The following is a 57671-nucleotide window of genomic DNA, read 5'->3' on the forward strand; positions in this document are numbered from 1 at the left end:
ATTAATGAAGAGTATTTAAATCCAGTAAGGATTAAGGTAGTATAAATGTAAACTGTGAGCACTTGCTTTCAGCATAGGGCGTACTTGGACACGCCAAAAAGAATAAGGCTTCCTAAGTAATTAGGTTGAAAAGTAATAGCAAACTTCTTTACGAAAAAGAATCCCCCATCTTCTATAAGTGGGGGAGGGTTCAAATACTTTATATAGTCTTAAATATATGATCTATCATTTCAATACAAACTTTAGTAGTTCTATCATCTACATCTAATTTAGGATTTAGTTCCACAAAGTCCATAGATGTAATAAAACCTTCGCCTAAAAACTTATCAAATAAAAATTTACCTTCTTCTACATTAAAACCGTTATCTACAGCAGTACCAGTACCAGGAACAATGGATTTATCTAATACATCAATATCAAAGCTTAAATGAACTCCATTTACATTGGAATCTTTAATCTTATTTATAATCTCTATGATAACGTTTTCAAGCCCTCGGTTTTTAACGATATCTATAGTATATAAATTCAAATTTAATTTCTTTGCTAGCTCTATTTCTCCTTGATCTAAGTCTCTTGCACCAACAATATAAACATTTTCTGGTTTTACCTTTGTTCCTTCAAAATATACATTAGTAAGTATAGGATGTCCTATTCCCATAGAAGCTGCTAAAGGCATACCGTGAATATTTCCAGATGGTGAAGTTTCATAGCTATTAATATCGCCATGAGCATCTACCCAAATAACAGCTATTTCTTTGAAATATTTACTACAACCAGCAATACTTCCTAAACCTAAAGCATGATCTCCCCCAATAACGAAGGGAAAACTTTTCCCACTTAAAGAACAATAAACTTCATGGGCTAAATTAGTATTTATTTCAGCTATAGGGCTTAGATATTTCATTTTTTCATGACATGCATACTTGTCCTCTTGACAAATAAATGGAACATCTATATCTCCTAAGTCATAGATTTGGTGTCCTCCTCTTTTCATTACTTCAACAATATTGTTTTCTCGAAGCTTAGTTGGACCATATTGAGCCCCTTCTTTATCACATCCATAATTAATTGGTACACCTATTAAATTTACGTTCATTGGTATAACCCCCTAAATTTAAATTTCTGAAAAATTGGATGATATAATATATTTACTCAATATATTATATCATTAAAAAAAGAAATTTGTTGAGAAACCTATTTTTTTTGTACAAGTGTTATTTTTAAGACAAAGATTTATTATTATAACTTTTATACTTAATTCTGTATTAAAAGGAAAATTATTTGATATTTAAATGAGTATTGGGGTAAGAAAATAATAAAGCTAGGAATAAATTCAATATGATTAGGGCTAAAATGTAATATTAGGACAAATGCATTAATAGTGTATATATTAAGTGGAAACTGGAAAACAGAGGAGGCTTTTAGGATATGGGAAGAAAATATGATGAGATCTTAGGTGTTCATAATTTTAGATTTGCTTGTAAAGAATTTGATGAAAATAGAAAAGTTTCAGAAGATGATATAAAGCTAATTTTAGAAGTAGGTAGGCTTTCACCAAGTTCTTTCGGATTTGAACCCTGGAAGTTCCTTGTAGTAGAGAATGAATATTTAAAGGAAAAAATGTTTTCTGTAGCTTGGGGTGTTCAAAGACAAATGCCAAGTTTAAGTCACCTAATTATAGTACTAGCTAGGAAAAAAACGGATATGATATATAATTCAAAGTATATAAAATATATGATGGAAGAAATTCAACATATACCTAAGGATATGATAAATCCACGATTAGATAGGTATAAAAACTTCTTAGAAGAGGACTTTCAACTTCTTGACGATGAGAGATCCATATTTGACTGGGCTTGTAAACAAACATATATTGCCCTTGGAAATATGATGACGGCAGCAGCAGAGTTAGGAATAGATTCTTGTCCTATCGAAGGATTTCATAGAGAGAAGTTAGAAGCTTTATTAGAGAAACAAGAAATGTTAGATAGAGAACATTTTGGAGTTTCTTATATGGTAGCCTTTGGATACAGAAAGGAAGATCCTAGTAGGCAGAAAACTAGAAAACCTTTTAATGAAGTAGTAGAATGGATAAAATAAAACTAGAATATTTTTAAAACTAAATAAAAAATATAAAGATGTATTTTGGTTGGAGAAAAAAGCCATAATAGGTTTGTAAGATCTATTATGGCTTTTTTTATTTATAAAAATTAGAAAGGAGGGCTAAAATGAGTGAAGATATTCTAAGTGTAGGAATTGATGTAGGTACATCTACAACTCAGTTAGTATTTAGCCAGCTTACCATAGACAATACTGCTTCTATAGCTTCAATTCCAATAGTTAGAATCGTAGATAAAAAAGTTATATACAAAAGTGATATACATTTTACTCCCCTTATTTCCTATAAAGAAATTGATGGATTAGGAGTTAGAAAGATTATTGAAAAAGAATATGAAAGAGCCAATATTAAACCAGAAGAAGTGGGAACGGGTGCAGTTATTATAACAGGAGAAACTGCTCGAAAAGAAAATGCCAAAGAAATTTTAAATAATTTAAGTGGATTGGCTGGGGACTTTGTAGTAGCTACAGCAGGACCTGATTTAGAAGGAATAATTGCAGGAAAAGGTGCAGGAGCAGCCATTTTTTCTAAAGAGAAGCTTACTACCATAGCTAATTTAGATATAGGAGGAGGAACTACTAATATTGCTGTTTTTAAAGATGGAGAAGTAATAGATACAGCTTGTTTAGATATAGGAGGCCGACTTATTAAGGTAGAAAACAATAAAATCTCTTATATCTCAGATAAGATTAAGAAATTGGCTACTTCTATAGGCTTAGAAATTAACATTGGAGATACAGCAGATAAAAATAAGATTAAAAAAATTACAGATAGAATGGCAGTATTATTAGAAGAAGTAGTAGGCATTAGACCTCCTTCTGATGATTTAGAATACATAGTTACCAATAAGGATCTAAAGAGAGACTATAAAATTGAATATATATCCTTTACAGGAGGCGTTGCTGATTATATAAAAGCTTCTGAAGAAATGGATTTTAAATATGGAGATATCGGAGTAATTTTGGGAGAATCTATATTCAACTCTAAGGTGGTTAAAGAAAAGAAGATATACAAGCCAATAGAAACCATTAGAGCCACAGTAGTAGGGGCAGGTTCTCATACAACAGATATTAGTGGAAGCACTATTTATTATAGCGAAGACGTACTTCCCATTAAAAATATACCCATACTGAAACTAACAGAAGAAGATGAAAAGAGTTCTTATGAAAGAATCAGTGAAATCATATCAGATAAAATTAATTGGTTTAACTTAGAAAATGAAAAACAATTAGTAGGGTTAGCAATGAAAGGCGTTAGAAATTCTAGTTTTGACGAAGTTCAATCTTTAGCTAAAGCTATAACAAAAGGAATGAAAGAAATGGTCCAAAGTAATTTTCCGTTAATTGTAATTCTTGAAAATGATTTAGCTAAAGCTTTAGGTCAAAATATTAATATTCAGCTTAACCACAAGAAAAATTTAGTGTGTATAGACTCAATAAAAGTGGAAAATGGAGACTATATAGACATTGGAAAACCTATTGCTAGTGGAACAGTAGTACCTGTAGTAGTTAAAACATTATTATTTGGTTATTAAATTAGAGAGGTGAATAGGATGAGATTGAAAACCAAGCTTTTCGGAACTGTATATCAATTTAAAGACATTAAAGAAGTATTAGCTAAAGCCAATGAAGAAAAATCAGGAGACCATTTAGCTGGTATTGCTGCTGAATCCTTAACGGAAAGAGTAGCAGCCAAAGAAGTATTAAGCAATCTATTGTTGAAGGACTTAAGAAATAACCCAGCAGTTCCTTATGAAGAAGACGAGGTAACCAGAGTTATTCAAGATTCAGTAAATGAAAGAATATATAATGAAATTCAAAATTGGTCTGTAGCAGAATTGAGAGAATGGATACTAGATATTAAGACTACGGATAAGGAAATAAAACGTATAAGCAATGGGCTTACCAGTGAAATGATAGCTTCTGTAGCCAAATTAATGTCTAATTTAGACTTAATTTATGGAGCTAAAAAAATTGAAGTATTGGCTAATTGCAATACTACTATAGGAAGACCAAATACCTTAGCTATTAGACTTCAGCCTAACCATCCAACAGATAACTTAGACGGAGTACTAATATCTTTGTATGAAGGTTTAAGTTATGGAATAGGAGATGCAGTTATAGGTTTGAATCCTGTAAACGATACTGTAGACAATGTTATAGCAATACTTAATATGTTTGAAGAAGTAAAACAAAAATGGGAAATACCTACTCAAAACTGCGTTTTAGCCCATGTAACTACCCAGATGGAAGCTGTAAGGAGAGGGGCACCTGCAGATATGATATTCCAAAGTATAGCAGGAACTCAAAAAGGAAATGAAGCTTTTGGTGTTACTGCTGCCTTACTAGATGAGGCTAAGGATTTAGTATTAAGACAAGGAACTTGTACAGGACCTAATGTAATGTACTTTGAAACTGGGCAAGGCTCTGAATTATCCTCAGATGCTCATCATGGAGTAGACCAAGTAACACTTGAAGCCAGATGTTATGGTCTTGCTAAACGATATAGTCCTTTCTTAGTCAATACAGTTGTAGGTTTTATAGGACCAGAATATTTGTATGACAGTAAACAAGTTATAAGAGCTGGATTAGAGGACCATTTTATGGGCAAGTTAACAGGCATTTCAATGGGAGTAGATGTGTGTTATACAAATCATATGAAAGCTGACCAAAACGATATAGAAAATCTAGCAGTATTATTATCTACAGCAGGAGTAAATTACTTAATAGCAGTTCCAGAAGGAGATGACGTAATGCTTAATTATCAATCAGCAGGATACCATGATGGAGCCGCTTTAAGGGAAACTTTAGGATTAAGACCTATAAGAGAATTTGAAATATGGCTTGAAAAGATGGGAATCTATGAGAATGGAAAATTGACTAAAAAAGCTGGAGACGCTTCAATCTTTTTAAAATAGAAGACTAAAACCATGAAGGAGGGAAGAACATGATAACTGAAAATCAATTAAGGAACATTATAGAGCAAGTAATAGGAGAAATTAATGTTAAGGACAAGGAAGAAGTTAAAAGTAACAATATTTCTAACTATTGTTCAGAAGATAACTGTAATGAAGAAGACATACCAGATATTACAGCAGTAAATTTAAGAAAAGAAATGGATGTAGAAAATCCTGTAAATAGAGAAGCTTATTTAAAGTTAAAAGAATATACAGATGCTAGACTTGGCATATCTAGAGCTGGTGCTAGATATAAAACCTTCAGTCAGTTAAGGTTTAGGGCAGACCATGCTGTAGCTATGGATGCGGTATTTACTTATGTATCTGATGAATTTATAGAAGATATGGAGCTTTTTTCAGTCAACACTATGTGTAAAGATAAAGATGAATATCTGACTAGGCCAGATTTAGGAAGAAGATTTGATGAAGAGGCTATAAAGACTATTAAAGAAAAATGTGTAATGAATCCCCAAGTGCAAATATATATATCCGATGGATTAAGTTCTACAGCCATAGAAACCAATGCTAAAGATACTTATAAGTCTATAGTTCAAGGATTGAACAGCTATGGAATTAAGGCTGGAACACCTTTCTTTGTAAAACATGGTAGAGTTCCAGCTATGGACTTTCTATCAGAAATAATAAATCCAGATGTAATTATAGTTCTGATAGGAGAAAGGCCAGGATTAGCTACAGGGGAAAGTATGAGTTGTTATATGGCATATAAACCAAAAGTGGGAATGCCAGAATCTAGAAGAACTGTAGTATCTAATATCCATAAAAATGGGACTTCAGCAGTTGAAGCAGGAGCTTATATAGCAGAAGTAATCAAAAAAATGTTGGACCAAAAAGCTAGTGGATTAGATTTAAAACTATAATGGGGAGGTTTTAAATATGAGAAACGATAGATTACAAACGACAATACTAAGCGTTAAGCTTATACCGAATGTAAGCCCCGATTTAGCCAAAGAGTTGGAACTAGAGTCTGATGTTAGAAGTATAGGTATTTTAACTACGGATAGTGATGATGTTACCTATACAGCTTTAGATGAAGCCACAAAAAAAGCTGATGTAAAAGTAGTATATGCAAGATCTTTTTATGCGGGAGCTGCCAATGCCAATACAAAATTAGCAGGAGAAGTCATTGGAATATTGGCAGGACCAAATCCAATGGAGGTAAAAAGTGGTCTAAATGCTGCTATTAGCTATATAGAAAATGATGCGGCATTTTATAGTGCAAATGAAGATGATTCCATAGTTTATTTTGCTCATACCATATCAAGAACAGGGTCATATTTATCCAATGTTGCAGGAATATCAGAAGGAGAAGCATTAGCATACCTTATAGCTCCTCCCTTAGAATCAATATATGCATTAGATGCAGCATTAAAGGCATCAGATGTAAGAATGGTAGCTTTTTATGGACCACCATCAGAGACCAACTTTGGCGGAGGGTTATTAACAGGAAGTCAATCAGCTTGCAAAGCTGCTTCTGATGCTTTTGCAGAAGCCGTTCAGTTTGTAGCTGACAACCCTATTAGTTATTAAAAAAGGTGATGTAAAATGAAGAATAAAGCTTTAGGATTAATAGAAACATATGGATATATACCTGCTATAGAAGCAGCCGATGCTAGTGCTAAATCGGCTAATGTGACTATTATCAAAATGGAGTTGGTTAAAGGAGGATTAGTATGTATATTTCTAACAGGAGATGTAAGTGCAGTAAAAACAGCGGTAGATGCAGGGGAGGTTGCAGCTAATATGGTAGGACGTGTAGTCTCTAAAACAGTTATTTCTAGACCGGGAGAAAGTCTTGAAACTATATTAAATGGAAATAAAAGTAAAGAAGAAAAAATAAAAGAAAATACTTCAAAAGGTAATACTAAAAAAGAGAAAGATATACAGGAAGAAAATTCACAGGATAAATCTAAAGACAAATCAACAGAAACGAAAGAAGGAAGTGTAAATAATTTAGATTTAGATAATTTAGGATCAATGAAGGTTGTTGAGCTTAGAAAAATAGCGAGAAACTTAGATGGCTTAGATATGGATAACAATGAAATTAAAGTTGCTAAAAAAGATGAACTTATTACAGCCATAGGAAAATATTCGGGAAAGGAGGAGTAGCATGGAAGTGTTAGATAAAGATTTACTGTCTGTCCAAGAAGCTAGAAATTTAATATCAAAAGCTAAAGAAGCTCAAAAAAAATATTGTGAGTTATCCATGGAAAGAATAAATAAAATAGTAGATGCAGTAGCTAAAGCTGCTTCAAGAGAAGCTGAAAGCTTGGCTATCCTTGCCAGTGAAGAAACTGGATTTGGAAACTATAAGGATAAGACAGCAAAAAATAAGTTAGCTAGTGACAAACTATATGATTATATAAAAGACATGAAGACTCTAGGGATTATAAGAGAGGATAAGGAAAAGAAAATAGTCGAGATAGGTACTCCAGTTGGTATAATTACTGCCTTAATTCCATCCACTAATCCAACATCAACAACTATATATAAGACTTTAATAGCATTAAAGTCTGGAAATGCCATAATATTTAGTCCTCACCCAGGAGCATATAAATGCATTTCTAAAACTGTAGAAATATTGAGTAAAGCAGCTGTAGAAAATGGAGCACCTGAAGGGTTAATAAGCTGTCAATCTATATTAACTATGGAATCCACTAATGAGCTTATGAAAAATAGGAATATAGGAACTATATTAGCTACAGGTGGATCCAATATGGTAAGAGCAGCTTATAGTTCAGGAAATCCTGCTATAGGAGTTGGGCCAGGAAATGTTCCAGCCTATATTGAAAGAAGTGCTGATGTAGAAAAGGCAGTTAGAAGAATATTTAGTAGTAAAACCTTTGATAATGGAACTATTTGTGCTTCAGAACAGTCTATAATTACTGAAAAGATTATAGAAGAAAAGGTTAAAGTAGAAGTAGTTAAACAAGGAGGATATTTCCTTTTTGGTGATAAATTAGCAAGAGTTTTAAAAGTAATGGATAATCCTAATGGTTTGATTAATCCTAAGATAGTAGGAAAAACAGCAGAAGATATAGCAGAAATGGCAGGTATAGAAATTCCTAAAGGAACAAGAGTCCTACTTTATGAAGAAAAAGGAGTAGGTAGAGAGTATCCTTTTTCTAAAGAAAAATTAACAGCTTTATTAGGTTTTTATACTGTAGAAAGTTGGAAAGAAGCTTGTGAATTATGCTTTAGACTTCTAGAATATGGAGGACTAGGGCATACCTTATCCATTCATTCTAATAATGAAGAGATAATAAGGGAATTTGCTTTACACAAACCAGTTTCTAGAATACTAGTAAATACTCCTTCTTCTCAAGGAGCAGTAGGAATAACAACTAATTTAGCGCCATCTTTAACTTTAGGTTCAGGAGCAGTAGGAGGTAGTGCAACTTCTGACAATGTAACACCTATGAATCTAATCAATATAAGAAGAATGGCATATGGGATTGAAGGTTTTGAAGAATTTTATGAAGAACCAGATATATGTAAGAAAGAGTCTATAGACGTTGATACAATAGCAAAAATAGTTATAGAGAAATTAAAAGAACTATCTAAGTAAATAAAGAGGAGGAATAGCTATGTCAAATTTAAATGCATTGGGAATGATAGAAACCAAAGGATTAATAGGAGCAGTAGAAGCAGCAGATGCTATGGTTAAAGCAGCCAATGTTTCATTGATAGGAAAGGTGCTAGTAGGTGGAGGATTGGTAACAGTAATGGTAAGAGGAGATGTAGGAGCTGTTAAAGCTGCTACAGATGCAGGAGCTGCTGCAGCAGAAAGAGTTGGAGAATTAATATCCGTTCATGTAATACCACGACCTCATGGAGAAGTAGAAGTAATCTTACCAAAACCAGGTGAGTAGTAAGACTCCAGACCATGAAAATGGTCTGGAAATCTAACCTTATTAAAGGGAGTTGAGTTCATGAAAGTATTAACAGAGGAATCCCTAAGAGTCCAGTTCAAAAAACAGACACCAGAAAAATATGTAGTAGATAAAAAAGCAATAATAACTCCTTCTGCTAAAGAGTACTTGGCTAAAAAGAACGTAGAACTGATTATACAAGACGATATGGGAGAGAATGGTGAAATTGTAATAGAAGAAGCTAATAATAATCCTTATAATAAAATCCCTGTAGAAGCTTCTGGCAGACATATTCATCTATCCCAGGAAGATATGGATAGTTTGTTTGGTCAAGGTTATGAAATGACTGTAGTAAAAGAACTTTCCCAACCAGGTCAATATCAGTATAAAGAAAGGGTTACTTTAATAGGACCAAAAGGAACAATACAAAGGGTAGCCATATTAGGACCTGTAAGAGGAAGAACTCAGATTGAAATCTCCTTAACGGATGCAGTAGTTTTAGGTATAAAACCGCCAATAAGGGAATCAGGGGATTTAGATGGAGCAGAAGCTTTATTTGTATCTACACCAAGGAATGTGCTAAAAGTTGAAGAAGGCGTAATCGTAGCTAAACGTCATATACACATGACAGAAGAAGATGCAAAAAAGCTAAATGTTAAAGATAAGGATATAGTGAAAGTAAAAATTAATAGTAAAAGACCTGTTATCTTTGAAGAAGTAGTAGTTAGAGCAAATAAAAATTATAAACTTAGTATGCACATCGATTATGATGAGGCCAATGCAGTAGCCTTGGAGAAAGAGACCTATGGTGAGATTCTTTATTGAGAAAGGAGAAAATAATGAACTTTAATGAGGTAAACAAATTGATTAAAGAAGTAGAAGAAAGCATGAAAAAGATTACCTCCTTTAATAAAAATGAAGAATTACTGGTTGGAGTAGATTTAGGAACAGCCTATATAGTATTGGTAGTTTTAGATCAAAAAAAGAAACCTATAGCCTGCGAAATGGAATTTGCTCAAGTTATTAGAGATGGGCTAGTGGTAGATTATATGGGAGCATTGACCATAGTAAAAAGATTGAAAGAAAAATTGGAAAAAAGATTGGGAGTATTTTTAGAAAAAGCAGCTATTGCTATACCACCTCATACAGAAAAAGCTAATACAAAAACTCATAAGTATGTAGTAGAAGGAGCTGGTATGGAAGTAGTGAATATTCTGGATGAGCCAACAGCAGCTAATTCAGTACTCCAAATAGACAATGGAGTTATAGTGGATATTGGCGGCGGTACTACAGGATTAGCTATATTTAAAGATAAAGAAGTAATATATACAGCTGATGAACCTACAGGAGGAACTCACCTAACCCTAGTATTGGCAGGTAATTATAAGATTACTTTTGAAGAAGCTGAGAAAATTAAAACAGATAAAAAGAGACAAAGTGAAATTCTTCCCATTGTAACACCAGTAATTCAAAAGGTTTCTTCTATTATCTATAGACATATAAAAGATTATTCTGTAGACCATATATATTTAGTCGGAGGAACCAGTTCTTTACAAGGGGTTGAAAAGATTATTGAAAAGGAAGTTCATGTTCCCACAGAAAAGCCTTATAATCCCTTCCTTGTAACTCCTTTAGGAATTGCAATGAATTGCTATCTTAGGGAGTGACACTATGGATAGAGAAGATTTAATAAAAATAATAACAGAAGAAGTATTAAAAAGGTTAAATACAGACATAAGAGAAGAAAACAGAAAGACTTTGTTTATTGGGCAAGAGGATGAAAAATATAAATACAGTTCAGCAATTTCTGATTGGAGCAATATAGTCTTTACAAGAGAATATAAAGACATAGATCCATTTCAAACTATTATTTTCCCTTTCTTATCAAATAAGGATTTAGTAGATATATCTTTAGGAGAAGAAGGAAGTTTAGTATCCACCATGGTTATTGAAGGAATTATGAAAGGAAAGAAAATAATTATCTTAGATGAAGGTATTTATTTTAAAAAATTTAAAGAAAGTACCAACATTAATTTTTATAATATGTTGGAAGGTTATATAGAGAAAATTAAATCCTTTGGAGTGATTATCTCTAAAGGTGAAGATTTAACAAACCATATATATAATGAAGAAAAAAATCAAAATAATATCTTAAATTTAAGAGAGAAAAATCTCATTACTCAAATAGATCTAGAAGAATACAACTTAAAGAAAGATTTGACCATACTAGTAAATGAAAAAACTATAATAACTTCTTTAGCTATGGATATGATAAAAGAAAATAGATGGGAGATTAAAAGGGTAAATAGTTGACGGAAGGAAGATATTTATGATTATTGGCAAAGTTGTGGGAAATGTATGGGCAACTAGAAAAGAAGAATCTTTACATGGATTAAAGCTTTTAATAGTAAAGCCTATAGACTATTATTCATACAAAGAAGAAGATACTTTGGTGGCTGCAGATATTGTAGGAGCTGGTATAGGAGAAGTAGTTTTAATAGTTAAGGGCAGTTCTGCTAGGAGAGCTTTATTTAATAAGGATTCACCTGTAGATGCTACTATAGTAGGAATTATAGATGAAGTGGAAGTCAATAAATCTCTTTAAATAATTAATAAAGTAGATAAGGGGTGAGGAAATGGGCAAAAAATTAATATCTCCAACAAATTTAAATCAATATATATCCGAAGGACAGAAAGAAATACTAATAGATAAAACCATGATAATATCCCCTGGAGCTAAAGATTTACTAGAAGAACAAGGAATAACTATTATATATGATGATATTTCTAAAGATCAAAGTAGAGAAAAGGATCTATTAAAGGAAAAAATAAAAGATATTCTCATAAGAGAATTCAAAATTAATGATCAAAAAACAGTTGAAGATTTAATCACTAAGGTATATGAGAAAATTAAATATTAGGAGGAATGACTATGACAAATTCAAATGCACTTGGAATGATAGAAACCAAAGGATTAGTAGGAGCAGTAGAAGCAGCAGATGCTATGGTTAAAGCAGCCAATGTTACGCTAATAGGAAAGGAACAAATAGGTGGAGGATTAGTAACAGTAATGGTAAGAGGAGATGTAGGAGCTGTTAAGGCGGCTACAGACGCAGGAGCTGCTGCTGCAGAAAGAGTTGGAGAATTAATATCTGTTCATGTAATACCACGACCTCATGGAGAAGTAGAAACCATACTTCCCAATAAATAATCAGTAGCAGGAGGAGGTAGGTTATGGGAATTAATGATATCATCGTCTATATAATGGTAGCATTTATGGCAATAGGAGCTATAGATAGGATTATAGGTAATAGGTTTGGATATGGTCAGCAGTTTGAAGAAGGTATTATGGCTATGGGGTCTTTAGCTTTGGCAATGGTAGGAGTCGTGTCCTTAGCTCCCGTATTAGCAAATATTTTAAAACCAGCAATAGTTCCAATTTATACTGCTTTAGGAGCAGATCCTGCAATGTTTGCCACTACTTTATTAGCCAATGACATGGGTGGTTATTCACTAGCTATGGAGCTGGCTCAATCGGAAGAAGCAGGACTTTTTGCAGGATTAATACTAGGTTCAATGATGGGACCTACAATAGTTTTTACTATTCCAGTAGCCCTTGGAATAATAAAGGAAGAAGATCACCAGTTTTTAGCAACAGGGATTTTAGCTGGTTTAATCACTGTTCCTATTGGATGTCTAATAGGAGGAATCGTAGCAGGATTTCCAATATCACTAATACTGAGAAACTTAGTTCCTATAGTAATAGTATCTTTACTTTTGGTTCTTGGGCTTTGGAAAATACCAGAAAAAATAATAAAAGGATTTACAGCATTTGGAAAAGGTGTTGTGATAATTATAACTATAGGATTAGCTGCTATTATAATAGAAACCTTGACAGGTATAGTAGTTATTCCAGGTATGGCACCAGTTTCAGAGGGAATTCAAACTGTAGGAGGAATAGCTCTCATGCTGGCAGGAGCATTTCCATTAGTACATTTCATTACTAAGGTATTTAGGAAACCTTTACTTAGAATGGGTAAATTACTAGGCATGGGAGAAGTTGCAGCAGCAGGAATGGTTTCTTCTTTGGCAAATAATATACCTATGTTTGGTTTAATGAAAGATATGGATAACAGGGGTAAGATAATAAATGTTGCTTTTGCAGTAAGTGGATCCTTTGTTTTTGGAGATCACTTAGGATTTACTGCAGGAGTGGCTAAGAATATGATATTTCCTGTAGTAGTTGGAAAATTAACGGCTGGAATAACAGCAGTTTTAGTAGCTATATTTATTATAAATAGAGGATATGGAAGACCAAAAGAAATTTAAAAAATATATAGTTTAAGATGGGGGTAATACCTTGAATAGATTTATTCAAAAAACTGAAATATACCACGGATTTAACTCCATAGAAAGTTTGAGAAATATAGATAAAAAGAGGATATTTATAGTAACAGATGAGTCTATGGTAAAACTGGGAATGTTAACGAAGATTACATTTATATTGGATAGCTTAAATATTGATTGGAGCTTTTTCCAAGAGGTTAAGCCAGATCCTTCCTTAGATATTGTAAAAAAAGGTCTTCAACTTATGATAGATTTTAAGCCTGATGCAATAATAGGATTAGGGGGAGGATCATCTTTAGATACATCTAAAGGAATACTATATTACTATATGAAAACTTTAAATACGTTGATATATAACGAAAAGATCCATAAGCCTTATCTTATTGCTGTACCTACTACCAGTGGTTCTGGCTCAGAAGTAACAGCATATTCTGTAATAACAGATACAGAAAAAGATATAAAGATTCCTTTAGTAGACGAAAATATGATTCCAGATATGGCTATTTTAGATAGTCAATTTACTATGAGTGTACCACAAAAGATTACAGCAGATACAGGATTAGATGTATTAACTCATGCCATAGAAGCATATGTATCTAGAAATGCTACTAATTTTACGGATTCATATGCTGAAAAGGCTATTAAAATGGTTTTTAAATATTTATTAAGAGCTTATGGAAATGGTGATGATAAAGAAGCAAGGGAAAAAATGCACGATGCTTCTTGTATGGCAGGAATTGCTTTTACTAATGGAGGCTTAGGATTAAATCATAGTATAGCTCATGGCATTGGTGCAAAACTGCACATACCTCATGGTAGAGCCAATGCTATTCTTCTTCCCTATGTTATAGAATTTAATTCAGGTATAGGTGGGGACTTAAAGGAAGAAACAGGGGAAAAGTATAGAGAAATATCAGAGATCTTAGGATTTCCTCATTCTACAATAGAAGAAGGAATAAGAAGTTTAATAGTGGCTATAAATGTTTTAAAAGAAAATTTAAACATTCCTTTAACTTTAAAAGATGCAGGAACCGATAAATCTCTATTTGAAAAAGAAAAGGACAATATAGTTAGAAATGTAATGAAAGATTTTTGTTTGCCTGCAAATCCAATAGAAGTTAGCGAAAAGGATGTATATTCTATATTAGAAAAGATAGGCGGTTACTAAAGGCTGGGTTTTCCTCGGCCATTTTTACTGCTATAATAGTATATATTAATTAACTAGAGGTGAAAAAATGGCTAAATACTATTATGCTGTAAAAAAGGGGAAAAATACGGGTATATATGAAACTTGGAAAGAATGTGAGGCACAAGTAAGAGGTTATTCTGGAGCAGAATATAAGAAATTTTCAACCTATGAAGAAGCCCTTGATTTTATAGAACATAAAGAAGAATCAATAAAAAGAGAAATAATAGATTTAAAGGAAAATGAAATGATTGCATATGTAGACGGAAGCTTTAATTTAGAGACTATGACCTATAGCTATGGAGCAGTAGTTTTTACACAGGAAGGTAAGGAAGTCTATAATGGTAAGGAAAGTAATGAGGACCTAGCGGAAATGAGAAATGTATCTGGAGAAATTAAAGGTGCTATGGTTGCTATGGAAGTGGCTCTTAAGAAAGGGAAAGATATTTTATATCTTCATTATGATTATATGGGAATAGAACAATGGGCTACAGGACAGTGGAAAACAAATAAGGATGGAACTAAAGCTTATAAGGCTTATTATGATTCAATTAAAGATAGACTTAAGGTAGAATTTGTAAAGGTAAAAGCCCATAGCGGAATAGAATACAATGAGGAAGCTGATAGACTAGCTAAGGAAGCTTTGATGTAAAAACTAAAGTCCACCCAAATTGGGTGGATTATTTATATCTTTATAAATTGGATATTATTTTTTCTTAACAATTCTACAGCATAATCATCAATTCTATAATCATTTTTATAATAAATTTGTTTAATTCCAGCTTGTATTAATGCTTTAGTACAATTAAGGCATGGAAAATGGGTTACATATACGGTACAGTTTTTCACTGCGATACCTTCCTTAGCACAATATACTAAAGCGTTAATTTCTGCATGTATTGTTGCAATACAATGTCCATCTCTAATAGTATGTCCTACATCATCACAGTGATCATTTCCAGAAATTGATCCATTATATCCACTAGATACAATTCTATGATCATCATTGACAATTAAGCATCCAACTTCTGCTCTATCACAGGTAGAACGAGTTGCAACTATTTCAGCTATTTGCATAAAGTATTCGTTCCAGTCTTTTCTTTTTTTCATTTCAACTTTCTCCTTTCAAAGGTAGTATTCAGGTTCTACTTTTCAAAATTGAACATAAGAATATTTATTATAGCTCATGCTAATATGATTTTATATTATACCATAGAAAAATAGTAGGTTAAAAGTTTATGAAAATATAAATTACAATATGGTGCTAGTTTGTTAATTATTGTATAATTATAATACTATAATGAATAGATAAAGGGAATAGAGGTGCGTAGACTTGGAAGGTAAGACTAAAAAGTTTATGTTTTATTTAACACCTATGTTTATTTGTTTCTGGTATCTACTAATATTTTTAGTAGATAATAATACATATAAAAGTCAACATATAGGACAGATTATGAGTATAATAGGAAGTTTCATTGCTCTTGTTTCCTTATATTCAACGACTAGAAGGGCTAAAAATTATGAAAAGTATTATTGGTTTTTTCTATGCTTAATTCCTTTTAGTTATATTATAGGGGAAATTTCTTGTATATATTATGGAATAGACAGAATAGCCTCAGTACCAAATATAAAATGGAATTATTATATTTTTGGAGTTAAATATTTATTATTTTTAATAGGACTTTTATCTTTATCTAGGGGGAGTAAGGATAAACGTAAGGGAGTAAGAATTTTACTAGATACATTTATAGTGATGGCGGCTTTTAATACATTTCTATGGTATTATATTGCAGAACCAATATATCTTAATAATGTTGTTAGCTTTAGATCTTTATTGATATTGACTCTTATGCCTGTAGGGGATATAGGAGTATTTTTTGCTGCCATTTATGGATTCAACAGATCTGATGAAATTTTTTCAAAGGATATTTTTCTATTATTAATGTTAGGATTTTTGTTAGAATTAGGGTTAAATTTAACTAATTTAGTTAGAAATGTTTATGGAATAGATATACAGACAAAATTATTGGAACCCTTATATTCTTTAACACTTCTATTTATAGCATTATCAGGAGAAAAAAACAGAAGATTTAAGAAAATTAATATAAGGAATAGTACTATAGAACATAATTTTGTTAGTTCTTTAATTCCTTATATAGGACTTGTTTTTCTTTTGATTACTTTATTATTTAATTTTAAGGATTTAAATAGTATTATGATAGGAATAATACTTGTATCTATATTTGTTACTTTTAGACAGGTTCTTGCATTTATAGAAAATAAAAAATTATTTAGTCTGCTTAAATCTACGAACAAAGAACTGGAAGTAGCTAATGAAACTTTAAGGCATTTCTATAATGTAAAAGAAGAAGAGGCTAAAACCGATTTTTTAACAGGATTATACAATAGAAGATTTATAGAAGAAAGATTTGAAGAAATATTGAGTAATCATAATTCTACAGAAGATCTTTCGGCATTGATGGTAGATATTGATTATTTTAAGAAAGTAAATGACACTTTTGGTCACGATATTGGAGATATAGTATTAAAAGAAGTATCTAATATAATGAAGAAAAATATTAGAATCAATGATGTGTTAATACGTTTTGGTGGAGAAGAGTTTATATGTTTTCTCCCAAACACGAGTTTAGAGATTGCTAAAAAAATAGCAGAAAGGCTGAGAAGTCAGATTGAAAGCTATGAATTTAATGTTAATGATATTAGTGTCAATATTACTGTCAGTATAGGAATTGCAAAGATGGACTTAGTTCAATCAAAGAAGGATATTAATTATATGATAATTAAAGCAGATAAGGCTTTATATGAAGCGAAACAGATGGGGAGAAATAGAATTGTAGTAGAAAAATAACACTTTCAAAAGAAAGTGTTATTTTTCTACTCACAAATGCTGCAAAATGTATTATACTGAAGATAATAGAAAAGGAGTGAAGAAAATGAGTTTGTTTAGGATACAAAGTTCTGTTCAAGAAGTAGCAGAAGCCATAGCAGCAGTGTTGAATGTAGACGTAACAATAATCGATGAAGATATGTATAGAGTTGCTGCTACTGGTAAATATAAAGATTCTATAGGAAAAAGACTTCCTAATAGTTGCTCCTTTGAAGTAGTCGCAAAAACTAAAAAACCAGAAATAATAGATAAACCAAATGTAAGTAAGCAGTGTATTAGCTGTAGTTTAAAAGGAAACTGTGCTGAAATGGCTACATTAGGATATCCAATACTAAATAAGAAAAAGTTACTTGGAGTAATTGGGCTTATAGCCTTTAACAATGAACAAAAAGAAAAGATACAAGAAAAGAGAGAATGTCTTTTAGTATTTTTAAGTAAGCTAGGGGATCTGTTGGCTGGAAATGTAAACTATAATGAAACTATAAGGGATATTACTATTCAGAATGAAGAAACGAGAATGATAATAGATGGCTTAGATAAAGGCATTATATGTACTGATAAAGATGGGAAAATAAAATTTGTCAATTCAAAGATTGAGAAATATTTAGAGATAGATAAAGAAAAATTAATAAACAATAACATAGATAATATACTTCCTCATTTAAGAGAAGACCAAAAAGAAACTTTATCTATAGAAAAAAAGATAAGAATAGGGAATAAAAAAAAGAGCTTTATAATAAGGAATATCCCTGTAGTTTTAGAAGGAAATAAGGTTAGCTCTATATTAGAGGTTCATAAAACCTTTGATATGGTAAGAAGTGCATATAAACTTATAGAAGGAGAACGCAGGATAGCATTTAAAGATATAATAGGAAATAGTCCCAAAATATTAGAAGTTAAATCCATTGCTAGCAATATTGCTTCTAGTGAATCTACTATCCTACTAAGAGGAGAAAGCGGTACTGGCAAGGAACTTTTTGCTAGAGCCATTCATTACGAAAGTGATAGAAAAAAAGCACCATTTATAGCCATTAACTGTGCATCTATTCCTGATAATCTTTTAGAAAGTGAACTTTTTGGTTATGAAGGTGGCTCTTTTACTGGAGCAAAAAAAGAAGGACAGATGGGTAAGTTTGAGTTAGCTAATGGAGGTACGTTATTTTTAGATGAAATAGGTGATCTACCTATTCATCTTCAGCCTAAGTTGTTAAGAGCATTACAAGAGCAAGCTTTTATGCGAGTAGGAGGCAAAGAACTTATAAATATTAATTTTAGATTAATTGCAGCCACTAATAGAAATTTAGAAGAAATGGTATCTAATGGAGAATTTAGAGAGGATCTTTATTATAGACTAAATGTAATACCCATAAATATACCTCCTTTGAGAGAACGCCAAGGAGATATAGACCTATTAAGTCAAAATTTGCTTAGAAAGAATTGCATTAAATTAGAAAAAGAAGAAAAATTTTATTCTAGAGAGCTAGAAGAAGCCTTTCATCGATATCCATGGCCAGGAAATATTAGAGAATTAGAAAATACAGTAGAATATTTAGTCAATATAGTTAAAGAAAAAGAAATACCCTTTAGTGCTTTGCCTTTAAATATTAAAGATTACTTATATAGTTTAAATAGTGGAGATTGGATTGACAAGAAAACATTGAAAGAGTTTATGGATGACTATGAAAAAAGAATATTAGAAAATTATCTTAAAGAATATGGCTCTACAACTAAAGATAAAGAGATTATAGCTGAATTATTAGATATTAATCTATCAACTTTATATAGAAAGCTTACAAAATATAATTTGCAATAATGAGAAATAATTTGCATTATTGCAAATAGATCCTAAAACAATCTATGAGCCAGTCCTATTAATAAATACCCTATTTATTTGCAATAATGAAAAATAAATATAAAGTTAAATTTTTTGAATCTATATGAAAACTCGCTCCTATGGCTAATTATAGGAGTTTTTTATTAAAATTAAATAGTGGCACATTATTTGCATTGTTATAAGTTAACTCCAACAATGGAAAGGTGTGGATCACATGGTATATGAAGATAGGAAAAGTTACTTATTAAATATGGTTAGAGAAGAAACGGTGCCCGCCATAGGCTGTACAGAACCTGTAGCTGTAGCCTATGCTGCTGCAGTTGGAAAGAAATATTTAAATGTACCTATGGAAAAGATGAATATTTTAGTAAGTAAAAACATATTTAAAAATGGTAAATCTGTTATAATACCAAATACAGAAGAATGGGGGCTAGATTTAGCAGCAGTTCTAGGAGTAGTAGAAGGAAATTCAGATGATGGTCTTTTGGTTTTAAAAAATGTAAACCAAAATTCTCTTCATACAGCTCATAGAATAATAGATGAAGGGAGAGTAACTGTAAATTACTTAGAAGAAAGTCCTGATGTTTATGTGGAAGTATGTTTAGCAGGTACTAACAATAAAGTAGAAGTTATATTAAAGGATAGTCACAATCATATAGATAAAGTTATAGTAAATGAAACCATAGTCTATGAAGGAAAATCGAAAGAAAATAAGAGAACTTCTTATAGCGTATTAAGAGAGATGAATTTTAAGGATATAAGGGAGATAGCAGAAGAAATTCCTTTAAAGGATATATCATTTATAGAGGAAGGAATAGCTATGAACAGAAAGGCAGCTGAAAATGGAATAAGTGGAAAAAAAGGACTAAAATTAGGTGCTGCGTTGTATAAACTACAAAAAGATGGTAAAATATATGGAGATGCATCTACTAAGGCTAGAATTTTAACTGCCGCCTCTGCAGACATTAGAATGGGTGGTGGAGATTGCCCGATAATGACTAGTGCTGGCAGTGGTAATCAAGGATTAGGAGTAATTCTTCCCGTAATGGTAGTAGCTGAAGAAAATGATATAGAGAAAGAAAAATTACTTAGAGCTATATTTCTTGCCCATGTAATAAACAAATATGTAAAGATTTATACTGGAAAATTATCTGCTATGTGTGGTTGCTCGATAGCAGCAGGAATAGGTGCTAGTGCAGGTATTACTTGGATGCTTGGAGGTACTGACGAGGAAATTAGTGGTGCCGCTCAGAATATGTTATCTAATTTAACTGGAATGATATGTGACGGAGCCAAAGAAACTTGTGCTTTTAAACTATCTACTTCAGCAGGTGAAGCCGTTTTATCTGCTTATTTAGCTTTAGAAGATATTATAGTAAAGCCTAATATTGGTATAATCGGTAGTTCTATAGAAGAAACTATAAAAAATGTAGGCATTCTTTGCAAAGACGGTCTTTCCTATGCAGATAATATAATTGTGGATATAATTCAATAATTAATTATATCAAAATACAATAAAGAGGGGAGATTCAATGAGTAAAGTTAAAGACAACTTAATCATTAAGCTTCTTTTAGCAGTAGCTATAGGAGTGGGAGTAGGGTTACTAGTAAACGAAAGCATAGTTGGTATTATTGTTACCATAAAACACATTTTAGGTCAATTTATTTTTTTCTGTGTACCTTTAATAATTATTGGTTTTATAACACCTTCAATTACAGAATTAAAGTCTAATGCTAGTAAAATGCTAGGTAGTGCTTTAGCAATAGCATATCTCTCATCTGTGGGAGCAGCTTTATTATCAACAATAGCTGGTTATATAATAATTCCTAGTTTAAATATAGTAAGTGACCCAGCAGGATTAAGAACTTTACCAGAATTAGTTTTTCAACTTAATATTTCCCCTGTTATGCCAGTTATGTCTGCTTTAGTATTAGCTATAGTTATGGGACTTACGATTATATGGACCAATTCAAAAACTTTGGAAAATATATTTCTTGAATTTCATAATGTAATGATGGCAGTAGTAAAAAGGATGGTTATACCTATATTGCCTATATTCATAGCTACTACTTTTGCAGGATTAGCCTATGAAGGAAGTATTACAAAACAATTTCCTGTTTTCATTAGTGTAATTTTAATAGTTATAGCAGGCCATTTTATTTGGCTAGGAGTTCTTTATGGTATAGGAGGATTAATTTCTAAGAAAAATCCTAAAGATGTATTTAAACACTATGGTCCTGCTTATTTAACGGCAGTAGGAACTATGTCTAGTGCAGCAACTTTACCAGTAGCTTTAGAATGTGCCAGAAAATCTTCAATATTAGATAGAGAGATCGTTGACTTTACTATACCTATTTGTTCAACTATTCACCTCTGTGGTTCGGTCTTAACAGAAACATTCTTTGTAATGACAGTATCAAAATTACTGTACGGTACACTACCAACTTTATCGTCTATGATTACATTTATAATTTTATTGGGAATATTTGCTGTAGGAGCACCGGGAGTTCCAGGGGGCACTGTAATGGCTTCTTTAGGTTTAATTACAGGTGTTCTAGGTTTTGACCAGTCAGGAGCTGCTTTGATGCTTACAATATTTGCATTACAAGATAGTTTTGGAACAGCTTGTAATATAACTGGAGATGGAGCTATAGCTCTAATGTTAACGGGTATATATAAGAAAAAACAATAAAAAAATTAGTAGAGAAACTCTGGCGTAAAGGACCAGAGTTTTTTTAGGATAAAAAAGGGTATATTTTATAATAAAAAGGGAATTATAAATTTCCTCATTGTACATCTGTTTTAACTGAAAAAGGAAAATAAAATTAATACTATTATAAACAAACATCATATATAATATTGTTAAATTATTTTAAGGAGATGAAAGAATGAATTATTTAGACTTACATGCGAATAGTATAGTGATAGATGGTCATTCAGATATACCTTTATATATGTTCAAAAATAGACAATATAATAAAAAGCCTTTTATAAAGGATCACCTACCTTTGTTAAAAGAAGGAGGAATCAATATTGTTTTCATTAATCTATTTGAAAACCTTCATCCAGAAGGATCGCTAAAAGAAGCATTAACTCAGGTAGGAGATATCTACAAAGAATTAGAAGAAACAGAAGAAGCTATTCTTATAAAAAATAAAAAGGATTTAAACAAAGTTCTAAAGGAGAATAAGATAGGTTTAGTTCTTTCTATGGAAGGTTTAGAACCTATTAGTAATGAAATCTCTTTACTTAGTGTTTTTCATGAATTAGGTTTAAGATGTGGAACTTTAACTTGGAATCATAGAAATTATTTTGCTTCTGGTCTATATGAAATAGGAGGATTGAGTAATTTAGGAAAAGCTGCAGTAAAAGAAATGGAAAGGCTTAATATAGTTGTTGATGTATCTCATTTAAACGAGGAAGGATTCTGGGATGTAATCAGTATTGTAGAAAAGCCAATAATAGCATCTCATTCCAATGCTAAAGCTGTGTACAACCATCCAAGAAATTTAACTGATGAGCAAGTAAAGGCTATAGTCAACACTAAAGGTGTTATTGGATTAAATGGTTACTTTACTCAAGATATAGACAAAGAGAGCTTGAATACTTATATGGAGCATTTAGAATATTTATTAGACATAGCTGGAGAAGATCATGTAGGATTGGGATTTGATTTTAATAGTTATCTAGGAGATGGTGGATTAAAAGATTTAGAAGATTGTACAAAAACTTCAAATGTAACAAAAGAGCTTATAAAAAGAGGGTATAAAGAAGAAACTATAAAAAAGGTACTAGGATTAAATTTTTTAAGGATTTTGGAAGGAATCTTATTGTAATTAAAACAATATAAAATAGGAGGTAAAGATGAAGAAAGGGTTTCTATTGCTCTTGATTTTAACAATATTGATAAATGGAGTTCCTATACAAGCAGAAGAAGTTAATCAAAGTGAAAATCTTACTATTACATTAGTAGGAGATTTACTGATGGACGGTAGTGTAAGACGCCAGATAGAAAAAAATGGATTAGGATATCCTTGGGAAATGGTAAAGGAATACTTTCAAGAAAGTGAATTAACTATAGGAAACCTAGAAACCAGTATTACTACTAGAGGGACAAAATGGCCTGATAAACAATTTAATTTTAGGTCTCATCCTAATAATTTAAAGGCTATGAAAGAAGCAGGAATAGACGTAGTGACTTTAGCAAATAATCATACTTTAGACTTTGGATATGAAGGATTATTAGATACTTTAAGACATTTGGATAAATATGAGATTCAACATGCTGGAGGAGGAAAGAATAAAAAAGAAGCTATAGAGGGAACTATAATTGAGAGAAATGGATTAAAGATAGGTGTTTTATCTTTTTCTAGAGTCGTTCCTGATGTAAGATGGTACGCTACTAGTAAAAGAGCTGGTATAGTTGGAGCTTATGATCCTCATATTGAAGAAGTATTAAATAGAGTAAAAGAAATGAAAGAAGAAGCAGATATAGTAATTTTATCTGTTCATTGGGGCATAGAGAGAAGTACTGTGCCGAGGAAACAGGAAATTCAGCTGGCTCGAAAGGCCATAGATGCAGGAGCAGATATAATAATGGGTCATCATCCCCATGTGTTACAAGGTATTGAAATCTATAAGGGAAAACCTATAATTTATAGTTTGGGAAATTTTGTATTTGGCTCAAGAGATCAATTAACTTCAACAACTATGATTGCTCAGATAAATATCAATGAAAAGAATATTGATAACATAGAGATTATACCTTGTTCTATAGTAAATGGAAGACCTATTCCTTTAACTGGGAATAAAAGGGTTGAAAAAATAGACTATATAAATACTTTATCTAAGGATTTTAAAACTAAAATTAATAAAGAAGGCATTATAAAAATAAATAAACAATAAAAGAGGTGATTCTTACTAATGCATGGCCTGGTTTTAGAGGGGGGAGGAGCTAAGGGAGCTTATCATATAGGAGCTTATAAAGCTTTAGTAGAAGAAGGCATTGAAGTTCAAGGAGTTTCAGGCACTTCTATTGGAGCTTTAAATGGAGCTATGATAGTCCAAGGTGATTATGAAAGGTGTTATGAGCTTTGGTATGATTTAAGTTATTCTATGGTGATTGATGCCAGTGATGAAGAGATAGAAAAGATTAAACACCTAAAACTAGGAAAAGAAGATTTAGCCAGTGTAGCCGAGAAATTAAAAACTGTTATTGCAGACAAAGGATTTGATATTACCCCTTTTAAGAATTTACTAAATACCTATATAGATGAAGAGAAAATTAGAAACTCTGGAAAGGATTTTGGAATAGTTACTGTTAATATTACAGACTTAAAACCTCTACAAATTTATTTAGAAGATATTCCTAATGGAGAATTAAGAAATTATTTAATGGCGAGTGCTTATTTACCAATATTTAAGACAGAAAAGCTGGGAGGAAAAATCTATTTAGATGGTGGAATTTACGATAATCTTCCTTTCGGTATGTTAAAAAATAAAGGCTATAGGGATTTAATCTTAGTAAGAACCCATGGAATGGGCATTACTCGAAAAGTTGATTTATCAGATTTAAATGCTATATTAATATCTCCAAAAGATGATTTAGGAAAAACTCTAGAATTTGAACCAAGTAGATCTAGAAGAAACATTCAATTAGGATATTATGATGGACTAAAAGCTCTAAGAGGATTAAAAGGAGAACTATACTATATTGAATCAAAAAAAGATAAAGATTATTATCTCCAATATTTACTTGGTTTAAAGGAAAAACAGGTAAGAAAAATACAAGAAATTTTAAAGCTCCCAGAGATTCCTTATAGAAGATCATTGTTTGAATATATAATACCTAAATTGGCTTCTATGCTAGATTTAGATAAAGATTATAATTATGAAGATTTAATTATTAGTTTACTGGAAAAGAAGGCAGAGGAATATCATATTAAAAGGTTCAAGATTTATTCTTGTGAAGAGCTATTGGATATGGTTAAAAACAAAGAAATTAACCAAAAAAGAAGAGAATGTAGTAGATTAAATAAAATTATTGAAAAGGTAGATATTATATCTATCTTCAATAAGGAACAAACGATTTTAGAAATAGGAAATATAATATTTGATAGGGAAGAATAATTCTTCCTTTTTTTATTTATTGGGAACTTTTTATATACTTTGTATATCTAATTAGTAGAAGGGAATGGAGGTGGATGGAAATTATTCAGCTGGATAATAGAAGAATCGTAAAAAAGATAAAAAAAGGAGAATTAGACTGTCTTCTAAGTTGGATGATGGCAAGAAAGGACAAGTTATATAAAATAGGTTGGTCCTATTTGTATAATCACGAAGACATAGAAGATATATTTCAAAATACCCTTCTTAAAGCCTATGAAAATATTAATAGTTTAAAAAAGCCTGATTACTTTGAACAAAGCCGAAAGATGCAATCCCCTTCTATAACAGTATTTTTCTCTTTAGGAGGGTAGGGTTCACATAAAAGATAAGAAAGGTAGAGCAGTAGATTTAAATAATGAAAAATGGGAAATGACTATGTATAATTTTATAAAGGAACAAAGGATAGAATTAAAGAATAGCCAAGTAAGAGAATATCGTCCAGAATCAAAGAATTACACAAAAGAACTAATTCCAGAAAAATTATATATAAAAGGTTTAGAATATAATAAATTTCCAAACGTTAAAAAAACTATAAAATTAAAGTAGTGGTTTGTCCACTACTTTAATTTATGCCTAATTCTCTTAGTCTTCTATAAAGAGTTCTTAAACTGATGCCTAATGTTTCAGCCGCTTGTTCCTTACCTTTTAAATCCCAACCATATTTATCTAAAGTACATATTATTATATCGGCTTCTTTTTCTGCTACTCTATCTTTAATATTGATTCCAAAATTAGAATTATGTCTTATTCTTTTAGGTAAATTAAAAGGTTGAATAGAAGATGTTTCTTCCATATTAATAGCATATTCAATGGAATTTTCTAATTCTCTTATATTCCCTGGCCAGGAGTAATTCTTTAAGATATCTAAAGCTTCATTAGAAATAGAATCTATTTTTTTATCCAGCTTATTAGAGTATTTTTTAATAAAATGATATACAAGTATATCTATGTCATCCAGCCTTTCTCTTAAAGGTGGAAGGTCTATAGGAATCACATTGAGTCTATAATATAAATCATCTCTAAAATTATCTTCTTCCATCATAGACTCTAAATCTTGATTAGTAGCAGCAATAATGCGTATATCTATAGGAATAGGATTTATGCTACCTAATCTTTGAATAGTATTTTCTTGAAGAACTCTAAGAAGTTTTGCCTGTAAATATAGAGGTAATTCTCCTATTTCATCTAAAAATATGGTTCCTCCATTTGCCATTTCAAATAATCCTGGCTTCCCACCTTTTTTAGCACCAGTAAAAGCTCCTTCCTCATATCCAAATAGTTCTGATTCAAATAAGGATTCAGGAATATTAGCACAATTTATGGGAACAAAAGGATTTTTTTTTCGATTGCTTAAAAAATGAATAGCTTTAGCTATTATTTCTTTTCCTGTTCCAGTTTCTCCTGTGATCAAGACAGAGGAAGAGCTATTAGAGACTTTTTTTATTTTATCCTTTATTTTATCCATTTTTCTATTACTGCCAATAATATTTTTTAAATAGTCCTCTTCTAAATCATTTTTATAGCCTTTATTGTCTTTTGTAAGCTTAATTATATAACCTAAAATTTCATTATCTATTTTAATAGGAGTAGAGCAGATGGTTCCTTTAAAATTATCAGTGGCTAAATATTTTTTACTGTTTTTTTTGCTATTGAAGAGCCAGTTAGTTACTTCCTCAGGAAACATTTGATATATAGTTTGAGTATATAAATCGCAGTAGGAAAAAAGATCTTTTATTCCTTGACCCCAATGAGTTAAAACTCCATTTCCATCTATGACGAGTAAATTGTTTTCTGTATCTTGAATAATTTCATCAATAGTTTTATGTAGCATTAACGTATCCTTTTTATAAGTTTCATTATAAGCAAACATTGATATTAGATTAGAGGTATATTCTAATATTTCCATATAATTTCTAATATTATCTTCAATGAGCATATGCCCTTCTTGAGAAAAAGAAGTTAAACTTACAACCCCTATGGGATAGTTATTTAATTTAATACAACTTAATATTTCTATAGTTGAAGGACAATTATTAACAAATCTGCATCCAATACAGGATGCCATATGACCCGGTTTATTGACTACTACATTTCCTTGAAGCAGTACCTCTTCGATAGAAGCACTGTGAACATTTTTACCCTTTCTTTGTAAATAGACTTGAGTACTGGAGACTAATTTAGATTTAGTATCAAATATTGCAAACTCCAAGTTTGTTATGTTGGATAAAGTAGCAACAATATTGTTCAATGTAGGTTTAAGATATTTTAACTCAATCATTAAAACTTCCTCCTATAATTGCCATAAATGACAATGAAGTTGACGTTAATGGCAAAAACTATATTTATTATATCATATTCAATTTAAAAAGTTAGAATATTTAAAAATAAATGTATGTAAAACCCATTGTTTTAGGTATTATTATAAAAATAATCAGATTATCTTTTCTTGGCATGATTAATGCATTAAAGTATTATATAAAAGAAGTAGATATAAAAACCTATAATAAGGGGGGCTAATTATGCTATGTAAAGATAATCCATTATGTTTGGACGGTAAGGTAGCTGTAGTTTCAGGTGGAGCTTCAGGGATTGGATTGGCTACAGGAAAATTATTGGCTGAATATGGGGCAAAAGTGGTATTACTGGATGTCAACGCAGATCAAGGAGAAAAGGCAGTAAAAGAAATAAAGAATGAAGGCGGAACTGCTATATTTTTAAAATGTGATGTTACATCTAATGATGAATGTAAAAATACTATTGAAGCTGTTGAAAAAGAATTCGGTGGAATAAATATTTTATTTAATAATGCAGGAGTAACTGTAAGGAAAACTGTTGTTGATCTTACTGAAAAAGAATGGGATTTCGTAATAGATGTTGGTCTAAAAGGTACTTATCTTCTTTCAAAATATGCTATACCCGTTATGGCAAAAGGAGGAGGGGGAAGTATAATCAATACTGGTTCTGGTTGGGGGCTAAAAGGAGGAGATAAAGCAGCTGCTTATTGTGCCGTAAAAGGCGGAATTGTAAACCTTACTCGTGCCATGGCAATAGATCATGGACCACAAAATATAAGGGTTAATTCTATAAATCCAGGAGATACAGACACAGCTATGTTAAGAGATGAAGGACGTCAATTAGGATGGAAAGAAGTAGATTCTTTCTTAGTAGATTCTGCTAAGGGTAGACCATTGGAAAGACTAGGCACACCTTTAGATATAGCGAAAGCAGTTTTATTCCTAGCCAGTGATTTATCCAATTGGATTACAGGAACTGCTTTAGTAGTAGATGGTGGAGGAATAGCATAGAAAACAACATTTTAAGGAGGTAGAAATATGACTATACGTGGATATAAAAATCATCCTTATATTCCAAATTCTGATGAAGAGATTCAAAAGTTAATGTTAAAGGAAATAGGATTAGAAAATCTAGAAGATTTACATAAAGAAATACCAGAAGAATTAAAATTAAAATCTAATATGAATTTACCAAAACCCTATAAATCTGAGTATGAACTAAAGAGAGGAATTGATTCCATATTAAAGAAAAATAAGACTTGTAAAGAGTATATAAACTTTCTAGGAGCTGGATGCTGGCAGCATTATGTTCCAGCTGTATGTGATGAAATAAATAGTAGGTCAGAGTTTTTAACGGCTTATGCAGGTGAGCCTTATAATGATCATGGAAGATTTCAAACTTTATTTGAATATGAAAGTTTAGTGGCTGAACTTGTTGATATGGATGTAGTAAATGTTCCAACCTTTGATTGGCCTCAAGCAGCAGCTACATCTTTAAGAATGGCTTCTAGGATAACAGGAAGAAGAGAAGTCTTAGTAGTTGGAACCATAGATAAAGATAAGCTTATGATAATGAAAAATTACTGTGATCCAGGAGTTAATATTACCTTAGTTGAATATGACAAAGAAACTGGAAAAATGGATCTAGAAGATTTAAAAAGCAGACTATCCAATGAAATTGCAGCAGTTTATTTTGAAAATCCTTCTTTCCTAGGTTTTATAGAAGATCAAGGAGAAATGATATCTAAACTTGCCCATGATGTAGGAGCTATTAGTGTTGTAGGAGTAGACCCAAGTAGTTTAGGGGTATTGGCCCCACCTAGCCATTATGGTGCAGATATAATCTGTGGAGATTTACAACCTTTAGGAATCCATATGAATTATGGTGGTGGCCAATCTGGATTTATTTCTACTAGGGATGAAGAAAAATTTGTGATGGAATTTCCATCAAGACTATTTGGTGTAGCTCCAACTATAAAAGAGGGAGAATATGGTTTTGGAGACATAGCCTATGAAAGAACCTCTTTTGGCAATCTTAGAGAAAAGGGAAAAGAATATGTTGGAACTCAAACTGCTTTATGGGGTATAACAGCAGGAGTTTATTTATCTCTAATGGGACCTCATGGAATGTATGAGCTAGGACAAAACATAATGCAGAAATCTTTATATGCTATAGGAGAATTAAATAAAATAAATGGAATTAAAGGATCTAGGTTTAGCTCCATAGGTTTCAAAGAATTTGTAGTGGACTTTAATGGAACAGGTAAAACTGTTGCAGAAATAAATAAAGAGTTATTAGAAAAAGGAGTGTTCGGAGGAAAGGACTTATCTAAGGATTTTCCAGAGTTAGGACAATGCAGCCTATATTGTGTAACAGAGATTCATCTAAAAGAAGATATTGATAAATTGGTAATGGATATTAAAGAAATTGTTGAAAGATAGAAAATATATACAGAAAGGGTTGATTTGATGAAGAGAATTGATAGAAACCATAAGGTTAGAAATTTTCATCAAGCTAAATGGGATGAACCCATTATATTTGAACTTAGCCAAAAGGGTGAAAGGGGAATTTTAGTACCAGAGGCTGAAGAGGAAATAGTGAATAAAGTAGGAGATGGCGTGTCCTCTATTCCTAAAGCTATGAGAAGAAAAGAATTACCTAATCTTCCTGAAATAAATCAGAAAAGAGTTTTAATGCATTATTTAAGATTGTCTCAAGAAACTTTAGGTGGAGATTTTAATGTAGAAATTGGTCAAGGGACTTGTACTGTAAAATATAATCCTAAAATAAATGATAAATTAGCTTCTACTGAAAAGATGACAGAACTTCACCCTCTACAAGATGAAAGTACTGTTCAAGGAATATTAGAAATTATGTATAAAACAGACCTTTGTATGAGAGAAATATCTGGAATGGATCAGTTTACTTTTCAGCCTGGAGGAGGATCTCAAGCAATAATGACTATGGCTTCATTAGTTAGAATGTACCATAGGATAAATGGAGAAGAAGATCAAAGAGATGAAATAATCACTACAATCTATTCTCATCCGTCTGATGCGGCAGCACCAGCTCTTAAGGGATATAAAATAATAAATATTATGCCAGATGAAAATGGATATCCTGATTATGAGGCCTTTAAAAAAGCCGTTAGTGAAAGAACTGCCGCTTTCTTTGTTGCCAACCCAGAAGATACAGGAATATTTAATCCGAGAATAAAAGAGTTTACAGATTTAGTTACGAAAGCAGGAGGTCTTAATTGTTATGACCAAGCTAATGCCAATGGACTTCTTGGAGTAACAAGGGCTAAAGAAGCAGGTTTTCATATGTGTTTCTTTAATCTTCATAAGACCTTCTCTACACCTCATGGATGTGGAGGACCTGGATCTGGAGCATTAGGAGTAGTAAAAGAATTAAAACCCTATTTACCAAAGCCAATAGTAGATTTTAATGGAGAAAAATATTTCTTAAATTATGAGTTAGAAAATAGTATTGGAAAAGTTAGAATATTTAATGGAGTTCCCCAAGCTGTCTTAAAAGCCTATGCTTGGATAATGAGCTTAGGTGCAGAAGGCTTATATGAGGTTGGTAAAATAGCAGTATTGAATAATAATTATTTATTTAAAAAGCTACTAGAGCATAAAGCTGTAGATGCACCATATATAAGAGGAAAGCAAAGAGTAGAACAGGTTAGATATACTTTAGAGAAATTAACAGAAGATACAGGAATAACATCAGGAGATGTAGCAAGAAGGGTAATGGACTTTGGTATGCACTACTGGACTAGTCACCATCCATATTATATTCCAGAACCTATAACTCTAGAGCCTACAGAATCAACTTCCAAAGAGGATCTAGATGAATATATAGCTACATTACACCATATATTTGATGAAGCCTATGAAAATCCTGAAATTATTCAAGGAGCACCTCATAGAAGTACAATACATCAAGTAGATGAATCTAGTTTTGATGACCCAGAGAAATGGGCACCTACTTGGAGGGTTTATTTAAGAAAAACTAAGTAGATTAATAATGGAAGTGATAAAATGAAAAAAGTAGGATTAATAATAAATCCAGTAGCGGGCATGGGTGGTAGAGTGGGACTTAAAGGAACGGATGGCGTCAATATACTTAGAAAAGCTATAAAACTAGGGGCTATGAAAGAAGCCCCTAGAAAGGCCCTTAGAGGAATAGAGAGGTTGTTACCTATAAAAGATGACATAATAATACTTACTTGTTCTGGGGATATGGGAGAAGATCAGTGTAAGGGGTTAGGCTTTAATGTAAGAGTTATCTTAGAATCGTCAGGAAATACTACTTCTCGAGAAACCATGATAGGGGCTAGTATAATGGAAGAAAAGAAAGTAGAATTACTTATTTTTGTAGGAGGAGATGGAACGGCTAGAGATATTTATAAGGGAGTTGGAAATAGAATAGTGACTCTGGGTATTCCAGCAGGAGTAAAAATTCATTCTCCTGTCTATGCTAATACACCAGAAAAGGCAGGGGATTTAGCGTTATTATATTTAAAGGGTGAAAATTTTGTAGTCAAAGAAGAAGAAGTAATAGATATTGATGAAGAAGCTTTTAGAAAAAATGAAGTTAGAACTAGACTATTTGGATATTTAAAAGTTCCTTATAAAAAAGAATATCTACAAAATAAAAAAGCTCCTACACCGTTAAAAGAAGAAGAAAATCAGAAAGCTATAGCTTTGGACATTATAGATAATATGATAGATGGGGTATATTATATTATTGGACCGGGAACTACGACTAGAGCAATTATGGAAGGCTTAAATCTACCCTACACATTACTAGGTGTAGATATTATTAAAGATAAAAAGCTTATTAAATCGGATTGTAGTGAAAAAGATATCTTACAAATAGTAAGTAATAGTAAAAGTAAGCTTATAATAACGCCTACTGGAGGGCAAGGCTATCTTCTAGGAAGAGGAAACCAGCAAATAAGCGATAAAGTAATTAAAAAAATAGAAAAAGAAAATATATATATAATTTCTTCCAATAGAAAAATAGTAGAACTAGGAGGAAAACCTCTCTTAATTTACACAGGAGATAAGGATATAGATCTAATGTTAGAAGGATATTACAGAGTTAAGGTCGGATATGGAATAGATATTATGTACAGGGTTTCAAAAGGATAACCTGTGTATTAATACAAAGAATTTACAGAACATTCTAACTTCAAGGGCGGCATAAGAAAATTTAAGAAATAGTATCAAAACTCAAATAATGAGAAGGTTGTAAAATGGCACTAATAAAACTTACACCTATATTTTTATTAGCAGGATTGATGATTTCTGGAATGGATTTAGTTATAGGGGCATCTTTGGCTACAATTTATGCAGCTATGGTGGCTGGAGTTACGGAAAAACAAAAGTATAATGAATTATGGATAAATGGAGCTTATAAAAAATTTTATAGAATTTTAGAATAATAAGGTGGCTAGGCTAATCCTAGCCACTTTAATAATTATATTGAAAAAAGTTATAAATGATAATTAATATCAAATGAAATGTTTAAAAAGAATATAATTGGATATATATAAAATAGTTAACTGATGAATATCAAAAATAAAAAACATTAAAATATAGGAGGTAAATTATGGATAGAATAGTAGGAAGAAAAGCACCTGACTTTACAATGGCAGCATGTAAAGGAGATGGTAGCGACTTTACACAAGTTAGTTTAAAGGACTATGAAGGAAAGTGGTTAGTAATGTTCTTTTATCCACTAGACTTTACTTTTGTATGTCCAACTGAAATTACAGGATATAGTAAGAGAGTTGAAGACTTTAAGAAAGAAGGAGCAGAAGTACTTGCAGTAAGTGTTGATAGTGAACATTCACATAAGGCATGGATTAATTCAAGCCTTGGAAAGATTAACTTCCCAATTGCTTCTGACATGACAAAGCAAGTATCTAATAACTTTGGAGTACTTCTAGAAGATCAAGGAGTTGCTTTAAGGGGACTATTTATTATAGACCCAGAAGGAGTAGTTAGATATTCAGTAATCCATGACCTTAATGTAGGAAGAAGTGTTGATGAAACACTAAGAGTACTTAAGGCATTAAAGACTGGCGGACTTTGCCCAGTAAACTGGGATGAAGGCGAAGATTTACTATAAAAATTAGGGGTCGTTAAGGCCCCTTTTTTTAATTTAGGTTTTAGGAGGATAATATGGATATAGATAAAATAACGGAAAAAATTAAAAATAGAATTCCTAAACCAATAGATATTAAGCATAATTATGCAGTATTAATACCTCTTATTAATAATAAAGGTACATGGGAAATTATATATGAAGTAAGAGCTAATAACTTAAAAAGGCAGCCAGGAGAAATATCTTTCCCTGGAGGACAGTTAGAGTCAGATGAGACTTATAAAGAAGCAGCTATAAGGGAAACTATAGAAGAATTAAACATTACAAAAGAAAATATAAAAATAATTGGAGAATTAGATTATTTAGTATCTTATGCAAATATGACTATTCATTGCTTTTTAGCCACAATTAGTGGAATAGATGTGGATAAGATTGAACCAAGTATGGAAGAAGTAGATCATATATTCACAGTTCCTGTAGATTTCTTTTTAAATAATGAACCTAAAGTTTATTATTTGGATTTGCGAACAACAATAGGTGAAGATTTTCCCTATAATTTAATACCAAATGGAAAGAAATATAACTTTAATAAAGGGAAACATTCAGTACATTTTTATAGATATAATAATTATGTTATATGGGGATATACAGCAAAAATGACTAAGCATTTTATAGATCTAATAAAAGATTTATAATTTAAATACAATATTAGAGGATGATATTGGGAATATAATAGAGTAGATAAATAAGGAGGGATTTATTCAATGGGGGAGGATTATTTTAAGGAACAGTTAACTAATGCTATAGAAGAAGAAACATTATTGGATCGAAAATTTAATTTTATCAGCACAGCAAGGCTAGTGGTTTTTATAGCTTTGCTTATAGCATTTTATATTAGATTTTTTAATAAAAATAAGATAGCTGGTGTCTTTGGATTTGCTTTACTTCTTATTTTCTTTTTTCTTTTGTATTTTCACAACAAAGTGGAGGGAGAAAAAGAATATATACAAAGCAAAAAAGTTGTACTAGAAAAATATATTGATCGTTTCAGTAATCAATGGAAAGAGTTTAAAGAAGATGGGAGCAAATATTTAACTGAGAAGATACCTCAAACCATTGATTTAGATCTATTTGGAAAAGCATCGTTGTATCAATACATTTGCGTTGCACATACTTCCTATGGTAGGGATATGTTGGCTAAATCTCTATGTAATTATGAGCCAGATAGAGAAGGTATCCTTCGCCGTCAAGAAGCTGTAAAAGAATTAGTAAGTAAAAAAGAGTTTTCTATGCATATCCAAACTTTAAGCCATTTACTTGAAAAGGAGCAGAAAATTAATGCAGATAAGGGTATAGAAAAGTTTATTCAATATGGGGAAGATAAAACAAAGCATTTTCCAAAGTGGATTCGTTTTTTTACTTGGGGGTTGCCAATTATTACTATAATTTTTATTGGTTTATTTGCTATGGGATTATTACCATTGTTCAGTATTTATGCTTGTGTAGGATTGCAATTTGGTTTTGCAGTATTAGGAAATAGAAAAAATAAAGAAATTTTAGGTCCTTTATATTCTTTTAGTAGAAATATTGAAGCTTATCGAAGAATTTTTGAAGCTTTAGAAAAAGAGAAATTTACAAGTGAATATCTAAATATGTGGCAAAAGGAATTAACTAAAGGGGAAGGAGCAACAAAAGGGATAAAAGCCTTAAATTCTATTGGTGAAGCTGTTAATTTACGATACAGTCCTATAATTTATGCAATTGCTTGTGGAACATTGATGTGGGATTACCAGTGTGCTGAAGCCTTAGAGTCTTGGAAATCAACTTATGGATCTCATATTAGGAACTGGATGAAAGCAGTAGGAGAAATAGAGTCCCTCCTTAGTCTTGGAGTTATATGTTCTGTAAAAGATAATTATAGCTTTCCATCTATAACTCAAAGCCACATTCCAAGGTTTAAGGCTGAAGAAATATTTCATCCTTTAATTAATGAAAAACAAGTAGTCGCTAATTCACTAGAATTACAAGCTCAAACCTGTATTATAACTGGTTCAAATATGTCAGGTAAAACTACATTTTTACGTAGTATAGGTGTCAATATGGCATTAGCTTATGCAGGAGGACCTGTTTGTGCTAAAAATTTTGAAACTACTTGTATGGCACTATTTACCTCTATGCGTATACAGGATGATGTAAGTCAGGGGATATCCACATTCTATGCAGAGTTACTTAGAATTAAAACTATGGTACAATATAGTGTATACAAACGTCCAATGCTATTATTGATTGATGAGATTTTTAAAGGAACAAATTCAGCAGATCGAATCATTGGAGCGAAAGAAACCATTAAAAAGCTATCACAGTCTTGGATTATTAGTATGATTTCAACCCATGATTTTGAACTATGTGAACTATCAGATAACGAAGATGTGAGAGCAGTAAATTATCATTTTTCAGAGTACTATATAGATGATGAAATTCACTTTGATTACATAATAAAAAAAGGACGTTGTGAGACAACAAATGCAAAACATTTAATGCGTATGGCAGGGATTTTATAAAGCAAATAAAATCCAGTACTGATGACTTGTTATAGTTATTAGTACTGGATTTATTTTTTATTAAAAAATTTTTTTAATTTCGTAAGAATATTATTAGATATATCTATTAAATGGGAATAAAGACCTAGGTGGTTGTGGGTCTTCATTCCTATTTAATGAGACCGCTAAAGAGAAAGAATATAAAAATAAAGGACTTTTTAGAAACATCTAGAATTTTATAATAAAATGTATAATTTTAGGGAAAACCACATAATTTGAAGTAAATAAGGACTAGTATTTTAATTAGCAAGATGGTTGAAAGGGGACATAAGATGAGCAAATTAGGTATTAAGATTTTAAAAATTGTAAGTTTAATAGTGGTTGTTTGCATAAGTTTTATAGCTTTAGGTAATTTTTTAATTTTCCAATTGGTAAATAAAGATTTAAAAGAAGAAGCAGAAGAGCTAGTTGTAGAATTACAGACGGTAATCAATGGTAACGAGTTGGAAAAAATAAAAAAAGAAAGGACTATAGAAGAATTAGAGTATGTAAAGATTCAAAGATTTTTAGTCAATTTAAGAAATAGTAAGCAAATAAAATATGTGTACACTTTAGGTAGAAAAGAAGATGGAACCATTGAAATGTTAGTAGATGGAAATTTATCTAATCCAATACCTATAGGAGAAAAATACGAAACTAATTACGCATTAGAAAAAGCCTTCAATGGAGAAGTAAAGTCAACTAATCGATCTTTTTCAGATGAACATGAAAATTTTTTATCTGCTTATGCTCCTATAAAAAATTCATCAGGGGAAGTTATTGGAGTAGTAGGCTGTGATAAAGATATTTCTAGCTTTATTGCCATTAAGTCTAGAATACTATTATCTGTAATTATTACAAGTTTAATAGTGATAGTCGTTACAATTATTCTAGGACTGAAATTTTCCAAAAAGATATCCCATAATGTTAAAGAAATTAAAAGAGTATTAGATATTATGGGAGAAGGTGACTTTACAGTACCTTTGGAAATTATAAGTAAAGACGAAATAGAAGAAATAGGAAAATCTATAGATAATCTTAGAATAAAAACTGCTGCTGTTTTCAGTGACATACATACCATATGTAGTGAAACTTTACAATATAATGAAAACTTATTATCCATATCAGAAGAGATGTCCGCTTCATCACAAGAAGTAGCCGCATCCATTGAAGAAATGGCAGATGGAACAAATTCTCAAGCCTCAGAGATGTCTGAGATGACTAATACTATCAGCCATTTTGGGAAAAGTCTAGATAATGTTGTTCGAATAGTTGAAGAGGTATCTAATAAAGTCGACATTATAAATAGAGGGGTAGCTGTCAGTAATGAAGATTTATCGACTTTGGAAACCTCTACCAAGGATATTAATGAAGTATTTATAGAGGTAAAAGATAGAATTAAAGGGTTAGGTAATAATTTAAATCAAATAAATGAAATATCAGACTTTATTAATTCTATAGCAGAACAAACAAATTTGCTAGCATTAAATGCAGCTATAGAAGCAGCTAGAGCAGGAGAAGCAGGAAAAGGTTTTTCTGTGGTAGCTGATGAAATAAGAAAGTTAGCAGAACAATCTAAGGATTCATCTATAAGAATTAACAATATTTCAAAAAATGTTATTAAAGAAAGTGAAGTAGTTGTTAATACTTCAGAGAATATGAATGAAAAACTAATGCAACAAATATCAATAATTAATAATTCTCTTAGTTCTTATAAGGATATAATTAATAGTATTGAAGATATATTGCCAAATATACAGGAAGTAAATTTCAATATAGGTAAATTAAATGAAGATAAGGTACATATAATGAGTAACATAGAAAATACAACTGCTGTAGCAGAAGAAGTATCAGCTTCATCCCAACAAATAGCTGCTGCAACAGAAGAACTAAATGTATCTAGTGAAGAAGTAGCTAAATCTGCTGCTAATTTAAATGATAGAGCTAAGAAACTTGTAGATTCTATAATGTATTTTAGGATATAAGAAAACCCTATTAGAAGTTTTTCTAATAGGGTTTTTTATCTTTCCTCTATAATATTGTTTAGATTATTTAATTTTGTTTCCGTATTAAGGTTTTTTAGACTCTTTGCTAATAAAGTTCCAGTAATAATAGAAGCAATTAAGTCAGAAACAGGAGCCGCCATCCATACCCCAGTTAATTCAAATAATTTAGGAAAAATTAAAAGGGCTGGAATTAAAATTAATACTTGTCTAGATAGACTTAATAGCATAGCATGTTTTGGTTTACCCGTAGCTTGGAAGTAATTAGAACTAACAATTTGAAATCCTATTATTGGCAACATAGCTAAATAGATTCTTAAACCTTTTACGGCAACATTTAATATTTCAGCCAACTCTTGCTCATCGCTTATAAATATTTTTATGATCTGTTTTGGGAAGGCTTGTGTCAAAATAAATCCAACTAATGAAATAACGGTAGCACCCATAATGGCTAATTTTAAAGTCTTTTTAACTCTATCATAGTTTTTAGCACCATAGTTGAATCCTATAATAGGTTGGGAGCCTTGGTTAATACCGAATATAGGCATTAAAACCATCATAGAAATACTTTGAATAACTCCCATACTAGAAGTAGCCACATCTCCACCATAATTCTTTAAATTATTATTTAATAGGACCGTAACCATACTTGCTGCCAATTGCATACTGAAAGGTGCAAAGCCTATAGTAACAATATTTTTTACTATGTCTGTTCTCAATTTTAAGTTTTGTTTTCTTATTCTCAATATACTTGTATTTCCAATAAAATATTTCATAACCCAAATTGCAGAAACACCTTGAGAAATAATAGTAGCTAAAGCTGCACCTTTTATTCCCATATCAAATATAAAAATAAATATTGGATCTAAAATAGTGTTAAGTATAGCACCTATAAGCATAGTTATCATAGCAATTTTAGGGCTGCCTTCACCACGTATAAAGTTGTTCATACCAAAACCTATAGCCTGTAGAGGAGCTCCAATTAATATAATTTTCATATAATCAACAGCATAAGGCAATATAGTTTCGCTGGCACCGAAGGCTCTAAGTAAGGGTTCTAATAATAATAAACCTAATATACTAATGATAACAGATATGCCAACTAAAAGTATAAAAGAGTTACCTAGAATTTTTTCTGCTTCATCCTTCTTTTTTTCTCCTAATCTAATAGATACAACAGTATTTCCTCCAATTCCTATTAGCATACTAAAAGCCATTAGTATTAAAGAAATAGGATATCCTACAAATATACCTCCAATAGCTAGATTTCCTACACCTTGACCAATAAAAATTCTATCAACAATATTATAGAGTGCATTAACCATCATACCTATAATAGCAGGTATAGAGAATTTCATTAAAAGTTTTCCAATATCTTCTTCAGCTAACATTTTTGAATTGTTCGTATGTTTATCCATTTTTTTCACCTACCTTATCTAATATGCTTACAACGTTCTTTAAACTCTCTCTTAAAATTTGGATTTCTTCTTCAGTAAGAGGTTTAAGCACTTCTTGAATCTGTGATAATACTTTCTCTTCAATTTTTCGGTAATATCCCTCACCTTCTTTAGATAGTTGAACTATAACTTTTCTTTTATCTAAAGGATCATTTTCTCTTTTAACAAGACCCATATCCTCTAGAGAATTTAGTAAAGTGGTTAAACTGCCTTTCTCCATATTAATACATTTTCCCAAATCTGTAGGAATTATAGATTTATTTCTACCAATAATCGTAATGGCTCTAATTTGATTTTTATTACAATTATATTTATCATCTGAACCCCTACGGAAGAAAGAACTAAAGTTTTTATGAAACTGTGAAGAAAATTTTATTAAATAAAATTTTATTTCTTCAATATCCCTTGGCATATATATCACCTACATAAAAAAATAGTTAGAATTCTTATAATAAGAATTCTAACTATTTATATTTAAAATGTCAATATTTATTCTAAAATATTATTTTTTAGCTAAAACTAGTTGGTAAACATTTGTGTCCAGTAAGCAGTTCCATTACTAGTTTTGTAAAGCCCAACACCTATTTTATTGAATCTCGGATTTAATATGTTCGCTCTATGTCCTGGAGAATTCATCCATCCATTTACTACGGACTGAGCAGAAGAGTATCCTTTTGCTATATTTTCTCCTGCAGTATTATACTTTATTCCAAAAGACTTCATCATGGCGAAAGGATCTCCATAAGTAGGTGAAGTGTGGCTGAAATAGTTGTTTTTTGCCATATCTTCTGATTTTACTCTAGCAACTTTAGAAAGTTCACTGCTAGCAGTAAAAGGAGCTAACCCAGCTTTTTCTCTTTCTATATTTACTAATCTAACTACTTCCATTTCTACAGCTGATAAGCTGCCTGCATCTGATGTTGGAGTTTCAGTATCTGGTTTATTAGTATCTGGCTTATTAGTATTTGGTTTACAATTGTCACTAGTTGATCCTGGTTTACAAGTATTAGTATTTCCACCTGGTTTTTGGATTTGCCCATTAATTATTTGCCAAACGTTAGATTTACAATTACTATTTGTTGTATTTCCATTATTTTTAGAGTAGTTGTAGTTTATTGTATATCTTTTTGGTTGAGATTTGTTGCAAAGTGAGTAGTCGCTAATGTTTTTAATATTAAAGCTTTCAGCATGTCCAACTGATGAAGCTAATAGAGTAGTAGCTAACAATGAGAAAAACACTTTTTTATTATTTTTTAACATAATATATATCCTCCTTAAAAATAGATTAATTAACTTATTTATCAACTCAAGTAACGATTTTTTAAAAGTATATCATTATTTGCAGTTGTTGTTAATTAAACCTAGTTTACAAGTATTGGTATTTTCGCCTGGTTTGCAAATATTGTTAAGTATATCTGATTTGTCGAATTGTCCATTGATCATTTGCAAAATGTTAGACTTGCAATTACTATTTGTTGTATCTCCATTATTTTTAGAGTAGTCGAAGTTTATTGCACATTCTTTTGGCTGAGATTTGTTACAAAGTGAGAAGTCACTAATATTTTTAATATTAAAACCTTCAGCATGTCCAACTGATGAAGCTAATAGAGTAGTGGCTAACAATGAGAAAAACACCTTTTTATTATTTTTTAACATAATATATATCCTCCTTAAAAATAGATTAATTAACTTATTTATCAACTAACCTCCTTTCAAGTATCGATTTTTTAAAAGTATATCATTACATAATGGGTAAATAAACAATCAATACATGGCATGTTTACATAATATTGGTATAAAACTGTAAAAAATCTTTTCTGAGTAAGAAGAATTATTATAAAAGTGTTGTAATAAATATAGATAATTACAAAGGTATATATAGATGGTAGAATTAATATAGATGAAATACATATAATGGATTTAAATCAAGGAATTACTAGTTGCAAAGCTATACTTTTAAGCTCTTTATTATTTAATAGTCTTCATAAAACTACTAAACAATAATTTAAAATATTCCGTCAATTTACTTGACTAAAGCGGTGTGACGATATATAATTAAATTAAACAGAACTATAGCAGATCCTTATCAAACTAAAGATGTTTTAGAAACAATGTAATAAGATTCATGTATTTAAACTGCAGTCTTTAAAAGTTGAAGGTGAAGCTGTAGTAAATAACTTTTTAATGCAATTTCAATCTAGTATACTATCAGCAAATGTTGACAGACTAGAAATCATAGAAACTTTATAGATGATGGAAGAGGGCAGTAAAAAGATCTCTAGATTGGGCAAAAGAAGAATAATATAAACTTTACGAATTTTAAAATAAAGCATATTATATGATTAAGCTAATTTAATAGTTACATGGATGAGATGAAGAGATAACCATGGAATTAAGCTCCTTTGAGGGCTTGATTTCCATGGTTTTTTTGTATCAAGATGTAATTCAAGGTATTAATTCGGGAGCATAAGCATATCAACAAATAAAGAGGACGTTTGGCATATGTAGAATGAAAGGAGGTGAAGTTCTAGCGTTAGTTTAAAAGTAGTATATTTTTAAAAATTAAAAGGGGATGGTAAGATGACGAATATGGGAATGTATGTGGCAGAATTTTTAGGAACATTAATACTTATTTTATTTGGGAGCGGAGTAGTGGCAAACGTTTCTTTGGCGAAATCAAAAGCTAAAGATGGAGGATGGATAGTAGTAACAGCTGCTTGGGGATTTGGTGTAGCAGTGGCAGCATATACTACAGGATGGGTAAGTGGAGCACATCTTAATCCTGCATTAACTATTGGATTTGCTGCAATTGGGAAGATACCTTGGTCATTAGTACCTGGATATATAGTAGCTCAAATATTAGGGGCTATGGGTGGAGCAACTTTAGTATTCTTAGCCTTTAAGGATCATTTTGCAGAAACTGATAATGCAGATGCTAAGCTAGGAATATTCTGCACATCACCTGCTATTAGAAATTATAAGTGGAATATTGTTACAGAGATAATAGGTACTGCAATTTTAGTTCTAGGAATATTAGGAATAAATCATGAGAATAATGCTGTAGGAGCTTTAGGGGCTCTATTAGCAGGTATTTTAGTATGGGCTATAGGTTTAAGTTTAGGTGGACCAACAGGATATGCGATAAATCCAGCAAGGGATCTTGGACCAAGAATTGCTCATGCTCTACTTCCAATACCAGGGAAAAGAGATTCAGATTGGGAATATGCATTTGTACCAATAATAGGACCTATAGTAGGCGGATTACTTGGAGCGTTTATTTATCAATTCTTTTTAAACTTGTGGATTTAGAAAGAAAGAGTGTATAATATAAAAAAGGGGGAAAAGGTTTTGAAGAAAAAATATATAATGGCATTAGATCAGGGCACGACTAGCTCTAGAGCAATAATTTTCAATGATGAAGGCGAGATAGTTAAGGTAGCACAAAATGAATTCACACAATATTATCCTAATAAAGGATGGGTAGAACATGATCCTATGGAAATATGGGGAACTCAATCTGGAGTTGCTAGAGAAGTGCTAGAGACAGCAGGTATTAGACCAGGAGAAATTGCTGCAATAGGTATAACAAATCAGAGAGAGACTACGATTGTATGGGATAAGGTTACAGGTAGACCTATATACAATGCAATAGTTTGGCAATGTAGAAGAACAGCTGATATATGTGATGATTTAAAGAAAAGAGGACTTGAAGATTATGTAAGAGATAATACTGGGCTTGTAATAGATGCTTATTTCTCTGGAACTAAAATAAAGTGGATACTAGATAATGTTGAAGGAGCAAGAGAAAAAGCTGAGAATGGTGAATTATTATTTGGTAACGTAGACACTTGGTTAATTTGGAATTTAACAAGAGGTAAGGTTCATGTAACTGATTATTCTAATGCTTCAAGAACTATGATATATAATATTAAGGAACTTAAATGGGATGAAAAATTACTAAAAGAGTTGGATATTCCAGCTTCCATGCTTCCAGAAGTTAAACAGTCTAGCGAAATTTATGGAGTTACTGATCCTCATACCTTTGGAGGAGCAGAGATACCAATAGCTGGAATAGCTGGAGATCAACAAGCAGCCTTATTCGGTCAGGCTTGTTTTGAGGCTGGAATGGCTAAAAATACATATGGTACGGGCTGCTTTATGTTGATGAATACAGGAGAAGAAATGATACCTTCAAAGAATGGGTTGATTACAACAATAGCATGGGGAGTAAATGGGAAGGTTGAATATGCTCTTGAGGGAAGTATATTTGTTGCTGGAGCTATTGTCCAGTGGTTAAGAGATGAGTTAAAGATAATAAGTGATGCAAGTGATAGTGAATACTTTGCAACTAAAGTAGAAGATAATAACGGAGTATATATAGTGCCAGCATTTGTTGGATTAGGAGCTCCCTATTGGGATATGTATGCCAGGGGAACTGTTGTAGGTTTAACTAGGGGATCAAATAGGAATCATATAATTAGGGCAGCATTAGAATCTATTGCTTATCAGACTAGAGATGTTTTAGAAGCAATGCAAGAAGATTCAGGTATTAAACTACAGTCTTTAAAAGTTGATGGTGGAGCTGTAGCAAATAACTTTTTAATGCAGTTTCAATCTAATATATTATCAGTAGACGTTGATAGGCCAGAAATCATAGAAACTACTGCTTTAGGAGCTGCATATCTAGCAGGATTAGCTGTAGGCTTTTGGAAAGACAAACAAGAAATATCGGATAAATGGAGGATAGAAACTAGATTTAAACCCATAATGGAGGAAGAAGAAAAAGAGAAACTTTATAGAGGATGGAAGAGGGCAGTAAAAAGATCTCTAGATTGGGCAAAAGAAGAATAATATAAACTTTACAAATTTTCAAATAAAGCATATTATATAATAAAGCTAATTTAATAATTACATGGATGAGATAAAGAGATAACCATGGAATTAAGCTCCTTTGAGGGCTTGATTTCCATGGTTTTTTTGTATCAAAAGGAGGGATAATCGTGATTTATGATGTAGCTATTATTGGTGGTGGAATAGTAGGAACTGCTATAGCTAGAGAGCTAAGCAAATATAAATTAAGAACTGTACTACTAGAAAAGGAAAATGATATATCTTTAGGAGCGACTAAAGCTAATAGTGGGGTAGTTCATGCAGGTTATGATCCTAAATACGGTAGCTTAAAGGGCAAATTAAATGTACTAGGAAATGCTATGTATGAAAGTCTATGTAAAGAATTAGATGTACCTTTTAAGAAAATTGGATCTTTAGTACTAGGCTTTAATGAAGAGGAAATGAAGGTTATCAAAGATCTATATGAAAATGGAATTAAACTTGGAGTTCCTAATTTACAAATTTTAGATAAAGAAGCAGCAATGAAAGTGGAACCAAATATAAGTGACAAAGTTATAGGAGCTTTATATGCTCCAACAGCTGGTATAGTTGGACCATGGGAAATGGCTATAGCGTTAATGGAAAATGCTATGGATAATGGGGTAGAACTTAAATTAAATAATGGGGTAACAAATATTGAAAAGAATAGAGAAGGTTATAAGATATACACTTCTGAAGGAAAGATTAATACAAAATATATTATAAATGCTGCTGGAATTTTTGCAGATGAGATCCATAATATGGTGGCAGATCCTTGTTTTAAAATAATTCCTAGAAAAGGTGAATATCATTTGCTGGATAAATCTGAAGGAAATAAAGCCAATACTGTTATATTTCAATGTCCAACAGAAAAAGGTAAGGGGGTACTGGTATTACCTACAGTACATGGAAATCTAATTATCGGACCTAATTCGGAAATAATTGAAGAAAAAGATGATGTAACTACTACTCAAAAAGGATTAGAGTATGTAAGACATTTAGGAGAAAATAGTGTTAAAGAAATTGATTTGAGCAAGGTCATTACTTCTTTTTCTGGTATTAGAGCTAAAACTAGCAGAAGAGATTTTATTATTGAAGAAGTAAAGGGAGCAGAAGGATTTATTGATGTAGCAGGAATAGATTCTCCTGGTTTAACAGCAGCTCCAGCTATAGCTGAATATGTAGTGAATTTATTAGAAAAAAGAATTGGTAAGTTAGAAAAAAATGAAGAGTTTAATCCTAACAGGAGAAAAGTAGTAAGATTTATGGAGTTAACTGATGATGAAAAGAAAGAAATTATAAATCAGAACCCTAAATATGGAAGAGTCATCTGTAGATGTGAAAACATTACGGAAGGTGAGATTATAGATATAATTCATAGAAATGCAGGGGCTACTACAGTAGATGGAGTAAAAAGAAGAGCAAGACCAGGATCAGGTAGGTGTCAAGGTGGATTTTGTCTACCTAGAGTAATGGAAATTCTAGCTAGAGAAACTAATAAAGATATAAAGGATATAGTTAAAGATAAACAAGGCTCTTATATATTAAAGAATCAGTGGGAAAACATTGATGGAATGGGGGATTAAGATGAACTATGATTTAGTAGTTATAGGTGGAGGTCCAGCAGGATTAGCTGCAGCTATTGAAGCCAAAAAGAAGGGAATAAATAGTATATTAATAATAGATAGAGATAAAGAACTTGGTGGTATTTTAAATCAATGTATTCACAATGGGTTCGGATTACACATTTTTAATGAAGAGCTTACAGGTCCTGAATATGCTGACAGATTTATTAAAGAATTAGAAGCTTTGAATATAGAATTTAAATTGGATACAATGGTCATTACCTTAGAAGAAGATAAAAGTATTATTGCTATAAATCCAGAGGATGGGTTGATGAATATTAAATCTAGAGCTGTAATTCTTGCTATGGGATGTAGAGAGAGAACTAGAGGAGCTATTCATATTCCTGGTACTAGGCCAGCAGGTGTATTTACAGCAGGAACGGCTCAGCGTTTTGTAAATATAGAAGGCTATATGGTAGGAAAAGAAGTAGTAATTTTAGGTTCTGGAGATATAGGACTTATCATGGCAAGAAGAATGACTTTAGAAGGAGCTGTAGTTAAGGCTGTAGTAGAATTGCTTCCTTATTCTGGAGGGCTAAAGAGAAATATTGTTCAATGTTTAGATGATTTTAATATACCTTTGCTTTTAAGTCATACGGTTATAGATATAAAGGGTAAAGATAGAGTAGAAGGTGTGACCATAGCTAAGGTTGATGAAAAGAGAAGGACTATAGAAGGTACGGAAAAATTTATTCCGTGTGATACATTGCTATTATCTGTTGGATTAATACCTGAAAATGAATTGTCTAAAATGGTTAATTTAGATTTAGATAATTCAACAGGAGGACCTGTGGTAAATGAATCCATGGAAACAAGTATTGGAGGAATATTTGCTTGCGGAAATGTAGTTCATGTTCATGATTTAGTGGACTGGGTTACAGAGGAAAGTAAGAGAGCTGGGAAAGGAGCAGTAAAATATCTTAAAAACCAATTGATGCTACAAAAGGATACGGTAAAAACCTATGCCGGCTATGGAATTAAATATATTGTTCCTCAAATTATAAGACCATCAAATATAGAGAAAGATTTAGAAGTATTTATGAGGGTTACAGATGTTTTTAAAAACAGGGAGTTGGTGATAAAAATAGATAATAAGGAGTTTAAAAGAATTAAAAAATCTCATTTAGCTCCGGGAGAAATGGAATCTGCTAATATTAATGTTGAAGATATAAAAGGTGCTGCAGAAATATCTATTGAAGTTCAATAGGAGGTGTTTTCATGGAGGAGAAAGAGTTAGTATGTATAGTTTGTCCTAGAGGATGTAGATTGACTATAACTAAAGAGAGTAATGATTATATAGTAGAGGGCAATAAATGTAACAGAGGAAGAATCTATGGTATCAAGGAAATAACAAATCCCACTAGAGTTGTAACCTCTACTGTAAAATTTAAAAATGGACTATTGCCAAGACTTCCTGTAAAAACTAATGGTCCTATACCAAAGAGATTAATTAAACAATGCGTGGAAGAAATAAAAAGGATAGAAGTAGATTATCATGTAAAAGTTGGAGATATAATTATTAAGGATATTCTTCATACTGGTATAGATGTAGTTTCGACGAAAACCATGTAGATATAAATAATAACTTCCTCTTTTTAGTGTTTGACACTAAAAAGAGGAAGTTGTATTATATTCTAACTTGATGATATACTTTTTTACCTTTTCTAATTAAAATTTTTCCATCTTTAAAATCATCTAAAGTAACTTTCTTATCAATAGATTCAATTTTTACATCATCTATATGGATTCCGCCTTGTTCAACAAGCCTTCTACCTTCACTATTAGATTTAGTTAAGCCTAGGTCCTTTAGTAAATCTAGTATTCCTATTCCTGTTTCAAATATAGTTTTATCCATTTCAGTAAAGGGAATAGAACCTTCATCGGCGGATCCAGAGAATAATGCTCTAGCTCCCTGTTGAGCTTTAGTAGCCTCATCTTCACCATGAATAGCTTTAGTTACTTCAAAAGCTAGTACTTCCTTAGCTTTATTTATTTCAGATCCTTCTAATGCACCAAGCCTTTTTACTTCATCCATAGGTAAGAATGTTAATAGGCTTAAGAATTTTTCTACATCTCTATCGTCAACATTTCTCATGTATTGGTATAACTCATAAGGTGGAGTTTTTTCTGGGTCTAGCCAAATAGTACCTGCTTCTGTTTTACCCATCTTTGTACCAGCAGCAGTAGTTAACAATTTGAAAGTCATACCATATACCTTATCATTTTCAAGTTTTCTAACAAGTTCGTATCCTCCGAGGATATTAGACCATTGATCGCTGCCACCTAATTGTAATTTACAGCCATGATTTCTATATAAGTGTAAGAAATCGTAGGATTGCATCAGCATATATCCAAATTCAAAAAATGTTAGGCCTTTTTCCATTCTATTTTTGTAACAATCAAAAGTTAACATCCTATTTACAGAAAAATGAACTCCAATTTCTCTCATAAATTCTAGGAAATTTAATTCTAGTAACCAATCAGCATTGTTAACCATAATTGCTTTATCATCACCGAATTCTAGAAAATGAGATAATTGTTCTTTAAATCTGCTAGCATTGTAATCAATCATTTCTTTAGTCATTACTCTTCTCATATCAGATTTACCTGATGGGTCACCTATCATTGTAGTACCTCCACCAAGTAGCGCTATTGGTCTATGTCCAGCTCTTTGCATATGCATCATAACCATTATTTGAAGAAAGTGTCCTAAAGTTAAACTGTCAGCTGTTGCATCAAATCCAATATAAAAAGAAACAGACTCCTTACTTAGCATTTCTCTTAATTCATCTTCATAAGTAGTTTGATCGATATATCCTCTTTCCTTTAAAACGTCAAATACATTAGACATACTATCCCTCCTATTTAATTTATATAAAATAATTTTTGACAAATAAAAAAGGGGCTCTTCTCATCTAAGGACGAGAAGACACCCCGTGGTACCACCTTAATTTGCATAAAGCCTCAAACCACTTAACGTGTGGGAACCGCAATAGTCGACTATTGAAACTCTGGAACTGTAATTCGCTATCTATAGGTTATAGACTTCTCACCAATAGTCTACTCTCTGTGAATTCACCTTAAACAGCTACTAATATCCTTCATTGCTTAATATATAGTATATAATTTTATGTATTATGTTAATATAATAAATTAACCTTGTCAAGGGGGTAAATAAAAAAGAGGACTGAATTAGTCCTCTACTTTAAGTTCTGCAGTATTTTCCCATAATCCATGAATATTACAATAGCTTGTAGCATGGATTGTACCTGACTTTTCAGCTTTGAATTTTAGACGTACATCTGGCTCATTATAAACTGATCCTTCACCATGAGCTGTAAAATTATAAGTACCTACTTCTATTGGGAATTTAGCTCCTTCAGGATGGAAATAAACTTTTATCCATAAAATGTGATGTTCTAAAGTATTTGGGTGGGAAATTTCTTCACCAACTACTACTCTTAAATCTACTAATTCATCTTTCTTTACTGTTTCAGGAACATGAATTACTGGAACGTGTTTTTCGCCCTTCCAATCTCCACTTTGATATAAGTTGCCTATACTTTTCATATAGTAACCCTCCTTAAATTTGTTCAATTTATATTTCTTAAACACTCAATAATTTATATACCCAAATGGTCAAAAAAATACTCAATAAATAACTAATTATTTTAATTTTAGAGTATAATAAGAATTGGATTATTAATTGAATGGAGAGATAAAATGGAAAAAATAGAGTTAATAGCTACTTCTACTTTTGGATTAGAGGCAGTAGTTAAGAGAGAACTAATAAATTTAGGTTATGAAGATTTAATGGTGGAAAACGGAAAAATAACTTTTAAGGCAACAGAAAAAGATATTCCTAGGGCTAATTTATGGTTAAGAACGGCAGACAGAGTTTTACTTAAAGTAGGGGAATTTAAGGCTTTAACTTTTGAAGAACTCTTTGAAAAAACTAAAGCTCTACCTTGGGATGAGTGGATTACTGAAGATGGTGAGTTTACAGTAGAAGGAAAGAGCGTAGACTCTAAATTATTTAGCATATCTGACTGCCAAGCTATAGTAAAAAAAGCAGTAGTAGAAAAACTAAAGACTAAGTATAATACAGAATGGTTTGAGGAAACTGGTGCTAAGTTTAAAATTCAAGTTTCTTTACTTAAAGATATTGCAACTTTAACAATAGATACTTCTGGTGATGCTCTTCATAAAAGAGGGTATAGAGATAGAAGTGTAGAAGCTCCATTAAAAGAAACTTTGGCAGCAGCTTTGATACAATTAAGTTTCTGGAATAAGGATAGACTATTGTTAGATCCTTTTTGTGGCTCAGGAACAATTCCTATTGAAGCTGCAATGATCGGTAAAAATATTGCTCCTGGTCTTGATAGAAATTTTGCATCGGAGGAATGGCCAAGAGTTAAAAAAGAATATTGGTCGGAAGCAAGAAAAGAAGCCTTTAAGTCTATAAAAAGCAATATAAAGTTAAATATAATGGGCTTTGATATAAACAGACATGCCATTGATATTGCTAGAGAAAATGCAGCTAATTTTGGTTTGGAGGATGATATTACCTTTTATGTTAAGGATATGAGAGATATAGAATTAAAAAATGAATATGGTGTGGTTGTATGCAATCCTCCTTATGGTGAAAGAATTGGTGAAAAAAAGGAAATTGCTTTATTATATAAAGATTTGGGTAATAAGTTTATACAGCTAGATAATTGGTCTGTATACGTAATAACTTCAGAAGAAGACTTTGAAAGATATTATGGGAAAAAGGCAGATAAAAAGAGAAAACTTTTCAATGGAAGAATTAAGGTAGATTACTATCAATATTATGGACATAGACCTCCTAAGAAATAAAGGAGGATATAAATATAAAATTGGAAGGAGGAGCATCATGGGAATTTATACTAAGACAGGAGATAAAGGAAGTACTAGTTTGTTTGACAATAAAAGGGTTTCAAAGGATGATATAAGAGTAGAAAGTTATGGAACTGTAGATGAGTTGGTTTCCTTTTTAGGATTAGCTAAAAATTATGTAGAAGATCAAGAGATATATGATTTAATACAGCACATACAAAATAAACTGTTTACTGTAGCTACCAATTTAGCTACGGAAGATAAATCTAAGGTAAAATACCATATTGTTGAAGAAGATATTAATTTTTTAGAGAAAAGAATTGATGAATATATGGGAAGGTTAAATGATCCAAAAGGATTTATTGTACCTGGCTCAGGAAAAAAATCTGCCCATCTTCACGTAGCAAGAACTGTGTGTAGAAGGGCAGAAAGAAGAATTATTACTTTGTCTAATGTTGCTGAAATAGATCCATTAGTTATAAAATACGTAAATAGATTATCTGATGCAATATATGCTCTAGCAAGATACTTAGAAGAAAAGGAAGTAAGGGTGGATTTTAAAGCTTAACATATTCCACCATTTGATGTAAGTCTTGAGCAATTTGAGAAAGATTTTCTATAGAAGAAGTAATTTCTTCCATGGAAGCTAAGTTGTTTTCAACAGCAGCTGCACTTGTTTCTGAAGCTGCTGTTGTTTCTTGTGATATAGCTGATATTTCAGAAGCTCTTTCTAAAATATAACCGCTATTATCTCTTACCTCTTTAGCAGCTCCAGATATTTTCATTATTAAATTATTTATTTCATCTATTTTATTTATTAAATCATTGAAAGATCCTTTTGTAAGTTGAGCTACTTCTACTCCTTGTTGTACAACAGTATTAACAAGTCCTATACTTTCTACTGCATTATGACCACTAGTAGAAACATTAGAAGTAATGGCAGATATTTCTTGTGAATAGTTATGAGTTGCATCTGCTAACTTTCTAATTTCTTCTGCAACGACAGCAAAACCACGTCCAAATTCTCCAGCTCTTGCTGCTTCAATAGCTGCATTTAAAGCTAATAAATTGGTTTGTTCAGCAATCTCATTAATTATTAGTACTATACTATTAATATTATTAATCTCTTCATTTAGCTCCTTTATAATAGTTAAGGTATCCTTTGTACTATTGTCCATTAGATTAACCATATCTATAATTTTATCCATATCTTTATTCCCAGTTACAGCAGCTTTTGACATGGATAAAGAAAGATCAGTGGCTGTTTCGGTGTAATTTTCTGTGTTTATAGAAAGATTATTTAAATTAGATATAGCATCTCCTAATTCATTTATATTTCTTGAAGTATCTTCTGAACCTTTGGCAATTTCATTAATGCTAACAGAAATATTTTCCACGGATTCAGTAGTTTCTTCTATGACCAAAGAAAGATTTTGTGCATTAGTTGATAGTATATCAGATTGTTTTTTAACGTCTTTAGCCATCTTTTTACTATTTTCTATTATAGTATCTATAGATTTATTAAGTCCAGAAAATTCCTTTTTATTCTTAACTTCTTTTAGCTGACTGAAATCCCCTTTAGCGACATCCCCTATAGTACTGGATAACTGATTTAAATACTTGAATACCAGCCTGTCAAATATTATGTATCCAACTAATCCAATAATTCCCATATTTATCAATGCAGAAAGAATTAGTGATAATGCTGGACTAGTTTTTAAAAAACTTTCAATTACAGAAAATATGGCATTAGAAGCAATTATGCCGATGAATACTACTGTAAAGGTAATTAAAATAAATTTCATCTTTAACTGATTAAGTAAGTTTTCCTTTTCTTTCATAAAATAAAGCTCCTTTCCTGTTTTAATATATATATGATACTATATTTTGGTAATAAAGTTAAGTATCAAAGCTATAAGATTAATGAATTTATGGGACAATAACGAGATTATTTGATATAAATTTAGAGATTTCTTTCTTTAATATATTTTTAGTTCTATAGTAAGAGACTTTGCTTAACATATCTATAGAAATTATTTAAAAAATGGTATAATATATAGGTAAGTACATATGTTCTTAGAAAAGAATAAGTAATATTTTAACTGTTGAAAATAAAGAATAGTTAAAAAATTCTTTGTAATCTTTTTGAGAATATGTTATTATGAGTAGAAGTACCAAATATTTCATATAGGTGATTGGTATGTTAAGAAAAGAGATTTTAAATCTTGTAGAAAGCAAGGTAGAAGAGTATAGCATGTTAAATTATCATGTACTAGAAAGTATGGCAGACTGGGTTAGAGTTGTAAATAAAGAAGGTATTATTATCTATGCCAACAAGACTATGAAAGAAGCTGTAGGAGATAATATTATTGGTACTAAGTGCTACCAAGTTCATGGTAAAGAAAAACCCTGTAGATTTTGTATTGCAGAGAGAAGCATGGCTACTGGAGAAATAGTTCAAAAAGAAGAAAAGATTAATGGTAGATACTTTTCTGTGAAATCTTCTCCTGTTCTTAATTGTAATGGAGAAATATTTGCTGCTGTTGAAGTTTTTAGAGATGTAACTCGTGAAAGAAAGTTGGAACTTGAGTTAATAGAAAAGAATAAGAAGATGAGCAAAGACTTATTGTTTGCAAAGAAGATACAAGAAAAGATTTTGCCAAGTAAAGATACTCTAGAAAAGCTAAAAGTAGATTATTTATATAAGCCTTCAGAAATGCTAAGTGGAGATATGTTTGATGTTTTTCATGTAGATGAAGAAAATATAGGTATATATATTAGCGATGTAGCTGGTCATGGTATAGCTGCTTCTATGATGACTATGTTTATTAGACAGACTATGAGAGCTATAAAAGATGATATATTAAGTCCATCTATTGCTTTATCTGAGCTTCATCGTAGATTTAGTACTTTAAATCTAGAAGTAGATAAATATTTTACTATTTTTTATGGAGTATTTAATAAAGAAACTTACCAATTTAAATATGCTAATGCAGGTCATAATTGTATTCCTATAAAATATGGTAATGATGATGTAGAGTTATTGAAGGTTAAAGGCTATCCTATATCTCTTATATTTAATGAAATATCATACGAAGAAAAGAAAATTCAACTAAAAAAAGAAGATAAAATACTATTTTATACAGATGGAATAACGGAAGCTAAAGATAAAAGCGGAAAAGATTTTGGTGTAGAAGGAGTTATGGAAGCTATTTATAGTAAAAATAATAATATATTAAAAGAAATTGAGGAAAATATTATAAACCATAGTTGGGGCGAACAAGAAGATGATTTTGCTCTAGTGTTAATGGAAGTAATCGAATAGCAAAATCCCAGAATGGACAATTCTGGGATTTTTTAAGGAGGATAAAGAATGAATATTAGCCTTGATTATACTAATTCTTTTATTGAAAAACATGAATTAGATCATATTAAATCATTTATTTGTGATAGCCAAGAACTTTTACATAGTGGTAGAGGTCCTGGAAAGGATTTCATTGGGTGGGTAGATCTGCCTAAGGACTACGATAAAGAGGAATTTAACAAAATAAAAGAAGCTGCGAACAAAATTAAAGATGATTCCGATGTCTTAATAGTCATTGGAATAGGTGGATCATACTTGGGTGCTAGAGCATGTATAGAAGCACTTAGTCATTCTTTTTATAACATATTATCTAAAGAAAAAAGAAAGACTCCGGAAATTTATTATGTGGGAAATAATATAAGCAGTTCTTATATACTAGATCTATTTGATGTAATAGAAGGGAAAAATATCAGTTTAAATGTAATATCTAAATCGGGAACAACTACAGAACCAGCTATAGCCTTTAGAATTTTTAAAGAATATATGGAAAATAAGTATGGAAGAGAAGAAGCTAAAAATAGAATATATGCAACTACAGACAAGTCTAAAGGAGCGTTAAGAGAACTGACAGAAAAAGAAGGCTATACTTCCTTTGTAATTCCGGACAATATAGGAGGAAGATACTCCATATTAACATCAGTAGGTCTTTTACCAATAGCAGTAGCAGGAATAGATATAGATAATCTAATGGAAGGAGCCTATTCTGGAATGAAAGAGTATTCAAATCCAGATATGGAGGATAACATATGTTACCAGTATGCAGCTCTTAGAAATATTTTGTATAATAAAGGAAAAGACATTGAGATTCTTGTAAGTTATGAACCATATTTATATTATTTATCTGAATGGTGGAAGCAACTCTATGGGGAAAGTGAAGGCAAAGACGGGAAAGGAATTTATCCTGCAGCTGCTAATTTCACTACAGACCTTCATTCCTTGGGACAATTAATTCAAGACGGTAAAAGAAATTTATTTGAAACTACAATTAATGTAGAAAAGCCTAAAAAAGATCTAGAGATAAAAGAGGATAAATTAAATCTAGATGGACTTAACTTTCTTAAAGGAAAAACTATAGATTTCGTAAATAAAAGAGCTTTTGAAGGAACTTTAATGGCTCATACTAAAGGGAACGTTCCAAATATAATAATAAATGTCCCAGAAGTTAATGAATATTATTTTGGAAAATTAGTATACTTTTTTGAAAAAGCTTGTGCCATAAGTGGATACACTTTAGGGGTAAATCCCTTTGACCAACCAGGGGTAGAAGAATATAAAAAAAATATGTTTAGATTGCTAGGAAAGCCAGGCTACTAATAATAGGAAGTCTAATTATTTAAAATAGTAAAAGGAATGGTTGAAAAACCATTCCTTTTACTATTTTATTCAATTATAGTGACTACTTCTTCTAAAGGTTTTCTTTTAGGGCTATGTAATTCAGATTCTACTGGAACACCTATAGGAGTCATACAAGCTAAAGAATAACCTTCCTTTGTAAAACCTAAATATTCTTGAATTTCAGCTTTAGCAAACATAGGACCTGTCATCCAGCAACCACCATATCCTAAAGATGCAGCAGCTAATAATAAATTTTCCATGGCAGCTCCAATATTTTGAATTCCTGGATTATGAGAAGAAAAAGCAGCAATATCTTTTTCAGTTGCATTTTCTCCTAAAAAGATTTCAGCACCAGTTATAGGATAAGGTCCAACAAATAAAAATACTGTTAGTGGAGCCGCTTTAAAAAAAGTACAGAAGTTAAGATATGATAAAAGTTTACTTTTCTTTTCTTCGTCTTTTATTTTTCTTGCAGCAGTGTTAACCTTATCCTCAATTATCTTAGCAATATGGTTTAATTTTTCTTTATTTTTTACAACAACAAAGTGCCAATTTTGAAGGTTCTTTCCTGAAGGAGCTTGAGTGGCGGCCTTAAGAATTTTTTTTAAATCTTCCATTGGAACTTCTTTATCTTGAAATTTTCTAATACTATGACGATTGTAAATATAATCCAACATTTAATCACCTCTTTAATAATTTTATATATCTATTATACCCCAAGGGGCTAGAAAAGTGATATAATAAAAGAAAGAAAAAAGAAGTTGTTAATAATATATCAATCTTAGTTGATTTATTGTTTTTTATTTGATAAAATATAAACAAAGTTTATTTCCGATAGGAGGAGATTGGATGAACTGGGAAAACTTATTATTAAAAAAAGAAGGAAACATAGGCATATTATCTATTAACAGACCAAACGCTTTAAACGCATTAAACTCCCAAGTATTAGATGAGTTAAAAGATGCAATAGAAGTTATTGAAAAAGATGAAGAGATACATATAATAATACTTACTGGAGAAGGAAGGGCTTTTGTTGCAGGGGCAGATATTGGAGAAATGAAAGGTATGAACCCCCAAGAAGCAAGATGTTTTGCAGAAAAAGGACTAAGCATTTTTAGAAAGATTGAATTAATGGAAAAACCAGTAATTGCAGCTATTAATGGATTTGCATTAGGTGGAGGCTGTGAACTTTCTATGTGCTGTGATATTAGAATTGCTTCTGAAAAAGCTAAGTTTGGACAGCCAGAAGTAGGATTAGGAATAACTCCTGGTTTTGCTGGAACTCAAAGATTATCTAGATTGGTTGGTATAGGAAAAGCTAAAGAATTGATATTTACTTGTGATATAGTTGATGCTGAAGAAGCTTATAGAATAGGATTAGTTAATAAGGTAGTACCACTAGAAGACTTAATGAAGGAAGCTGTAGAAGTGGCAAATAAAATCTTATCTAAAGGGCAATTAGCCGTAAGATATTCAAAGGCAGCAATAAATAGAGGAATAGAAACGGATTTAGAAACAGGAATGGCCATTGAGAAGGATTTATTTGGATTGTGTTTTGCTACAGAAGATCAAAAAGAAGGTATGGGGGCGTTTTTAGAGAAACGTACACCTAACTATAAATTAAGATAATTTTGGAGGTGCTTTTATGAAAAAAATTGGAATACTTGGAAGAGGAACTATGGCTTCTGGAATAGTTCAAATATTTGCAGAAAAGGATTATGAAGTAGTTATGTGGGTAAGAACTATTGACGAAGC

General features: G+C 31.3%; 57 protein-coding genes and 1 other annotated feature (1 of these 58 running past the window's edge). Of the genes, 46 read left to right on the forward strand and 11 right to left on the reverse strand.

All coding sequences use genetic code 11. The features are described from left to right. Positions 1-199: 199 nt before the first annotated feature. On the reverse strand, positions 200-1096 hold the full coding sequence (gene rocF, locus KQI42_RS14460) for an arginase (protein ID WP_216520932.1): 897 nt from the start codon (positions 1094-1096) through the stop codon (positions 200-202). Between the two features lie 332 nt (positions 1097-1428). On the opposite strand from rocF, the gene KQI42_RS14465 reads away from it, so the two are divergent. The 17 genes from KQI42_RS14465 (at position 1429) to KQI42_RS14545 (ending at position 15150) form a co-directional block, all read left to right on the forward strand. Further along, positions 1429-2100: an NAD(P)H-dependent oxidoreductase gene (locus tag KQI42_RS14465; RefSeq protein ID WP_216520933.1), complete on the forward strand. Its 672-nt coding sequence runs from the start codon at positions 1429-1431 to the stop codon at positions 2098-2100. 128 nt (positions 2101-2228) lie between these two features. Then, positions 2229-3653, forward strand: a complete 1425-nt coding sequence (gene eutA, locus KQI42_RS14470) for an ethanolamine ammonia-lyase reactivating factor EutA (protein WP_216520934.1) — start codon at positions 2229-2231, stop codon at positions 3651-3653. An 18-nt stretch (positions 3654-3671) separates the two neighbouring features. Continuing rightward, positions 3672-5036, forward strand: a complete 1365-nt coding sequence (locus KQI42_RS14475; RefSeq protein ID WP_216520935.1) for an ethanolamine ammonia-lyase subunit EutB — start codon at positions 3672-3674, stop codon at positions 5034-5036. Positions 5037-5065: 29 nt separating this feature from the next. Next, complete coding sequence (gene eutC, locus KQI42_RS14480) at positions 5066-5953, forward strand: ethanolamine ammonia-lyase subunit EutC (RefSeq protein ID WP_216520936.1); 888 nt, start codon at positions 5066-5068, stop codon at positions 5951-5953. 16 nt (positions 5954-5969) lie between these two features. Continuing rightward, the gene (eutL, locus tag KQI42_RS14485) at positions 5970-6623 is read left to right on the forward strand and encodes an ethanolamine utilization microcompartment protein EutL (protein ID WP_216520937.1); all 654 of its coding nucleotides are present in this window, start codon (positions 5970-5972) and stop codon (positions 6621-6623) included. 15 nt (positions 6624-6638) lie between these two features. Next, positions 6639-7202 carry a BMC domain-containing protein gene (locus tag KQI42_RS21840; RefSeq protein ID WP_216520938.1) on the forward strand — a complete coding sequence of 188 codons (564 nt, stop codon included), beginning with the start codon at positions 6639-6641 and terminating at the stop codon, positions 7200-7202. Position 7203: 1 nt separating this feature from the next. Beyond that, complete coding sequence (locus KQI42_RS14495; RefSeq protein WP_216520939.1) at positions 7204-8661, forward strand: acetaldehyde dehydrogenase (acetylating); 1458 nt, start codon at positions 7204-7206, stop codon at positions 8659-8661. A gap of 19 nt (positions 8662-8680) precedes the next feature. Continuing rightward, positions 8681-8965 (forward strand): BMC domain-containing protein, encoded by a 285-nt coding sequence (locus KQI42_RS14500; protein ID WP_216520940.1) that lies wholly within the window; start codon positions 8681-8683, stop codon positions 8963-8965. Between the two features lie 60 nt (positions 8966-9025). Beyond that, positions 9026-9790, forward strand: coding sequence for a phosphate propanoyltransferase (gene pduL / locus KQI42_RS14505; RefSeq protein WP_246566629.1), 765 nt, complete (start codon positions 9026-9028; stop codon positions 9788-9790). Positions 9791-9804: 14 nt separating this feature from the next. Further along, the gene (gene eutJ / locus KQI42_RS14510; protein WP_216520941.1) at positions 9805-10632 is read left to right on the forward strand and encodes an ethanolamine utilization protein EutJ; all 828 of its coding nucleotides are present in this window, start codon (positions 9805-9807) and stop codon (positions 10630-10632) included. A gap of 4 nt (positions 10633-10636) precedes the next feature. After that, positions 10637-11278: a hypothetical protein gene (locus tag KQI42_RS14515; protein ID WP_216520942.1), complete on the forward strand. Its 642-nt coding sequence runs from the start codon at positions 10637-10639 to the stop codon at positions 11276-11278. 16 nt (positions 11279-11294) lie between these two features. After that, on the forward strand, positions 11295-11570 hold the full coding sequence (locus tag KQI42_RS14520; RefSeq protein WP_216520943.1) for a EutN/CcmL family microcompartment protein: 276 nt from the start codon (positions 11295-11297) through the stop codon (positions 11568-11570). Positions 11571-11601: 31 nt separating this feature from the next. Next, positions 11602-11886, forward strand: coding sequence for a hypothetical protein (locus KQI42_RS14525; RefSeq protein WP_216520944.1), 285 nt, complete (start codon positions 11602-11604; stop codon positions 11884-11886). An 11-nt stretch (positions 11887-11897) separates the two neighbouring features. Further along, positions 11898-12176: an ethanolamine utilization microcompartment protein EutM gene (gene eutM, locus KQI42_RS14530; RefSeq protein ID WP_216520945.1), complete on the forward strand. Its 279-nt coding sequence runs from the start codon at positions 11898-11900 to the stop codon at positions 12174-12176. 23 nt (positions 12177-12199) lie between these two features. Further along, a complete protein-coding gene (gene eutH / locus KQI42_RS14535) occupies positions 12200-13294 on the forward strand; it encodes an ethanolamine utilization protein EutH (protein ID WP_216520946.1) in 1095 nt (364 codons plus the stop codon). 31 nt (positions 13295-13325) lie between these two features. After that, positions 13326-14480, forward strand: a complete 1155-nt coding sequence (locus KQI42_RS14540) for a 1-propanol dehydrogenase PduQ (protein ID WP_216520947.1) — start codon at positions 13326-13328, stop codon at positions 14478-14480. Between the two features lie 67 nt (positions 14481-14547). Next, entirely contained in the window at positions 14548-15150 is a 603-nt protein-coding gene (locus KQI42_RS14545) for a ribonuclease H1 domain-containing protein (RefSeq protein ID WP_216520948.1), read from the forward strand. Between the two features lie 32 nt (positions 15151-15182). Here KQI42_RS14545 and KQI42_RS14550 read toward each other — a convergent pair whose 3' ends face one another. Continuing rightward, the gene (locus KQI42_RS14550) at positions 15183-15608 is read right to left on the reverse strand and encodes a deoxycytidylate deaminase (protein WP_216520949.1); all 426 of its coding nucleotides are present in this window, start codon (positions 15606-15608) and stop codon (positions 15183-15185) included. A 223-nt stretch (positions 15609-15831) separates the two neighbouring features. Here KQI42_RS14550 and KQI42_RS14555 point away from each other — a divergent pair, with 223 nt between their 5' ends. The 9 genes from KQI42_RS14555 to KQI42_RS14595 all read left to right on the forward strand — a co-directional run bounded on the left by KQI42_RS14555 (position 15832) and on the right by KQI42_RS14595 (position 25955). After that, the gene (locus KQI42_RS14555; protein ID WP_216520950.1) at positions 15832-17367 is read left to right on the forward strand and encodes a GGDEF domain-containing protein; all 1536 of its coding nucleotides are present in this window, start codon (positions 15832-15834) and stop codon (positions 17365-17367) included. An 85-nt stretch (positions 17368-17452) separates the two neighbouring features. Then, a complete protein-coding gene (locus tag KQI42_RS14560) occupies positions 17453-19219 on the forward strand; it encodes a sigma-54 interaction domain-containing protein (RefSeq protein WP_216520951.1) in 1767 nt (588 codons plus the stop codon). A 235-nt stretch (positions 19220-19454) separates the two neighbouring features. Continuing rightward, positions 19455-20735 (forward strand): L-cysteine desulfidase family protein, encoded by a 1281-nt coding sequence (locus KQI42_RS14565; protein WP_216520952.1) that lies wholly within the window; start codon positions 19455-19457, stop codon positions 20733-20735. A 37-nt stretch (positions 20736-20772) separates the two neighbouring features. Then, positions 20773-21933 (forward strand): dicarboxylate/amino acid:cation symporter, encoded by a 1161-nt coding sequence (locus KQI42_RS14570; protein WP_216520953.1) that lies wholly within the window; start codon positions 20773-20775, stop codon positions 21931-21933. Positions 21934-22129: 196 nt separating this feature from the next. After that, positions 22130-23077, forward strand: coding sequence for a dipeptidase (locus KQI42_RS14575; RefSeq protein ID WP_216520954.1), 948 nt, complete (start codon positions 22130-22132; stop codon positions 23075-23077). Positions 23078-23105: 28 nt separating this feature from the next. After that, positions 23106-24146, forward strand: coding sequence for a CapA family protein (locus tag KQI42_RS14580; RefSeq protein ID WP_216520955.1), 1041 nt, complete (start codon positions 23106-23108; stop codon positions 24144-24146). An 18-nt stretch (positions 24147-24164) separates the two neighbouring features. Then, positions 24165-25370: a patatin-like phospholipase family protein gene (locus tag KQI42_RS14585; RefSeq protein ID WP_216520956.1), complete on the forward strand. Its 1206-nt coding sequence runs from the start codon at positions 24165-24167 to the stop codon at positions 25368-25370. Positions 25371-25444: 74 nt separating this feature from the next. Further along, the gene (locus KQI42_RS14590; protein ID WP_216520957.1) at positions 25445-25720 is read left to right on the forward strand and encodes a hypothetical protein; all 276 of its coding nucleotides are present in this window, start codon (positions 25445-25447) and stop codon (positions 25718-25720) included. Between the two features lie 58 nt (positions 25721-25778). Beyond that, entirely contained in the window at positions 25779-25955 is a 177-nt protein-coding gene (locus KQI42_RS14595) for a hypothetical protein (RefSeq protein ID WP_216520958.1), read from the forward strand. Positions 25956-25971: 16 nt separating this feature from the next. Here the strand turns inward: KQI42_RS14595 and KQI42_RS14600 are convergent, their stop codons facing one another. Next, a complete protein-coding gene (locus KQI42_RS14600; RefSeq protein WP_216520959.1) occupies positions 25972-27687 on the reverse strand; it encodes a sigma-54 interaction domain-containing protein in 1716 nt (571 codons plus the stop codon). A 241-nt stretch (positions 27688-27928) separates the two neighbouring features. Here KQI42_RS14600 and KQI42_RS14605 point away from each other — a divergent pair, with 241 nt between their 5' ends. The 9 genes from KQI42_RS14605 (at position 27929) to KQI42_RS14645 (ending at position 38388) form a co-directional block, all read left to right on the forward strand. Beyond that, complete coding sequence (locus KQI42_RS14605; protein ID WP_216520960.1) at positions 27929-28714, forward strand: SDR family NAD(P)-dependent oxidoreductase; 786 nt, start codon at positions 27929-27931, stop codon at positions 28712-28714. A 27-nt stretch (positions 28715-28741) separates the two neighbouring features. After that, a complete protein-coding gene (gene gcvPA / locus KQI42_RS14610) occupies positions 28742-30145 on the forward strand; it encodes an aminomethyl-transferring glycine dehydrogenase subunit GcvPA (protein ID WP_216520961.1) in 1404 nt (467 codons plus the stop codon). A 27-nt stretch (positions 30146-30172) separates the two neighbouring features. Then, on the forward strand, positions 30173-31729 hold the full coding sequence (gene gcvPB, locus KQI42_RS14615) for an aminomethyl-transferring glycine dehydrogenase subunit GcvPB (protein WP_216520962.1): 1557 nt from the start codon (positions 30173-30175) through the stop codon (positions 31727-31729). 21 nt (positions 31730-31750) lie between these two features. Further along, entirely contained in the window at positions 31751-32866 is a 1116-nt protein-coding gene (locus KQI42_RS14620) for an ATP-NAD kinase family protein (protein WP_216520963.1), read from the forward strand. 104 nt (positions 32867-32970) lie between these two features. Next, on the forward strand, positions 32971-33159 hold the full coding sequence (locus tag KQI42_RS14625) for a hypothetical protein (RefSeq protein ID WP_216520964.1): 189 nt from the start codon (positions 32971-32973) through the stop codon (positions 33157-33159). Positions 33160-33326: 167 nt separating this feature from the next. After that, positions 33327-33848, forward strand: coding sequence for a peroxiredoxin (locus tag KQI42_RS14630; RefSeq protein ID WP_246566632.1), 522 nt, complete (start codon positions 33327-33329; stop codon positions 33846-33848). A gap of 53 nt (positions 33849-33901) precedes the next feature. After that, positions 33902-34519, forward strand: a complete 618-nt coding sequence (locus KQI42_RS14635) for an NUDIX hydrolase (RefSeq protein WP_216520965.1) — start codon at positions 33902-33904, stop codon at positions 34517-34519. 69 nt (positions 34520-34588) lie between these two features. Continuing rightward, on the forward strand, positions 34589-36385 hold the full coding sequence (locus KQI42_RS14640) for a MutS family DNA mismatch repair protein (RefSeq protein WP_216520966.1): 1797 nt from the start codon (positions 34589-34591) through the stop codon (positions 36383-36385). Positions 36386-36696: 311 nt separating this feature from the next. After that, a complete protein-coding gene (locus tag KQI42_RS14645; protein WP_216520967.1) occupies positions 36697-38388 on the forward strand; it encodes a methyl-accepting chemotaxis protein in 1692 nt (563 codons plus the stop codon). Positions 38389-38423: 35 nt separating this feature from the next. Here KQI42_RS14645 and KQI42_RS14650 read toward each other — a convergent pair whose 3' ends face one another. The 4 genes from KQI42_RS14650 to KQI42_RS14665 all read right to left on the reverse strand — a co-directional run bounded on the left by KQI42_RS14650 (position 38424) and on the right by KQI42_RS14665 (position 41564). Beyond that, complete coding sequence (locus tag KQI42_RS14650) at positions 38424-39824, reverse strand: MATE family efflux transporter (RefSeq protein ID WP_216520968.1); 1401 nt, start codon at positions 39822-39824, stop codon at positions 38424-38426. Next, positions 39817-40275 (reverse strand): MarR family winged helix-turn-helix transcriptional regulator, encoded by a 459-nt coding sequence (locus tag KQI42_RS14655; protein ID WP_216520969.1) that lies wholly within the window; start codon positions 40273-40275, stop codon positions 39817-39819. Before KQI42_RS14655 ends, KQI42_RS14650 begins: the two co-directional genes overlap by 8 nt. A gap of 107 nt (positions 40276-40382) precedes the next feature. Further along, positions 40383-41123, reverse strand: coding sequence for a CAP domain-containing protein (locus KQI42_RS14660; RefSeq protein ID WP_216520970.1), 741 nt, complete (start codon positions 41121-41123; stop codon positions 40383-40385). Between the two features lie 75 nt (positions 41124-41198). Further along, positions 41199-41564, reverse strand: a complete 366-nt coding sequence (locus KQI42_RS14665; protein ID WP_216520971.1) for a hypothetical protein — start codon at positions 41562-41564, stop codon at positions 41199-41201. Positions 41565-42443: 879 nt separating this feature from the next. Between KQI42_RS14665 and KQI42_RS14670 the strand changes: the two genes are divergently transcribed. The 5 genes from KQI42_RS14670 to KQI42_RS14690 all read left to right on the forward strand — a co-directional run bounded on the left by KQI42_RS14670 (position 42444) and on the right by KQI42_RS14690 (position 47929). Then, entirely contained in the window at positions 42444-43172 is a 729-nt protein-coding gene (locus KQI42_RS14670; protein WP_216520972.1) for an MIP/aquaporin family protein, read from the forward strand. Positions 43173-43211: 39 nt separating this feature from the next. Next, positions 43212-44714, forward strand: coding sequence for a glycerol kinase GlpK (gene glpK, locus KQI42_RS14675; protein WP_281420469.1), 1503 nt, complete (start codon positions 43212-43214; stop codon positions 44712-44714). A 149-nt stretch (positions 44715-44863) separates the two neighbouring features. Continuing rightward, positions 44864-46318 carry an NAD(P)/FAD-dependent oxidoreductase gene (locus KQI42_RS21030; protein ID WP_343231701.1) on the forward strand — a complete coding sequence of 485 codons (1455 nt, stop codon included), beginning with the start codon at positions 44864-44866 and terminating at the stop codon, positions 46316-46318. A gap of 1 nt (position 46319) precedes the next feature. Next, complete coding sequence (locus KQI42_RS14685; RefSeq protein ID WP_216520973.1) at positions 46320-47564, forward strand: NAD(P)/FAD-dependent oxidoreductase; 1245 nt, start codon at positions 46320-46322, stop codon at positions 47562-47564. 11 nt (positions 47565-47575) lie between these two features. Continuing rightward, a complete protein-coding gene (locus KQI42_RS14690) occupies positions 47576-47929 on the forward strand; it encodes a DUF1667 domain-containing protein (protein ID WP_216520974.1) in 354 nt (117 codons plus the stop codon). 55 nt (positions 47930-47984) lie between these two features. Here KQI42_RS14690 and tyrS read toward each other — a convergent pair whose 3' ends face one another. Next, on the reverse strand, positions 47985-49208 hold the full coding sequence (tyrS, locus tag KQI42_RS14695; RefSeq protein WP_216520975.1) for a tyrosine--tRNA ligase: 1224 nt from the start codon (positions 49206-49208) through the stop codon (positions 47985-47987). A 63-nt stretch (positions 49209-49271) separates the two neighbouring features. After that, positions 49272-49471 (reverse strand) — a binding site (T-box leader). A 78-nt stretch (positions 49472-49549) separates the two neighbouring features. Next, positions 49550-49927, reverse strand: coding sequence for a class II SORL domain-containing protein (locus KQI42_RS14700; RefSeq protein WP_216520976.1), 378 nt, complete (start codon positions 49925-49927; stop codon positions 49550-49552). 153 nt (positions 49928-50080) lie between these two features. Here KQI42_RS14700 and KQI42_RS14705 point away from each other — a divergent pair, with 153 nt between their 5' ends. Both KQI42_RS14705 and KQI42_RS14710 read left to right on the forward strand, forming a co-directional pair. Beyond that, the gene (locus KQI42_RS14705) at positions 50081-51217 is read left to right on the forward strand and encodes a THUMP domain-containing class I SAM-dependent RNA methyltransferase (RefSeq protein ID WP_216520977.1); all 1137 of its coding nucleotides are present in this window, start codon (positions 50081-50083) and stop codon (positions 51215-51217) included. Between the two features lie 37 nt (positions 51218-51254). After that, positions 51255-51785: a cob(I)yrinic acid a,c-diamide adenosyltransferase gene (locus KQI42_RS14710; protein WP_216520978.1), complete on the forward strand. Its 531-nt coding sequence runs from the start codon at positions 51255-51257 to the stop codon at positions 51783-51785. On the opposite strand, the gene KQI42_RS14715 is transcribed toward KQI42_RS14710, so the two are convergent. Further along, positions 51775-53058 (reverse strand): methyl-accepting chemotaxis protein, encoded by a 1284-nt coding sequence (locus tag KQI42_RS14715; RefSeq protein WP_216520979.1) that lies wholly within the window; start codon positions 53056-53058, stop codon positions 51775-51777. The genes KQI42_RS14710 and KQI42_RS14715 overlap by 11 nt on opposite strands. Before the next feature lie 359 nt (positions 53059-53417). Here KQI42_RS14715 and KQI42_RS14720 point away from each other — a divergent pair, with 359 nt between their 5' ends. Then, the gene (locus KQI42_RS14720; RefSeq protein WP_216520980.1) at positions 53418-54542 is read left to right on the forward strand and encodes a SpoIIE family protein phosphatase; all 1125 of its coding nucleotides are present in this window, start codon (positions 53418-53420) and stop codon (positions 54540-54542) included. 48 nt (positions 54543-54590) lie between these two features. Then, the gene (locus KQI42_RS14725; RefSeq protein WP_216520981.1) at positions 54591-55895 is read left to right on the forward strand and encodes a glucose-6-phosphate isomerase; all 1305 of its coding nucleotides are present in this window, start codon (positions 54591-54593) and stop codon (positions 55893-55895) included. 65 nt (positions 55896-55960) lie between these two features. On the opposite strand, the gene KQI42_RS14730 is transcribed toward KQI42_RS14725, so the two are convergent. Next, positions 55961-56593, reverse strand: a complete 633-nt coding sequence (locus KQI42_RS14730; RefSeq protein ID WP_216520982.1) for a nitroreductase family protein — start codon at positions 56591-56593, stop codon at positions 55961-55963. A 172-nt stretch (positions 56594-56765) separates the two neighbouring features. Here KQI42_RS14730 and KQI42_RS14735 point away from each other — a divergent pair, with 172 nt between their 5' ends. Beyond that, a complete protein-coding gene (locus tag KQI42_RS14735; RefSeq protein WP_216520983.1) occupies positions 56766-57545 on the forward strand; it encodes a short-chain-enoyl-CoA hydratase in 780 nt (259 codons plus the stop codon). A gap of 16 nt (positions 57546-57561) precedes the next feature. After that, positions 57562-57671, forward strand: the 5' portion of a protein-coding gene (locus KQI42_RS14740) for a 3-hydroxybutyryl-CoA dehydrogenase (RefSeq protein ID WP_216520984.1). It continues 745 nt past the right edge of the window; 110 of the gene's 855 nt are visible here — the first part of the coding sequence; the start codon lies at positions 57562-57564; the stop codon falls past the right edge of the window.

The sequence above is a fragment of the Tissierella simiarum genome, from assembly GCF_018917865.1.
Classification (GTDB): Bacteria; Bacillota; Clostridia; order Tissierellales; family Tissierellaceae; genus Tissierella_C; species Tissierella_C simiarum.

Excerpts from the sequence above, each read along its gene's own strand:
- gcvPA (WP_216520961.1), top strand. The coding sequence starts at position 28,742 with ATGACTATACGTGGATATAAAAATCATCCTTATATTCCAAATTCTGAT.
- tyrS (WP_216520975.1), bottom strand. The coding sequence starts at position 49,208 with ATGTCTAATGTATTTGACGTTTTAAAGGAAAGAGGATATATCGATCAA.
- KQI42_RS14650 (WP_216520968.1), bottom strand. The coding sequence starts at position 39,824 with ATGGATAAACATACGAACAATTCAAAAATGTTAGCTGAAGAAGATATT.
- KQI42_RS14525 (WP_216520944.1), top strand. The coding sequence starts at position 11,602 with ATGGGCAAAAAATTAATATCTCCAACAAATTTAAATCAATATATATCC.
- KQI42_RS14725 (WP_216520981.1), top strand. The coding sequence starts at position 54,591 with ATGAATATTAGCCTTGATTATACTAATTCTTTTATTGAAAAACATGAA.
- KQI42_RS14710 (WP_216520978.1), top strand. The coding sequence starts at position 51,255 with ATGGGAATTTATACTAAGACAGGAGATAAAGGAAGTACTAGTTTGTTT.
- KQI42_RS14630 (WP_246566632.1), top strand. The coding sequence starts at position 33,327 with ATGGATAGAATAGTAGGAAGAAAAGCACCTGACTTTACAATGGCAGCA.
- KQI42_RS14655 (WP_216520969.1), bottom strand. The coding sequence starts at position 40,275 with ATGCCAAGGGATATTGAAGAAATAAAATTTTATTTAATAAAATTTTCT.
- KQI42_RS14500 (WP_216520940.1), top strand. The coding sequence starts at position 8,681 with ATGTCAAATTTAAATGCATTGGGAATGATAGAAACCAAAGGATTAATA.
- KQI42_RS14735 (WP_216520983.1), top strand. The coding sequence starts at position 56,766 with ATGAACTGGGAAAACTTATTATTAAAAAAAGAAGGAAACATAGGCATA.
- rocF (WP_216520932.1), bottom strand. The coding sequence starts at position 1,096 with ATGAACGTAAATTTAATAGGTGTACCAATTAATTATGGATGTGATAAA.
- KQI42_RS14565 (WP_216520952.1), top strand. The coding sequence starts at position 19,455 with ATGGTATATGAAGATAGGAAAAGTTACTTATTAAATATGGTTAGAGAA.
- eutL (WP_216520937.1), top strand. The coding sequence starts at position 5,970 with ATGAGAAACGATAGATTACAAACGACAATACTAAGCGTTAAGCTTATA.
- KQI42_RS14730 (WP_216520982.1), bottom strand. The coding sequence starts at position 56,593 with ATGTTGGATTATATTTACAATCGTCATAGTATTAGAAAATTTCAAGAT.
- KQI42_RS14720 (WP_216520980.1), top strand. The coding sequence starts at position 53,418 with ATGTTAAGAAAAGAGATTTTAAATCTTGTAGAAAGCAAGGTAGAAGAG.
- gcvPB (WP_216520962.1), top strand. The coding sequence starts at position 30,173 with ATGAAGAGAATTGATAGAAACCATAAGGTTAGAAATTTTCATCAAGCT.
- KQI42_RS14520 (WP_216520943.1), top strand. The coding sequence starts at position 11,295 with ATGATTATTGGCAAAGTTGTGGGAAATGTATGGGCAACTAGAAAAGAA.
- KQI42_RS14645 (WP_216520967.1), top strand. The coding sequence starts at position 36,697 with ATGAGCAAATTAGGTATTAAGATTTTAAAAATTGTAAGTTTAATAGTG.
- KQI42_RS14620 (WP_216520963.1), top strand. The coding sequence starts at position 31,751 with ATGAAAAAAGTAGGATTAATAATAAATCCAGTAGCGGGCATGGGTGGT.
- pduL (WP_246566629.1), top strand. The coding sequence starts at position 9,026 with ATGAAAGTATTAACAGAGGAATCCCTAAGAGTCCAGTTCAAAAAACAG.
- KQI42_RS21840 (WP_216520938.1), top strand. The coding sequence starts at position 6,639 with ATGAAGAATAAAGCTTTAGGATTAATAGAAACATATGGATATATACCT.
- KQI42_RS14570 (WP_216520953.1), top strand. The coding sequence starts at position 20,773 with ATGAGTAAAGTTAAAGACAACTTAATCATTAAGCTTCTTTTAGCAGTA.
- KQI42_RS14660 (WP_216520970.1), bottom strand. The coding sequence starts at position 41,123 with ATGTTAAAAAATAATAAAAAAGTGTTTTTCTCATTGTTAGCTACTACT.
- KQI42_RS14600 (WP_216520959.1), bottom strand. The coding sequence starts at position 27,687 with ATGATTGAGTTAAAATATCTTAAACCTACATTGAACAATATTGTTGCT.
- KQI42_RS14635 (WP_216520965.1), top strand. The coding sequence starts at position 33,902 with ATGGATATAGATAAAATAACGGAAAAAATTAAAAATAGAATTCCTAAA.
- KQI42_RS14705 (WP_216520977.1), top strand. The coding sequence starts at position 50,081 with ATGGAAAAAATAGAGTTAATAGCTACTTCTACTTTTGGATTAGAGGCA.
- KQI42_RS14495 (WP_216520939.1), top strand. The coding sequence starts at position 7,204 with ATGGAAGTGTTAGATAAAGATTTACTGTCTGTCCAAGAAGCTAGAAAT.
- KQI42_RS14625 (WP_216520964.1), top strand. The coding sequence starts at position 32,971 with ATGGCACTAATAAAACTTACACCTATATTTTTATTAGCAGGATTGATG.
- eutM (WP_216520945.1), top strand. The coding sequence starts at position 11,898 with ATGACAAATTCAAATGCACTTGGAATGATAGAAACCAAAGGATTAGTA.
- KQI42_RS14580 (WP_216520955.1), top strand. The coding sequence starts at position 23,106 with ATGAAGAAAGGGTTTCTATTGCTCTTGATTTTAACAATATTGATAAAT.
- KQI42_RS14475 (WP_216520935.1), top strand. The coding sequence starts at position 3,672 with ATGAGATTGAAAACCAAGCTTTTCGGAACTGTATATCAATTTAAAGAC.
- KQI42_RS14550 (WP_216520949.1), bottom strand. The coding sequence starts at position 15,608 with ATGAAAAAAAGAAAAGACTGGAACGAATACTTTATGCAAATAGCTGAA.
- eutH (WP_216520946.1), top strand. The coding sequence starts at position 12,200 with ATGGGAATTAATGATATCATCGTCTATATAATGGTAGCATTTATGGCA.
- KQI42_RS14575 (WP_216520954.1), top strand. The coding sequence starts at position 22,130 with ATGAATTATTTAGACTTACATGCGAATAGTATAGTGATAGATGGTCAT.
- KQI42_RS14595 (WP_216520958.1), top strand. The coding sequence starts at position 25,779 with ATGACTATGTATAATTTTATAAAGGAACAAAGGATAGAATTAAAGAAT.
- KQI42_RS14715 (WP_216520979.1), bottom strand. The coding sequence starts at position 53,058 with ATGAAAGAAAAGGAAAACTTACTTAATCAGTTAAAGATGAAATTTATT.
- KQI42_RS14640 (WP_216520966.1), top strand. The coding sequence starts at position 34,589 with ATGGGGGAGGATTATTTTAAGGAACAGTTAACTAATGCTATAGAAGAA.
- KQI42_RS14585 (WP_216520956.1), top strand. The coding sequence starts at position 24,165 with ATGCATGGCCTGGTTTTAGAGGGGGGAGGAGCTAAGGGAGCTTATCAT.
- KQI42_RS14690 (WP_216520974.1), top strand. The coding sequence starts at position 47,576 with ATGGAGGAGAAAGAGTTAGTATGTATAGTTTGTCCTAGAGGATGTAGA.
- eutA (WP_216520934.1), top strand. The coding sequence starts at position 2,229 with ATGAGTGAAGATATTCTAAGTGTAGGAATTGATGTAGGTACATCTACA.
- KQI42_RS14465 (WP_216520933.1), top strand. The coding sequence starts at position 1,429 with ATGGGAAGAAAATATGATGAGATCTTAGGTGTTCATAATTTTAGATTT.
- KQI42_RS14670 (WP_216520972.1), top strand. The coding sequence starts at position 42,444 with ATGACGAATATGGGAATGTATGTGGCAGAATTTTTAGGAACATTAATA.
- KQI42_RS14685 (WP_216520973.1), top strand. The coding sequence starts at position 46,320 with ATGAACTATGATTTAGTAGTTATAGGTGGAGGTCCAGCAGGATTAGCT.
- KQI42_RS14700 (WP_216520976.1), bottom strand. The coding sequence starts at position 49,927 with ATGAAAAGTATAGGCAACTTATATCAAAGTGGAGATTGGAAGGGCGAA.
- KQI42_RS14545 (WP_216520948.1), top strand. The coding sequence starts at position 14,548 with ATGGCTAAATACTATTATGCTGTAAAAAAGGGGAAAAATACGGGTATA.
- KQI42_RS14605 (WP_216520960.1), top strand. The coding sequence starts at position 27,929 with ATGCTATGTAAAGATAATCCATTATGTTTGGACGGTAAGGTAGCTGTA.
- KQI42_RS14560 (WP_216520951.1), top strand. The coding sequence starts at position 17,453 with ATGAGTTTGTTTAGGATACAAAGTTCTGTTCAAGAAGTAGCAGAAGCC.
- KQI42_RS14515 (WP_216520942.1), top strand. The coding sequence starts at position 10,637 with ATGGATAGAGAAGATTTAATAAAAATAATAACAGAAGAAGTATTAAAA.
- eutC (WP_216520936.1), top strand. The coding sequence starts at position 5,066 with ATGATAACTGAAAATCAATTAAGGAACATTATAGAGCAAGTAATAGGA.
- eutJ (WP_216520941.1), top strand. The coding sequence starts at position 9,805 with ATGAACTTTAATGAGGTAAACAAATTGATTAAAGAAGTAGAAGAAAGC.
- KQI42_RS14590 (WP_216520957.1), top strand. The coding sequence starts at position 25,445 with ATGGAAATTATTCAGCTGGATAATAGAAGAATCGTAAAAAAGATAAAA.